At 36.3% G+C, this 57,671-nt stretch carries 52 protein-coding genes, 3 tRNA genes and 1 pseudogene (1 of these 56 only partly in view); 31 read left to right on the forward strand and 25 right to left on the reverse strand.

The window, feature by feature from the left end; translation table 11 throughout:
- Positions 1 to 882, reverse strand: the 5' portion of a protein-coding gene (gene glnA / locus MZO21_RS08700; protein ID WP_171501358.1) for a type I glutamate--ammonia ligase. 534 nt of this gene lie to the left of the window's left edge; only the first 882 of its 1,416 coding nucleotides appear in the window; it begins with the start codon at positions 880 to 882; its stop codon lies off the left edge, out of view.
- A gap of 349 nt (positions 883 to 1,231) precedes the next feature.
- A complete protein-coding gene (locus MZO21_RS08705; protein WP_152874452.1) occupies positions 1,232 to 1,996 on the reverse strand; it encodes an IS5 family transposase in 765 nt (254 codons plus the stop codon).
- A gap of 554 nt (positions 1,997 to 2,550) precedes the next feature.
- Here MZO21_RS08705 and MZO21_RS08710 point away from each other — a divergent pair.
- The 5 genes from MZO21_RS08710 to MZO21_RS08730 all read left to right on the forward strand — a co-directional run bounded on the left by MZO21_RS08710 (position 2,551) and on the right by MZO21_RS08730 (position 7,690).
- A complete protein-coding gene (locus MZO21_RS08710; protein ID WP_154773308.1) occupies positions 2,551 to 3,135 on the forward strand; it encodes an anthranilate synthase component II in 585 nt (194 codons plus the stop codon).
- Between the two features lie 15 nt (positions 3,136 to 3,150).
- The gene (trpD, locus tag MZO21_RS08715) at positions 3,151 to 4,197 is read left to right on the forward strand and encodes an anthranilate phosphoribosyltransferase (RefSeq protein WP_154773309.1); all 1,047 of its coding nucleotides are present in this window, start codon (positions 3,151 to 3,153) and stop codon (positions 4,195 to 4,197) included.
- 18 nt (positions 4,198 to 4,215) lie between these two features.
- The gene (gene trpC / locus MZO21_RS08720) at positions 4,216 to 5,022 is read left to right on the forward strand and encodes an indole-3-glycerol phosphate synthase TrpC (RefSeq protein ID WP_154773310.1); all 807 of its coding nucleotides are present in this window, start codon (positions 4,216 to 4,218) and stop codon (positions 5,020 to 5,022) included.
- Positions 5,023 to 5,322: 300 nt separating this feature from the next.
- Positions 5,323 to 5,796 (forward strand): transcription elongation factor GreB, encoded by a 474-nt coding sequence (gene greB / locus MZO21_RS08725; RefSeq protein ID WP_248103026.1) that lies wholly within the window; start codon positions 5,323 to 5,325, stop codon positions 5,794 to 5,796.
- Between the two features lie 778 nt (positions 5,797 to 6,574).
- Entirely contained in the window at positions 6,575 to 7,690 is a 1,116-nt protein-coding gene (locus tag MZO21_RS08730) for a transglycosylase SLT domain-containing protein (protein WP_154773312.1), read from the forward strand.
- Between the two features lie 75 nt (positions 7,691 to 7,765).
- On the opposite strand, the gene MZO21_RS08735 is transcribed toward MZO21_RS08730, so the two are convergent.
- Complete coding sequence (locus MZO21_RS08735; protein WP_154773313.1) at positions 7,766 to 8,149, reverse strand: SCP2 sterol-binding domain-containing protein; 384 nt, start codon at positions 8,147 to 8,149, stop codon at positions 7,766 to 7,768.
- A gap of 219 nt (positions 8,150 to 8,368) precedes the next feature.
- Positions 8,369 to 9,292, reverse strand: a complete 924-nt coding sequence (gene ttcA, locus MZO21_RS08740) for a tRNA 2-thiocytidine(32) synthetase TtcA (protein WP_154773314.1) — start codon at positions 9,290 to 9,292, stop codon at positions 8,369 to 8,371.
- A 495-nt stretch (positions 9,293 to 9,787) separates the two neighbouring features.
- On the opposite strand from ttcA, the gene MZO21_RS08745 reads away from it, so the two are divergent.
- Positions 9,788 to 10,621, forward strand: a complete 834-nt coding sequence (locus tag MZO21_RS08745; protein ID WP_154773334.1) for a lytic transglycosylase domain-containing protein — start codon at positions 9,788 to 9,790, stop codon at positions 10,619 to 10,621.
- 146 nt (positions 10,622 to 10,767) lie between these two features.
- Positions 10,768 to 11,673 (forward strand): protease HtpX, encoded by a 906-nt coding sequence (gene htpX / locus MZO21_RS08750; RefSeq protein ID WP_154773315.1) that lies wholly within the window; start codon positions 10,768 to 10,770, stop codon positions 11,671 to 11,673.
- Between the two features lie 65 nt (positions 11,674 to 11,738).
- Here htpX and MZO21_RS08755 read toward each other — a convergent pair whose 3' ends face one another.
- The 3 genes from MZO21_RS08755 to MZO21_RS08765 form a co-directional block, all read right to left on the reverse strand.
- The gene (locus MZO21_RS08755; RefSeq protein WP_154773316.1) at positions 11,739 to 12,320 is read right to left on the reverse strand and encodes a DUF4112 domain-containing protein; all 582 of its coding nucleotides are present in this window, start codon (positions 12,318 to 12,320) and stop codon (positions 11,739 to 11,741) included.
- 79 nt (positions 12,321 to 12,399) lie between these two features.
- Entirely contained in the window at positions 12,400 to 13,737 is a 1,338-nt protein-coding gene (mgtE, locus tag MZO21_RS08760) for a magnesium transporter (protein ID WP_154773317.1), read from the reverse strand.
- Between the two features lie 293 nt (positions 13,738 to 14,030).
- A complete protein-coding gene (locus MZO21_RS08765) occupies positions 14,031 to 17,129 on the reverse strand; it encodes a multidrug efflux RND transporter permease subunit (protein WP_154773318.1) in 3,099 nt (1,032 codons plus the stop codon).
- Positions 17,130 to 17,455: 326 nt separating this feature from the next.
- Between MZO21_RS08765 and MZO21_RS08770 the strand changes: the two genes are divergently transcribed.
- Together MZO21_RS08770 and MZO21_RS08775 are read left to right on the forward strand one after the other, a co-directional pair.
- A complete protein-coding gene (locus MZO21_RS08770) occupies positions 17,456 to 17,830 on the forward strand; it encodes a diacylglycerol kinase (RefSeq protein WP_154773319.1) in 375 nt (124 codons plus the stop codon).
- A gap of 129 nt (positions 17,831 to 17,959) precedes the next feature.
- Positions 17,960 to 19,102 (forward strand): glycerophosphodiester phosphodiesterase, encoded by a 1,143-nt coding sequence (locus MZO21_RS08775; RefSeq protein WP_154773320.1) that lies wholly within the window; start codon positions 17,960 to 17,962, stop codon positions 19,100 to 19,102.
- A 74-nt stretch (positions 19,103 to 19,176) separates the two neighbouring features.
- Here MZO21_RS08775 and groL read toward each other — a convergent pair whose 3' ends face one another.
- Both groL and MZO21_RS08785 read right to left on the reverse strand, forming a co-directional pair.
- Positions 19,177 to 20,811 (reverse strand): chaperonin GroEL, encoded by a 1,635-nt coding sequence (groL, locus tag MZO21_RS08780; protein WP_154773321.1) that lies wholly within the window; start codon positions 20,809 to 20,811, stop codon positions 19,177 to 19,179.
- A 67-nt stretch (positions 20,812 to 20,878) separates the two neighbouring features.
- Entirely contained in the window at positions 20,879 to 21,169 is a 291-nt protein-coding gene (locus MZO21_RS08785; protein WP_154773322.1) for a co-chaperone GroES, read from the reverse strand.
- A gap of 894 nt (positions 21,170 to 22,063) precedes the next feature.
- Between MZO21_RS08785 and MZO21_RS08790 the strand changes: the two genes are divergently transcribed.
- From MZO21_RS08790 to MZO21_RS08805, 4 genes are all read left to right on the forward strand, one after another.
- Positions 22,064 to 23,896, forward strand: coding sequence for a phosphoenolpyruvate carboxykinase (GTP) (locus tag MZO21_RS08790; protein WP_154773323.1), 1,833 nt, complete (start codon positions 22,064 to 22,066; stop codon positions 23,894 to 23,896).
- Positions 23,897 to 23,991: 95 nt separating this feature from the next.
- On the forward strand, positions 23,992 to 24,420 hold the full coding sequence (locus MZO21_RS08795) for a hypothetical protein (RefSeq protein ID WP_154773324.1): 429 nt from the start codon (positions 23,992 to 23,994) through the stop codon (positions 24,418 to 24,420).
- 420 nt (positions 24,421 to 24,840) lie between these two features.
- On the forward strand, positions 24,841 to 26,163 hold the full coding sequence (locus MZO21_RS08800) for an MFS transporter (protein WP_154773325.1): 1,323 nt from the start codon (positions 24,841 to 24,843) through the stop codon (positions 26,161 to 26,163).
- A gap of 154 nt (positions 26,164 to 26,317) precedes the next feature.
- Entirely contained in the window at positions 26,318 to 26,743 is a 426-nt protein-coding gene (locus tag MZO21_RS08805; RefSeq protein WP_248103023.1) for a hypothetical protein, read from the forward strand.
- A gap of 68 nt (positions 26,744 to 26,811) precedes the next feature.
- On the opposite strand, the gene MZO21_RS08810 is transcribed toward MZO21_RS08805, so the two are convergent.
- Both MZO21_RS08810 and folD read right to left on the reverse strand, forming a co-directional pair.
- Entirely contained in the window at positions 26,812 to 27,480 is a 669-nt protein-coding gene (locus tag MZO21_RS08810) for a class I SAM-dependent methyltransferase (protein WP_154773327.1), read from the reverse strand.
- Between the two features lie 111 nt (positions 27,481 to 27,591).
- Positions 27,592 to 28,440, reverse strand: a complete 849-nt coding sequence (gene folD / locus MZO21_RS08815) for a bifunctional methylenetetrahydrofolate dehydrogenase/methenyltetrahydrofolate cyclohydrolase FolD (RefSeq protein WP_171501326.1) — start codon at positions 28,438 to 28,440, stop codon at positions 27,592 to 27,594.
- A gap of 153 nt (positions 28,441 to 28,593) precedes the next feature.
- Between folD and MZO21_RS08820 the strand changes: the two genes are divergently transcribed.
- A tRNA-Cys gene (locus tag MZO21_RS08820) sits at positions 28,594 to 28,667 on the forward strand.
- Between the two features lie 12 nt (positions 28,668 to 28,679).
- A tRNA-Leu gene (locus MZO21_RS08825) sits at positions 28,680 to 28,765 on the forward strand.
- Between the two features lie 150 nt (positions 28,766 to 28,915).
- On the opposite strand, the gene MZO21_RS15115 is transcribed toward MZO21_RS08825, so the two are convergent.
- Positions 28,916 to 29,038 (reverse strand): hypothetical protein, encoded by a 123-nt coding sequence (locus MZO21_RS15115; RefSeq protein WP_266095566.1) that lies wholly within the window; start codon positions 29,036 to 29,038, stop codon positions 28,916 to 28,918.
- A gap of 196 nt (positions 29,039 to 29,234) precedes the next feature.
- Positions 29,235 to 31,907, reverse strand: a complete 2,673-nt coding sequence (locus MZO21_RS08830; protein WP_248103020.1) for a heavy metal translocating P-type ATPase — start codon at positions 31,905 to 31,907, stop codon at positions 29,235 to 29,237.
- Positions 31,908 to 31,990: 83 nt separating this feature from the next.
- Between MZO21_RS08830 and MZO21_RS08835 the strand changes: the two genes are divergently transcribed.
- The 3 genes from MZO21_RS08835 (at position 31,991) to lon (ending at position 35,628) form a co-directional block, all read left to right on the forward strand.
- Complete coding sequence (locus tag MZO21_RS08835; RefSeq protein WP_154773330.1) at positions 31,991 to 32,368, forward strand: MerR family transcriptional regulator; 378 nt, start codon at positions 31,991 to 31,993, stop codon at positions 32,366 to 32,368.
- Positions 32,369 to 32,480: 112 nt separating this feature from the next.
- Positions 32,481 to 33,056: a 5-formyltetrahydrofolate cyclo-ligase gene (locus MZO21_RS08840; RefSeq protein WP_154773331.1), complete on the forward strand. Its 576-nt coding sequence runs from the start codon at positions 32,481 to 32,483 to the stop codon at positions 33,054 to 33,056.
- A gap of 145 nt (positions 33,057 to 33,201) precedes the next feature.
- Positions 33,202 to 35,628, forward strand: a complete 2,427-nt coding sequence (gene lon, locus MZO21_RS08845) for an endopeptidase La (protein ID WP_154773332.1) — start codon at positions 33,202 to 33,204, stop codon at positions 35,626 to 35,628.
- A gap of 105 nt (positions 35,629 to 35,733) precedes the next feature.
- On the opposite strand, the gene MZO21_RS08850 is transcribed toward lon, so the two are convergent.
- Complete coding sequence (locus tag MZO21_RS08850; RefSeq protein ID WP_154773333.1) at positions 35,734 to 36,159, reverse strand: hypothetical protein; 426 nt, start codon at positions 36,157 to 36,159, stop codon at positions 35,734 to 35,736.
- A gap of 125 nt (positions 36,160 to 36,284) precedes the next feature.
- The gene (locus MZO21_RS08855) at positions 36,285 to 36,986 is read right to left on the reverse strand and encodes an IS1 family transposase (RefSeq protein ID WP_152874006.1); all 702 of its coding nucleotides are present in this window, start codon (positions 36,984 to 36,986) and stop codon (positions 36,285 to 36,287) included.
- 58 nt (positions 36,987 to 37,044) lie between these two features.
- On the opposite strand from MZO21_RS08855, the pseudogene MZO21_RS08860 reads away from it, so the two are divergent.
- From MZO21_RS08860 to MZO21_RS08875, 4 genes and pseudogenes are all read left to right on the forward strand, one after another.
- Positions 37,045 to 37,687 (forward strand): annotated as a pseudogene (locus MZO21_RS08860) (IS5 family transposase); the annotation flags it as partial.
- Between the two features lie 274 nt (positions 37,688 to 37,961).
- Complete coding sequence (gene rlmH, locus MZO21_RS08865) at positions 37,962 to 38,444, forward strand: 23S rRNA (pseudouridine(1915)-N(3))-methyltransferase RlmH (protein WP_154773276.1); 483 nt, start codon at positions 37,962 to 37,964, stop codon at positions 38,442 to 38,444.
- Positions 38,445 to 38,549: 105 nt separating this feature from the next.
- Positions 38,550 to 39,326, forward strand: a complete 777-nt coding sequence (locus MZO21_RS08870) for a DODA-type extradiol aromatic ring-opening family dioxygenase (protein ID WP_248101809.1) — start codon at positions 38,550 to 38,552, stop codon at positions 39,324 to 39,326.
- A 145-nt stretch (positions 39,327 to 39,471) separates the two neighbouring features.
- Positions 39,472 to 40,248: an META and DUF4377 domain-containing protein gene (locus tag MZO21_RS08875; RefSeq protein ID WP_154773274.1), complete on the forward strand. Its 777-nt coding sequence runs from the start codon at positions 39,472 to 39,474 to the stop codon at positions 40,246 to 40,248.
- A 74-nt stretch (positions 40,249 to 40,322) separates the two neighbouring features.
- On the opposite strand, the gene gdhA is transcribed toward MZO21_RS08875, so the two are convergent.
- Entirely contained in the window at positions 40,323 to 41,666 is a 1,344-nt protein-coding gene (gene gdhA, locus MZO21_RS08880; protein WP_154773273.1) for an NADP-specific glutamate dehydrogenase, read from the reverse strand.
- Between the two features lie 331 nt (positions 41,667 to 41,997).
- On the opposite strand from gdhA, the gene MZO21_RS08885 reads away from it, so the two are divergent.
- Both MZO21_RS08885 and nth read left to right on the forward strand, forming a co-directional pair.
- The gene (locus tag MZO21_RS08885; protein WP_154773272.1) at positions 41,998 to 42,789 is read left to right on the forward strand and encodes an RnfABCDGE type electron transport complex subunit B; all 792 of its coding nucleotides are present in this window, start codon (positions 41,998 to 42,000) and stop codon (positions 42,787 to 42,789) included.
- Positions 42,790 to 42,793: 4 nt separating this feature from the next.
- Entirely contained in the window at positions 42,794 to 43,483 is a 690-nt protein-coding gene (gene nth / locus MZO21_RS08890; RefSeq protein WP_154773271.1) for an endonuclease III, read from the forward strand.
- A gap of 18 nt (positions 43,484 to 43,501) precedes the next feature.
- Here nth and MZO21_RS08895 read toward each other — a convergent pair whose 3' ends face one another.
- The 3 genes from MZO21_RS08895 to MZO21_RS08905 form a co-directional block, all read right to left on the reverse strand.
- Complete coding sequence (locus tag MZO21_RS08895) at positions 43,502 to 43,696, reverse strand: hypothetical protein (protein ID WP_154773270.1); 195 nt, start codon at positions 43,694 to 43,696, stop codon at positions 43,502 to 43,504.
- A 95-nt stretch (positions 43,697 to 43,791) separates the two neighbouring features.
- Complete coding sequence (gene adk / locus MZO21_RS08900; protein WP_154773269.1) at positions 43,792 to 44,451, reverse strand: adenylate kinase; 660 nt, start codon at positions 44,449 to 44,451, stop codon at positions 43,792 to 43,794.
- A gap of 81 nt (positions 44,452 to 44,532) precedes the next feature.
- Positions 44,533 to 45,849 (reverse strand): hypothetical protein, encoded by a 1,317-nt coding sequence (locus MZO21_RS08905; RefSeq protein ID WP_154773268.1) that lies wholly within the window; start codon positions 45,847 to 45,849, stop codon positions 44,533 to 44,535.
- 532 nt (positions 45,850 to 46,381) lie between these two features.
- On the opposite strand from MZO21_RS08905, the gene mrdA reads away from it, so the two are divergent.
- Together mrdA and rsmD are read left to right on the forward strand one after the other, a co-directional pair.
- A complete protein-coding gene (gene mrdA, locus MZO21_RS08910; protein WP_154773267.1) occupies positions 46,382 to 48,418 on the forward strand; it encodes a penicillin-binding protein 2 in 2,037 nt (678 codons plus the stop codon).
- 9 nt (positions 48,419 to 48,427) lie between these two features.
- Positions 48,428 to 48,979, forward strand: coding sequence for a 16S rRNA (guanine(966)-N(2))-methyltransferase RsmD (rsmD, locus tag MZO21_RS08915; RefSeq protein ID WP_154773266.1), 552 nt, complete (start codon positions 48,428 to 48,430; stop codon positions 48,977 to 48,979).
- A gap of 43 nt (positions 48,980 to 49,022) precedes the next feature.
- Here rsmD and MZO21_RS08920 read toward each other — a convergent pair whose 3' ends face one another.
- A complete protein-coding gene (locus MZO21_RS08920; RefSeq protein WP_154773265.1) occupies positions 49,023 to 49,490 on the reverse strand; it encodes a hypothetical protein in 468 nt (155 codons plus the stop codon).
- Positions 49,491 to 49,699: 209 nt separating this feature from the next.
- Here MZO21_RS08920 and MZO21_RS08925 point away from each other — a divergent pair, with 209 nt between their 5' ends.
- On the forward strand, positions 49,700 to 50,434 hold the full coding sequence (locus MZO21_RS08925; RefSeq protein ID WP_154773264.1) for a sulfite exporter TauE/SafE family protein: 735 nt from the start codon (positions 49,700 to 49,702) through the stop codon (positions 50,432 to 50,434).
- 10 nt (positions 50,435 to 50,444) lie between these two features.
- On the opposite strand, the gene MZO21_RS08930 is transcribed toward MZO21_RS08925, so the two are convergent.
- Positions 50,445 to 50,864 carry a hypothetical protein gene (locus tag MZO21_RS08930; RefSeq protein ID WP_216071080.1) on the reverse strand — a complete coding sequence of 140 codons (420 nt, stop codon included), beginning with the start codon at positions 50,862 to 50,864 and terminating at the stop codon, positions 50,445 to 50,447.
- A gap of 255 nt (positions 50,865 to 51,119) precedes the next feature.
- Between MZO21_RS08930 and MZO21_RS08935 the strand changes: the two genes are divergently transcribed.
- Positions 51,120 to 51,205 (forward strand) — tRNA-Leu (locus MZO21_RS08935).
- 89 nt (positions 51,206 to 51,294) lie between these two features.
- Positions 51,295 to 51,966 carry a hypothetical protein gene (locus MZO21_RS08940; protein WP_154773263.1) on the forward strand — a complete coding sequence of 224 codons (672 nt, stop codon included), beginning with the start codon at positions 51,295 to 51,297 and terminating at the stop codon, positions 51,964 to 51,966.
- Positions 51,967 to 51,994: 28 nt separating this feature from the next.
- On the opposite strand, the gene MZO21_RS08945 is transcribed toward MZO21_RS08940, so the two are convergent.
- The 4 genes from MZO21_RS08945 to rlmE form a co-directional block, all read right to left on the reverse strand.
- Positions 51,995 to 52,309, reverse strand: coding sequence for a DUF5713 family protein (locus tag MZO21_RS08945; RefSeq protein ID WP_154773262.1), 315 nt, complete (start codon positions 52,307 to 52,309; stop codon positions 51,995 to 51,997).
- Positions 52,310 to 52,409: 100 nt separating this feature from the next.
- Entirely contained in the window at positions 52,410 to 53,261 is an 852-nt protein-coding gene (gene folP / locus MZO21_RS08950; protein WP_154773261.1) for a dihydropteroate synthase, read from the reverse strand.
- Between the two features lie 124 nt (positions 53,262 to 53,385).
- A complete protein-coding gene (gene ftsH, locus MZO21_RS08955; protein ID WP_154773260.1) occupies positions 53,386 to 55,284 on the reverse strand; it encodes an ATP-dependent zinc metalloprotease FtsH in 1,899 nt (632 codons plus the stop codon).
- A gap of 135 nt (positions 55,285 to 55,419) precedes the next feature.
- A complete protein-coding gene (gene rlmE / locus MZO21_RS08960) occupies positions 55,420 to 56,070 on the reverse strand; it encodes a 23S rRNA (uridine(2552)-2'-O)-methyltransferase RlmE (protein WP_154773259.1) in 651 nt (216 codons plus the stop codon).
- Positions 56,071 to 56,419: 349 nt separating this feature from the next.
- Between rlmE and yhbY the strand changes: the two genes are divergently transcribed.
- Together yhbY and MZO21_RS08970 are read left to right on the forward strand one after the other, a co-directional pair.
- On the forward strand, positions 56,420 to 56,743 hold the full coding sequence (yhbY, locus tag MZO21_RS08965; RefSeq protein ID WP_154773258.1) for a ribosome assembly RNA-binding protein YhbY: 324 nt from the start codon (positions 56,420 to 56,422) through the stop codon (positions 56,741 to 56,743).
- Between the two features lie 10 nt (positions 56,744 to 56,753).
- Positions 56,754 to 57,293 carry a DOMON-like domain-containing protein gene (locus MZO21_RS08970; protein ID WP_248101806.1) on the forward strand — a complete coding sequence of 180 codons (540 nt, stop codon included), beginning with the start codon at positions 56,754 to 56,756 and terminating at the stop codon, positions 57,291 to 57,293.
- Positions 57,294 to 57,671 lie beyond the last annotated feature (378 nt).

A 57,671-nucleotide genomic window follows, 5' to 3' on the forward strand; every position in this document is an offset into this window, starting at 1 on the left:
AGAAAGGCCTGCATATTCATCACCAGCAAACAAGTTCTTGCCATCTTTAGAGATAGACATGTGAACGTGCATACCAGAACCGTTATCGCCAACCATTGGTTTAGGCATAAACGTAGCTGTTTTAGCATATTGATGAGCAACGTTCCAAACAGCATATTTAAACTGTTGTACTTCGTCTGCTTTACGAACCATAGTGTTGAAGCTTACACCAATTTCTAATTGGCAAGATGCAACTTCATGGTGATGTACTTCTACACGACCAGGGCCCATTATATCTTCAATTTTTTGACACATGTCAGCACGCATGTCATGTGAAGAATCTACAGGAGGAACTGGGAAGTAACCGCCTTTAACACGTGGACGGTGACCAGAGTTACCGCCTTCGTAGTCTTTATTTGTAGACCAAGCAGCTTCTTCAGCGATTAATGTATGGCGAGCGCCAGACATATCGATGTCCCATTTAACTTCGTCAAATACGAAGAATTCTGGTTCTGGACCAAAGAATGCTGTATCACCAATACCAGTAGACTTTAAGTATTCTTCTGCACGGCGAGCAATCGAACGTGGGTCACGGTCATAACCTTGACCTGTTGAAGGCTCAATTACGTCACAAGTTACAACGACAGTTGGTTCTGCGAAGAACGGGTCTAAGAAACATGTTTCCGCGTCTGGGCGTAAAATCATGTCTGAAGCTTCGATACCTTTCCAACCAGCAATTGAAGAGCCGTCAAACATTTTACCGTCTTCAAATGTATCTTCGTCAATTGTATCTGCTGGGTAAGTTACGTGTTGCTCTTTACCCTTAGTATCAGTAAAGCGAAAATCGACCCATTTTGCGCCACTTTCTTGGATGAGTTGAAGGACCTTGTTCGCCATGCTCATTTTGCTCCGATGTTTTTTGTTGCACTTGTGAAGTGCGTGTTAGTAGTTGGTTAGTATTAAGCAAGTACCATACCAACTTTTAAAACCAATACCAGAATACCGAATTCCTTATCAGAAAACATGCAATATGGGCTTGGCTTAGACGCTATTATACTGTTTGAAAAAGGAAATGCACCATATTCAAACACTCTTCATCACATTTGTTGAAAAAGATTTTCCGATAGCACTAATTTAGTGCACCGATTGATTTAATCTAATAATAAATGACGATTATTTTCCAATTTTAAAGATATTTATCATAAAAATTATTCAGGTATATTTTAAAATCTTATTAGGGTCTGTTGACATTTCAAGTATAGAATTTACCCGATAAAGGTAGCCAAATAAATATACAAGCTAATGCAACTGCCCCCTCATAGCTACACTTTAGCTTATCATATCGTGTTGCTATTCCTCTGAACTGCTTTAACCTACAAAATGCATTCTCAACTAAGTGTCTGATTTTATAGAAATGCCAATCCATATGATCATTATTTGACTGAGTATTTGCTTTTCTTGGAATATTCGCTTTAGTTTTTTTCGCAGATATTTGTTCTCTTAATGATTCAGAGTCATATCCTTTGTCTGCACAACATACTTCCGTTTCGCTCAAATCAAGTTTTTCAATCATTTTGGGAGCAATCTTGACATCATGTATCGTTCCATCGGAGATAATAATTTCGATTGGATTGCCATCCGCATCAACAGCTAAGTGTATTTTAGAACTATTTCCACCAATGCTTTTAGAAATATCCTGATCTTTTATTCCAGCAGAATGTTGGTGTGCCCGAACATGACTACCATCAATAAAAACCCATTCCATATCAGCATTTGAAGAAATTAATTTAAATATTTTCATTAACTTATCATTTTTACACCAACGATTATATTTTTTAAAGATTGAGTTATACGAACCAAATTCTTTAGGCAAATCACGCCATGGGCAGCCTGTTCTTATTCTATAAAGTATTGCTTCGACAAAATTTCTCAAATTAGATTTGAAATAGATATCAAAATTTCGGAAAATAGAAAGTAACTTAGACCAGTGTTGATCATTCAGCATTGTACGAGGCATAGCGAGAAGTAAATTTGGTTTGGCGATTAAATTTTACTTTCTCGCTATTTTTTTGAACAGAAAATGTCAACAGACCCTAATCATTTACTAAGATTAAACATTTGGTTAAATATAGAGATGCATCATTTTGGTTCATCGTTTTTAAATCTTAGTTTTTATGCATGTTTTTAATAATATAGAATGCTTTTAGCGAGAAAAATAAAAAATACGCACATACATTAAAAGTGAATTAAACACAGTAATCAATAAATTTCATTCGACAAAATAATCGATGTATTAATTGATTATTTCATACTTCAATAACACATTATATTTCACAATATTTTTATGAAGATAAAGTGCTTATGCAGTACAACTCATAAGTCATAACAATCATTATCATATAAATAGTTGAGCCGAAAATGAATATTTTTTGTTATGATGATTCGCAATTCATTTTGAACCGATGAATATCAACAACATGTGAAAATATTAATGACTTTTCATGTTGAAAAATGAATATCAATCCAAACAATTAAAATGCAACACTTGCATATATTTCAATAGGTTAGCTCATGCTTTTAATGATCGACAACTATGACTCTTTTACTTATAACATCGTCCAATACTTTGGCGAGTTAAATCAAGAAGTGAAAGTAGTACGTAATGATGCCGTGACATTGGAAGATATTGAGCGATGGCAACCAAAGTATTTAGTGATTGGCCCTGGCCCTTGCTCACCATCTGAAGCAGGTATTTCTATTCCTGCAATTCAACATTTTGCAGGAAAAATTCCTATTCTTGGTGTGTGTTTAGGGCATCAAAGTATTGGGCAAGCTTTTGGTGGCGATGTCGTTCGTGCAAAACGTGTTATGCATGGTCGTTTATCTGACATGTACCACAGCGACAAAGGCATTTTCAGCAACTTGCCTTCTCCATTTTCAGCAACTCGCTATCACTCTTTGGTCATTGATCAAGCGACTTTGCCTGAATGCTTAGAAGTAACCTGCTGGACCAATGAAACAGATGGCTCAATGGAAGAAATCATGGGTGTTAAACATAAGACATTGCCTGTAGAAGGCGTGCAGTTCCACCCCGAATCTATTTTGAGTGAGCATGGTCACCAAATCTTTAAAAACTTCTTAGAAATTTATGCATAGAGCGTATTTAGAAATATGAATATTCAACAAGCTTTAAACAACATCACGAAAAACATTCACTTAACTCAAGAACAAATGGAAGACGTAATGCGTAGCATTATGTCGGGTGAAACAACAGATGCACAAATTGGTGCATTATTAATCGGCTTACGCTTAAAGGGCGAAAGCATTGATGAAATGACCGCTGCTGCACGTGTTATGCGTGAATTTGCAACAAAAATTGATGTTAGTGATACACCTTATTTAGTAGATATTGTAGGTACAGGTGGAGATGGTCAAAATATCTTTAACGTATCTACAGCATCTGCATTTGTTATTGCTGCCGCAGGCGCAACAATTGCAAAACATGGTGGTCGTGGTGTTTCAGGAAAATCTGGTTCTTCAGACTTGTTAGAACAAGCAGGTATTAGCTTAGAACTGAATATGCAACAAACTGAACGTTGCATTCGTGATATTGGCGTAGGTTTCTTATTTGCTCCAAATCATCACAAAGCGATGAAATATGCTGCTGCGCCACGTAAAGAATTAGGCATTCGTACATTATTCAACCTACTTGGCCCGCTTACGAATCCGGCTGGTGTAAAACGCTTTGTGATTGGCGTTTTTTCAAATGAATTATGTCGCCCAATGGCTGAAGTTTTAAAACAACTTGGTGCTGAACACGTGATGGTTGTTCACTCTAAAGATGGTTTAGACGAAATTAGTTTAGCTTCAGCAACTTATGTTGCAGAGTTAAAAAATGGCGAAATTAATGAATGGATGATTCAACCTGAAGATGTAGATATCGAATCTCAAACATTGGTTGGCTTAACCATTGATAGTCCTGCTGAAAGCTTAGCGCTTATTAAAAATGCATTAGGTAAAAAGAAATCTGACATTGGTGACAAAGCTGCCAATATGATTGCGCTTAATGCAGGTGCAGGTATTTATGTTTCTGGTTTAACAAGTACATATAAGCAAGGTGTTGCCCTTGCCCATGACATTATTTATGGCGGACAAGCTTTAGAAAAAATGGATGTGCTTTCTGAATTCACAAAAACATTAAAACAGTACGAAGCTTAAGATTTAAGGAACATTGTCATGGTTGATATTGCAAATACGATCTTAGGTAAAATTGTCGATCGTAAAAAAGAAGAATTTGCAGTTCGTTTAAAACAACATAGCTATAAAGATGTTGAAGAACTCGCTTCAGGTGCATCACCTGTTCGTGGTTTTGCACAATCTTTATTAGGCAAACGCCCAGCCGTCATTGCTGAAATTAAAAAAGCATCACCATCTAAAGGGATTATTCGTGAAAACTTTAATCCTGCGGAAATTGCACAACAATATGAAGATGCAGGCGCTGCATGTTTATCTGTTTTAACTGATGTCGATTTTTTCCAAGGTGCAGATGAAAACATTCTAATTGCACGTAACAATTGTGCCCTTCCTGCACTTCGTAAAGACTTTTTAATAGATCCTTACGGTGTCATTGAAGCACGTGCATTACATGCAGATTGTATTTTACTTATTGTTGCTTGTTTGTCCGATCAGCAACTTGAGGAAATGTCTAAAACTGCATTTGAGCACAATTTAGATGTACTTGTAGAAGTACATGATGAAAAAGAGCTAGAACGTGCTTTACGCCTTTCAGATCGTTGTTTATTAGGTGTGAATAACCGTAACCTTAAAACTTTTGATGTCGATTTAAATACATCTTTACGTTTAAAAGCATTACTTGAACCATCTCGTTTATTGGTTACTGAAAGTGGTATCGCAACGCCTGCCGATGTTGCCATGATGCAAGAGAATGACATTCATGCATTTTTAGTTGGTGAAAGCTTCATGAAGCAACCACGCCCTGATCATGCATTTAAAGAACTATTTGGCGTTCCAACAACTATATAAGTCATAAGAAAACTCAGGGTGCTCGCATCCTGAGTTTTCAAATACAAAATCACAATGCATAGAAAAATTATTAACTTTTATAAATATAATCAAAATTAGTAGAGTTACTATCGTCAAAAGTCGCTTATCTATTACCTAATATATATGTCCTGAAATTGCACTATTAGTATAAATCGTTATTTGAATAGTCATGACTATGTTATAAAACACTATCATTTTAGTGAATAAATAACCTAATTTATAATTTCACTTTTAAATTTTAACATCAAATTTATTGCAGAATTCTTTGGAGTATTTATCTTGAATCGTAAATTGCTAACTGCTGAAGGCTACCAACGCTTACAAGATGAATTGAATGATTTAGTACGTAAAGAGCGCCCAGAAATTACTAAAATTGTGTCATGGGCAGCCAGTCTCGGCGATAGATCTGAAAACGCTGACTACCACTATAATAAAAGAAAGCTACGCGAAATTGACCGCAGAATTAGATACTTAACTAAACTTTTTGAAGTTGCACATAAAGTAGAATATAGCCCTGAACAAGATGGAAAAGCATATTTTGGAGCATGGGTTGGATTAGAGAATGATGATAGCGAAACCATCAAGTTTCGAATCGTAGGAGACGAAGAAATCTATGGTCGTAAAGATTATATTTCTCTGCAATCACCAATCGCAAAAGCCTGTTTAGGTAAGTCTGTAGATGATGAAATTAAAGTACATACACCTAAAGGTGAAAATATTTGGTATATAATTGATATTACATATTGTATTTAATTTGATGAAAAACACATAAGAAAAAATCATAAGATATGAAAGCATTCATTTTATTGTTTCCCTTCCTTAGAAAAACATGAACTATTATGCTTCATCTATATCGTAAAATTCATCATTTTCATCAATTCCAAAGCATTACATAGGTCTACATTTTTATCTTAAAATTTATATCAAATCTTTGACCATTTGCTCACTAAATTGAATTATTTTTTCATTTCCTAAATCAACAGAATTGGACATCATTTATCCACTATATTTTACTCAATTGCTTAAAATTTGGCTAAAAATTATGAATATGCAAACCCAATATTCCATTACGTTTTTAGGAAATTTAAAACTTAACTTTATCTGATGAACCCTTTAATTTAGCAGTATGCGAACCGTTTCCCTATAAAGCTCATTAAGTTTGATTTCATGATTTCCTCGTAAAGTTATTACACTTTTATAGCATTAAATATACAGTTTTTATAATGAAATTCATAAAATGCAAAATTACTAAAAAATATATCTATTAATTTCAATACATTACAACCACTTTAAAAAAATATTTATGCACAAAATTTGACATATTAATTTTACATCTTTATTATTCGATCAACTTTTACATTAGCTCGCTTTTTAAACAATGTAGTTTTTCTACATTTTATCCATTAATCCCATGTCATTTTGAATGACGTCATGACTGCCCAACCCCTTATTGAATTTATCAAACTTTAAAAAGATGGAAGCTTTTTTTAGCTTTACTTTTTGGGCATAAATTACTTGTAGCGGAGACAACATGCACAGTAGTTCAACACCTGGGTCGAGGCTTTGCCTTAACTCTAATAAACTCTCTCTCTCTTTAAAAGCACTTGCATTAACTAGCCTTATTTTTCCATTTCACGCAATTAATGCAAGTAAAGCAACATATCAATTTGACAACGTTGTTAATCAAAATAAATTAACTGTTGTTTCTGTTGCTAATCCATCTGCAGTATTTGAAGATGGCGATTATTTTCACGGTTTCGGCTACGATTTAGTCCGTAACTATGCAAATAACCTAAACGTACAATTAGAGTTTAAAACAGTAGACGACAATGCTACTGCTTTAAAAATGGTTGCCACTGGTAAAGCAAATTTTGCAATGACCACCGCAAATACTCAAACCATTGAAACTAAAAAACTAACTTCACTTCCTGCAACATGTGGCGATTTGAACAGTTTAGAAAAAAATGGTTTAAACACTGAATTAAATTGGGTGTTTAAACACGCAGATGATCCACTTACTCAAGCAGCAAGTGGCTTTATTTGTAAAAGCAAACAAAATGGCTCTTTAAACCAACTTGCTTCTTTTTATAACCGCAATGTCGTTAAAGAAGAATTTTGGGATGATATCCAGAGCGATCTTAGTAAACGTATGCCTATATATAAGGCTAGTTTCAAAAAGACTGCTCAGCAATACGATTTAGACTGGCATTTACTTGCTGCTATTGGTTATCAAGAATCTTATTTAAAACCAACCTCTGTTTCTCCCACAGGTGTTCGTGGTTTAATGATGCTAACCAACAGCACTGCAAAAGCTATGGGTGTAAATGACCGTAGTAATGCCACTCAAAGTATTCAAGGTGGTGCGAAGTACTACGACTTAATGTTAAGCCGTTATGATGACATACCTTTCCCAGATCGCAATTGGTATGCATTAGCAGCTTACAATATGGGACCTGGTACTGTTAACCAGATTCAAAAACGTATTAAAGCTCAAGGGAAAAACCCAAATAACTGGGTGAATTTCTATGCTTACTTAGACCGTAACAAAGCAAGTAATGGTCAATATAGACAAGCGGTGCAATATGTAACACGTATTCGAGCTTATCTTGAGCATATTAAAACAACGCCTCAACTTGTAAATATCTAAACTTAGTTTAGATATTCGTATTTTGAAAATAAAAAAAGCTTACCAATGGGTAAGCTTTTTTTATGCAAAGCATTATTAAGAAGTTTGTTCTAAAACTTTCTTGAATAAGTCTTTTTGTTCTTGGCTAGGTCTTGCAGTTTGTAATGCCATCAATTGTGACATATCGCCTTGAACTTTTATTTTACCTGTCATGAATGCTTGCATAGCAGCAGCCATATCAAATTCTAGAAAAACTTTACGTAAAGTTTCACCATCCATATTCAATGTTGTTTTCGCATTTGAAGATAGACCTTTTTTAATTGCCCCACCATCCAAAGACAATTCAGTATTACCTGAAGCATCAGCAACCACTAAATTAATTGCAAGATTTGCAAGTGCAGGTGGCAAATTTAAATTACCAGCTTGTGCAGTAAGCGTTTCTACAGTTGAAAACCAATCATCAGTTAAAAAAGCAGGCATGATCTTTCCTCAATTTATTTATTCATCTTGTTGTCTATCCAGACAACATAGTTATAAAGCAAATTTTTGCTTGTCGCTTGTTATAGCACGTAATTTTGAAATAAGGATAAGAAAATATGTACGAAGCGTTCAATTTTTGATGCTTTAGTTTTTATTATTTATAAATCTGTATTTGAAAATAGACACTACTTCCGTAGAAATAGTGTCTAAATATAATGCTTACTCGGCTGCGAAACCTAAGTTCACCATATTAATACGCTTACTGCCTTCTTCCTCACCTTCAGTAGAACAGCTTTCTTTGAAGTCAAATTCACGTTCTGAATCTAGCTTTTCAAAGTCAAACAAGTCACGGTCAGCAAGTTGTGAAGGAGATACGTTTTGCAATGCACCAAAAATACTATGTAAACGTTTTGGATATTCTTTATCCCAAGTGCGTAACATGTCATTTAAAATTGCACGTTGTAAGTTTTCTTGAGAACCACATAAGTTACACGGAATAATTGGGAACTTACGCATTTCTGCATATTTGATAATGTCTTTTTCTTCGACATAAGCCAAAGGACGAATCAAAATATTCTTTTTGTCCGATGACAACAGTTTTGGCGGCATCGCTTTTAAGCTACCACCATGGAATAAGTTTAAGAAGAACGTCGCCAAAATATCATCGCGGTGGTGACCCAACGCCACTTTAGTTGCACCAATCTCTTGTGCAAAACCATAAAGTGAACCACGACGTAAACGAGAGCACACAGCACAATACGTTTTACCTTCAGGTGTTAAACGTTTCGTAATGCTGTACGTGTCTTTTTCAAGAATATAATAAGGAATATTATTTTCTTCTAAATAACGTGGCAAAACATCTTCAGGAAAGCCCGGTTGTTTTTGATCTAGGTTTACAGCAACCACATCAAAATTAATTGGTGCAATACGTTTAAACTGCAACAATATATCTAACAAGGTATAACTGTCTTTACCACCAGAAATACACACCATGACTTTGTCACCTTCTTCGATCATTTTAAAATCACGAATAGCATGACCGACTTGACGGCGAAGTTTTTTCAACAAACGATAATATGCCGAACTTGTTGGCAATTCAGGTTTGAAATTAAATCCTTGTTCGGACTCAACTGGTGAGAACATAGACAGATTAACCATAATAAAAATACTGCGCAATTTTAGCGGAAATAGTGCCAAATCGCACCAAAAGAATGTAATAAAAAAATTATTGCTTTTGTCATAAAAATGTCTTCAAAAATTTGTAAATTTGAACGTTAGCGTTCACTTTTTATGCAAGATGCTTATGTTTTAGACTTTTCCACAGTTGTCCACAAAAGCTGTGGATAACTTTGTGGATTTAAAACTACTTGACAAGGTTATGCACCCTGAAGTTAAGGCTTTTATTTAAATTGGTTGTTTTTTGATCAATTTATTTAATATTAAATATCAATGACTTAAGCATGTCAAGCAATGCTCATTAAAAAAAAATAAATATTTTTTTTGATTACTGAATCAACAAAGTGACTTGATTTTTGCAAATAAGTAATCCAAAAAAACGACTTTAGTGCTTCTATTTATATTTTTATTTGTTAAACTTGATTGTATTAATGTTGCTGTATAAAAATGTTCATACTGCTAATGATTAAAAATTTAAGATTTGTTTCACTTTTTCTAATGGGGTCTACTACTGCTATTTCTTTAATGGCATTGTCTACGCATGCCGGTCAAGTCTATATGTATAAAGATAGCCAAGGTAGCACTCTTCTTACCAATAAAAAAAGTTCAGATAGATCTTTGCAGCGTGTCAAAATTACCTATTACCCAGATAGTAATATTCATCGTTATTCCAATTGGGGTGCTACCGAAGCATCTGTAAGACCAAGTTTTAATAAGAATAAAGATGCTTTTGACCATATCATTAAACAAGCTTCATCTACACACGGTGTATCTGAAGGTTTAATTAAAGCAGTAATGCACACAGAATCTGGCTTTAATGTAAATGCTCGCTCCCCTGTTGGCGCACAAGGTCTTATGCAGCTTATGCCTGCAACAGCGCGACGCTTTAATGTTTCAAATGCCTATGATCCTCAGCAAAATATTATGGCTGGTGCAAAATATTTAGCTTGGTTGTTAAAAAGATTTAATGGTGATCAATCTTTAGCACTTGCAGGCTACAACGCAGGTGAAGGTAACGTAAGTAAATATGGTGGTATTCCACCTTTTCGCGAAACTCAGGATTATGTTCATCGCGTAAATAGTCGCTATCAAAATTTATATTCAAATGGCGTGCCACTTTCTGCAGGTTCATCTGCATCTATACAGCCATCTGCTGAAATTTCAGCACAATCAGGTCAAAGTAGTTCTCAATCATCTTCTAATTTAAGTTTGTCACAAGCATCTGCTAAACAACAAAGACAAATCATTCAATTAAGCGATGGAACATTTACATACGCCAATGCCGTAGCACAGTAATCTTGTAATTCAGTCTTAACTGAATAAGCTATTATTTTTAATATATTTATATTTTATTCTTGAATTTTTGCTATAGACACCGCATATTTAAGAATAGATTTTCTGTTCTAAATCTTACCTAATTTATTTTTAAGAGGATTCTCTCAATGATGCGGATTGGTTTGTTCTTGCTTACCAACCTCGCGGTACTGGTTGTAGCTGGCATTATTTTGTCACTCTTCGGTGTCGGTAGTTACCATGGCGCGGGTGGCTTAAATCTAGGCAACCTTTTAGTGATCTGTTTTGTCTTTGGTATGGTTGGTTCTTTAATTTCATTGTTCATGTCTAAATGGATGGCGAAAAAAACCACGGGTACCGAGCTAATTGATCCTAATGCCCCTCGCAACCAAGCAGAAGCATGGTTATTACAAGAAGTTGCTCAATTGTCGCAACGTGCTGGTATTAACATGCCTGAAGTTGGTATTTTCCCATCTTATCAATCAAATGCCTTCGCAACTGGTTGGAACAAAAACGATTCTCTCGTTGCTGTTTCTACAGGTTTACTTGAGCGCATGAACAAAGATGAACTACGTGCTGTACTTGCTCACGAAATTGGTCACGTTGCCAATGGTGACATGGTGACACTTGCCCTTATTCAAGGTGTAGTGAACGCATTTGTTATGTTCTTTGCGCGTGTAGTTGGTGATTTTATTGACCGTAATGTTTTCGGTCGTCAAGATGGTGAAGCTCCAGGCTTAGGCTATTTTGCAATTACCATCGTACTTGATATTGTATTTGGTATTTTAGCATCTTCTATTGTTATGTGGTTCTCTCGTCAACGTGAATACCGTGCAGATGAAGCTGGTGCTCGCCTTGCAGGTAAACAAGCAATGATTTCTGCTTTATTACGTTTACAAGCAGAATCTGAAATGCCAGATGCTATGCCAAAAGAAATGAAAGCTTTCGCTATTTCGGCAGGTAAAGAAGAAGGTTTCAGCTTAGCTGCCCTCTTCCAAACTCACCCATCTATTGAACAGCGTGTTGCTGCTTTACAACAATTAAATGTGCCTTAATTTAAACAATTAAATTAAGCATTAAAAAAGCCTCCAATGGAGGCTTTTTTAATGCTTCGAATAACTTATGTAGATAAATTCTGTAGCCATTGAATAGCCAAGCTACCACCTATCCATAATGCATAGAAAAATACAGCAAGAAACAATAAGCCTAAAATATCTGGAATATGCAGCCATAACCACGCAACAATAGGATTTCGCCAAAATGCAGAATTGCGTTGTTTCTTTTCTAAATTTTCATGTAAAAAAGGATGAACAACATGATGATCCGATTCGACCTGATATTCGACACGAATATGCTCATGAACAACATCTAAAGCCTTTCTGCTAGGACGAATAAAAATATCGAAAATTGTACCTGCAATTGGAATTAAACCAACAACAGCATCCATTACTGCAATTTTCATTACAGGCGTTAATTTGTGCTGAGGCACACCAATTTGCTTTGCCTTATAAATAGCATAACAGGTCAGCACAAAACCTGCTGCATCACCTGCAATTGGAATTGTGCCTAAGGCAGCATCTGCACCTATACCTTGCTTTGTAAATGGAATACGCACAACCGAATCCATCATATTTGCATATTTAGCCAAATCACGTTCAAGCTGAATGACTTCTTGCTGACTTATTTTTTTTTGTTTTTGCATATCAACCTTGTATTGAAGCAATGTACACACTTGAGCATATACGATATTCATCTAAATTTTGTAGCAATATTACAATAACTTAAAACAAAATAACCGATGCAATAGATAAATACACAAGCACGCCTGTCGCATCACATATAGAAGTGACTAATGGCGCAGATGCACTAGCTGGGTCAAAACCAAATTTATTTAATATAAATGGCAAGCTCATACCAATTAAACAACCTAGTAAAACAATACCAATCATACTAATAGCAAGCACTAAAGCAACATATTCATCTCCACGGTAAAAACCTAAAAATGAAACAGCCACTGCCATTGTTATACCCAAACACAGTGCAACTAAACTTTCACGACCCAATAAAGAAAACCAATCTTTAAACTGAACATCGCCAGTTGCCAAAGCACGAACCATTAAAGTAGATGATTGTGAACCAGCGTTACCGCCACTGCCTACAAGTAATGGTAAGAAGAATACCAATACAATATTTTGCGCAATAATATCCTCAAAATGTGCAATTCCAATACCTGAAAGTAAACTTCCAAATACTAAAAAGACAAGCCAAAACACGCGGTTTTTATAAAGATGTAAAATAGGTGTAGATTTCAAACTGAGCTTAGATGTTGCATTCACCGCACCAACTTTTAAGAAATCTTCAGTTGCTTCTTCACGTGCAACATCCATCGCATCATCATGAGTAACAATACCCACCATAATGCCTTGTTCATCTACAATTGGCAGTGCTAATAAATCATAACGTGCAATGGTTTTAGCAACATCATCTTGGTCTGCATCTACTTTTGCAAATAGAACATTGGTAACCATCAACTCATTAATATTTTGATCTTCTTGCGCCAAAATAAGTTGCTTTAATGAAATTACCCCAAGCAATTTACGTGCTTCATCTAAAACATAAGCAAAATAAATCGTTTCTGTGTCTGGAGCTTCTGAACGTAACATTTTAATTGCATCTGCAACGCTCATATTTGGAAGTAAGGTTGCATATTCAGAGCTCATAATTGCCCCTGCCGTACCTTCCATATAAGAAGAAAGCAAACGAATATCTTCTCGTTCTGCTTGAGCTAAAGCAGGAAGCAATGCATTTTGCTGATGTTCATCTAAACGTTTAAATACATCTGCACGCTTATCTGAAGACATTTCTCCAATAATATCTGCTAAAACTTGACGTGGTAAAACCTTAGCAAGTTCAACTTGAATTTCAGGAGATAAATAAGAAAATACGTATGAACGATCTGGCAAGTTCAGAACTAAAGTCTGACGAGTTTCGATAGGAAGTTGAGCAATAATGTCTGCAAGATCGGCAGCGCGAAATGTTTTTAATGACTCAAGTGCCAGTTCGATATGATTGTTTTTTAATGCATCATTAATTAGATACAAAAAGTTGTTATAGCTCATGTAAGCCCCTCATTGCTCTCACGCAGCAACAAAGGCAACATGGCAAGTTAATTCATTGCCAACCGAAAACCTTCATCCTGTATGAGATGAATATAATGTTTTGAAAAATAAGTTAAGTGACAACAATGCCTGTCCATTTAAGAACGTAATCCTCTATAAACCGTTTATACGGCGTGCAAATACTACAAATAAGTGATGTATTACTCAACTTTTGCAACAAAAAGTGTACAATTCAAGTAATTAAAATTTAGATGCCTATAACTAGACATCTAAATTTGAGTTAAGCTTTAACTTTAGTGTTGTTCTTGCTTTTTCATAAAAATACTTCGTATTAATACATACATAAATGGAATAAATATAAGTACAAGTACTGTACCAAATATAACGCCACCTAAAACACTTACCCCAATTTCCTGACGACTTGCAGCACCTGCGCCAAATGCAAAAACCAATGGCAAAATGCCTGCGCCAAATGCTAAAGATGTCATAAGAATTGGACGTAAACGTAAACCTGCGGCACTCAATGCAGCATCAACAGCTGATTTACCTTGTTGTTGTGCCATTGAAGCAAACTCGACAATCAAAATGGCATTTTTACAGGACAAACCAATGGTGGTTAATAATGCAATTTGGAAATAAATATCGTTTGGAAAGCCTGCAAAATAACTAAATAAAATATTACCGCCAATACCTAATGGAATGGCTGTCATTACGGCAGCAGGAATAGACCAGCTTTCATATAAAGCAGCTAAACATAAGAAGATAAAACCAATAGAAACTAAATAAAGTAATAAGGCTTGATTGCTCGATTTTTTCTCTTCATAAGACATACCACTCCAAGCCAAATCTACACCAGACTGTTTATCTACCAGTTTTTGTAAATCTTGCATGGCTTGACCTGAACTAACACTAGCAGCTTTGTCTGCTTCTAGCTCAAGTGCAGAGTAACCATTAAAACGGTTCACAATTTCAGGGCCACCCGACCAACTTACTTCTGAGAAGCTTGTAAATGACACCATTTCATTTTGGTTATTTCGTACCGACCAAAATTGTAAATCATCAGGTTTAGATCTAAATAATGAATCACTTTGCATCATGACTTTTTTAATACGTCCACGATCAATAAAGTCATTAATATACTTCCCACCCAAAGCTGCAGATAAAGTACTGTTAATATCTGCTGGAGATAATCCTGCTGCCATTGCTGCTTTTTGATTAATTTGAACAATAAGTTTTGCTCGATCTGGCACCGCTTTTTGCTCTAAATTTTCAAATGTTGTATAGGCTTTTGCCTCTTCTTTCATTTGCTTAAACTTTTCATGTAAAGCTGTACGCCCTTCACCTTCAATATCTCGAAGCCAAAGATTCACACCATTAGTATCACCCAAACCGTTTACAACTGGCGGCATCATCACCATAACTGTGGCATTTTTATTGTCTTTAAAATATTTCATTGCACGATCTTTTACCGCATTTGCGCTATTTACTTGACCGCTTCGCTCATCCCAATGTTTTAATTTTACAAAACCTTGCGCTAAGTTCTGCCCCGTTCCACCACGGCTTCTACCATAACGTAGCATCACTAAATCTACATTGGCTGTTTCATGTTCTAAAAAGTAGCGACGTACATTTTCACCCATTTCAATGGTTTTCGACATTGGCGCATTATCTTGTAGTGCCACTTGTAACATAAGTGCACCCTGATCTTCATTGGGTAAGAAACTCGTAGGCAATACACGATAAAATAATGCAAAAGCAAGGACTAAAGCAAAAGCGACAACAAGCGTAATTAAACGATTTTCTAAGGTTTTAAATGACAGAGAAATGTACTTTGTTTTAAGCTTTTCAAGAAAATTATTGAAGCGATTTGCCCACTTATACGGTTGATGATTCGGCTTCAAAATAAGTGCGCATAATGCAGGTGTAAGCACCAATGCAACAGCTAAAGAAATTGCCATTGCTGTTACAAGCGTAATAGAAAACTGACGATAAATAACGCCTGTTGAGCCACCAAAAAATGCCATTGGAATAAAGACAGCAGTTAAAACCAGTGTAATACCCACTAAAGCACCACTAATTTCTTGCATAGATTCTATTGATGCTTGTTTCGCACTTAAACCTTTTTCATGCATTAAGCGCTCAACGTTTTCTACTACCACAATTGCATCATCTACAAGTAAGCCAATGGCTAAAACTAATGCAAATAAAGTAAGTGTATTTACGCTCATTCCCGCGGCAAATAAAACCGCCATTGTTCCTAATACAACAACAGGAACAGTTATGGTTGGAATAAGCGTTGCGCGCCAATTTTGCAAAAATAGGAAAATAACAACAATAACCAATAAAATAGCTTCAAAGAGTGTTTTTACAACTTCTTTAATCGATTCTTGAACAAAAGGCGTGTTATCTCTTGGATAAACCAACTTATAACCATCAGGTAATTTCTTAGAAATATTGGCAACCGCTTCATCAATCAGTTTTGATGTTTCAATCGCATTTGCACCTGAAGCTAATGAAACCGCCATCCCTGCGGATGGAAAACCATTAATGGTATTATATGACTGATAATTTTCTGCGCCAATTTCAACACGTGCAACATCTTTTAAATAAACATAACTGCCATCTTGCGTGGCTTTAATAATAATATTGTTAAATTCTTCTACTGTTTTTAAACGTGTACCTGAAGTGACTTTTGCATTTAAATATTGCTCTTGCGCTACAGGTAATTCACCTACACCGCCTGCTGCAACTTGTGTATTTTGTGCTTCAACAGCCTTTTGAATATCACTTGGAATAAGTTTGTAATCTTTTAATTTATTTGGATTTAACCAAATGCGCATGGCAAATTGGGAGCCGAATACATCAACTTCGCCAACGCCTTCCACACGCGCAATTTCAGACTCTAAATGTGTTTGTAAATAATCAGATAATGCAATGTTGCTGCTTTTTTTAGATTCATCATACAAGCCAATAACCATATGTGTATCGCCCAAAGACTTTACAACATTTACGCCTTGTCGTTGAACATCTTCAGGTAAACGGCTTAAAGCACTATTAATGGCATTTTGAACTTGAACTTGCGCTGTGTCTGGGTCTGTTCCATTTTCAAAGCTAATTTGAATACGACTTCTGCCTGTCGAATCACTATTAGAACTGAAATATAAAAGATGATCTAAACCTTTAATTTGCTCCTCTAAAATTTGAGTAACACTTTCTTCTACAGTTTCAGCATCTGCGCCTGAATAACTTGTATTTATTGAAATTTTTGGCGGTGCAATATCTGGATATCTTTCTACGGGTAAATTTAAAATTGAAAAAATACCCAAAGCCATGACAAAAATAGCCAAGACACCAGCAAAAATTGGACGCTCAATAAAATACTTAGACATCATTGTCTTTTTACACTTCCGATTTGGAGCTAATTTCACCACGAATAGGTGACATTAACGTTAAAATTTGGGTTGCGATATTCTACGCATGACACATAAAACACAAGAATAGATTACAGAAAAAAATCTTAATTTTTGAATTGTGTAGAAACTATGTAGAGCTTTTGTTCCTTGCCTCTTATTTTTACAAATATCTATAAACTCTTATATTTTTTCATGTTAAAGCTAAAAAATATTTATTAGAAATAAACGCCATTTTATATAAAGTAATTAATAATTTATTAAGGCTTGTGTATTATTGTGCCTGAAAGTATTGGATTTTTTAAATTATGAATCAAAATTCTCCTTTTAAAGGAAAAACTGGTGTGAAGCGAGTTTTTAACGCAGCACAATATTCTGTAGATGGTTTTAAATCTGCTTTCAAAAAAGAAGCTGCTTTTAGACAAATTATTTTAATTAATATTATTTTAGTACCAACCACATTTTTTTTAAATGTTAGTGCTGCCGAACAAGCAATTATGATAACTGTCTGTTTACTTTCAATTATTGTAGAGCTATTTAATTCTGCAATTGAAGCTGTTGTAGACCGAATTTCTTTAGATAAACATGAACTTTCTAAAGATGCAAAAGATATGGGAAGCGCTGCACAATTTGTTTCTTTAGCCATTATTTTTGTAAGTTGGGCAATTATTTTATTCAAGTAATTATCTATAAATATTAAAGGGCAAAATTCTGCCCTTTTCTTTTGCGTATGTTTTTGTAAGTTGTCATGTAGATGTCAATTGTGACAATAATACTTCTGCGCATCGTAATATTAAAGATGCCTACGAATCATGCAAAAAACATTAATCACACTTTTAAGCCTTGCGTCACTCACCGCTTGTAGCCAACTTCCAAAATCGGAACAAAAAGCACAACCTTTGGTTCAATCACAACAAGAATATCAAGAACCCAAACTAATTATTATCGGACATCGTGGAGCGAGTGCATTACGCCCTGAACATACTTTGGCGTCTTATCAAAAAGCCATAGATGATGGTGCAGATTTTATTGAACCAGACTTAGTTCCAACCAAAGATGGTTATTTGGTTGCTCGCCATGAAAATGACATTACAACCACCACCAATGTGAGTGAACTTTCACAGTTTAAAGATCGTAAAACAACGAAGATAATTGATGGAGAAAGTCATACAGGTTGGTTTACTGAAGACTTTAATTTAAGCGAACTTAAACAATTAAAAGCACGCGAACGAATTCCTGATGTACGTCCAGATAATGCTAAATTTAACGATAAATTCGAAATTCCAACTCTAGAAGAAATTATTGCTTTAGCGCAAAAGCATTATGAAAAAACAGGAAAATTAGTCGGTTTATATATTGAAACAAAGCACCCAACTTACTTTCAAAATATTAATCTCCCATTAGAAGATCGCTTGCTTAAAATCTTATCTGCACATGAATTTACACGTGATATCGCACCAATTTATTTACAATCTTTTGAAGTAAGCAATCTAAAGTATATACATGATCAGTTACAACAAAAACCAGTATTAAAGCATGCTCAACTTATTCAACTTTATAGTGATGTTGACGAATCTCCTGCCGACTTTATTGCTCAAGGCATTCACAAAACCTATGGCGATTTAGCAACAAAAGAAGGTTTAAAAAATGTGGCGACTTATGCCCAAGGTATTGGCCCAAGTAAAAACTATATTGTAAATAATGCAGGTGAAGTTACGCATTTTATTCAAGATGTTCATGCACAGGGTTTAAAAATTCATCCTTATAGTTTACGACCTGAAAATAAGTTTCTAATTGATACATTAGATTGCAATAAAAATGCGAATGAACGATGTATTCAAGGTGCTATGGCTGAATATCAAATATTCTTTAATGCAGGTGTAGATGGTGTATTTACCGATGATCCTGGTTTAGCTCGTAAAGCTGCAACTCAATATTTAAAACAACCTCGCTAATAAAATTGTTTTCTAGTTATAAAAAATCCCTGCATATAGCAGGGATTTTTTTGATCTTATGATCGGTTGATGAATTACATCATGCCGCCCATACCACCCATGCCGCCCATATCAGGCATAGCAGGTTTGTCTTCTGGAATGTCTGTAATCATACATTCTGTAGTCAACATTAAGCCTGCAACAGATGCAGCATGTTCAAGTGCTGAACGCGTTACTTTAGCAGGGTCAAGAATACCCATTTCTAACATATCGCCATATTCAGAAGTTGCAGCGTTATAACCGAAGTTACCTTCACCGTTCTTCACAGCATTAATTACTACAGATGGCTCGTCACCTGAGTTAGATACGATTTGACGAAGTGGCGCTTCAATTGCACGACGTAAAATGTTAATACCAACATTTTGGTCATCATTTGCACCAGTAACGCCTTCAAGAGAAGCTGCTGCACGAACTAACGCAACACCACCACCTGCAACAACACCTTCTTCAACCGCAGCGCGAGTTGCGTGAAGAGCGTCATCTACACGGTCTTTCTTCTCTTTCATTTCTACTTCAGTTGCAGCACCAATTTTGATTACAGCAACACCGCCTGCCAATTTAGCAACACGTTCTTGAAGTTTTTCTTTGTCATATTCTGACGTAGATTCTTCAATTTGAGCACGAATTTGAGTTACACGCTCAGCGATTTGTTCTGCAACACCAGCACCATCAACAATCACTGTGTTTTCTTTAGAAACAGTTACTTTATGCGCAGTACCTAAGTGTTCAAGCGTAGTTTGATCTAAAGACATACCAATTTCTTCAGAAACTACAGTACCGCCAGTTAAAATAGCGATATCTTGAAGCATTGCTTTACGACGGTCACCAAAGCCAGGTGCTTTAACTGCACATACTTTAATAATGCCACGCATGTTGTTTACAACAAGAGTTGCAAGCGCTTCGCCTTCAACATCTTCAGCAATAATAAGAAGTGGTTTACCTGTTTTAGCAACAGCTTCTAAAACTGCAATCAATTCACGAATATTGCTGATTTTTTTATCAACAAGAAGAATGAATGGATTTTCAAGTTCAGCAGTTAGAGTTTCTTGTTTGTTTGCAAAGTACGGGCTGATGTAACCACGGTCAAACTGCATACCCTCTACAACATCTAGAGAGTCTTCAAAGCCAGAACCTTCTTCTACAGTAATAACGCCTTCTTTACCTACTTTTTCCATTGCTTGAGCAATAAGTTTACCAACAGTAGTGTCCGAGTTTGCAGAGATAGAACCTACTTGCTCAATTGCTTTAGAGTCAGAAGCAGGTTTTGCTGTATTTTTAATTTCAGCAACAACAGCTTTAACCGCAAGATCGATACCGCGTTTCAAATCCATTGGGTTCATACCCGCAGTAACAGACTTGATACCTTCGTTTAAAATTGCTTGAGCCAAAACTGTAGCAGTTGTTGTACCGTCACCAGCGATGTCATTTGTTTTTGAAGAAACCTCGCGAACAAGTTGAGCACCCATGTTTTCAAATTTGTCTTTTAACGCAATTTCTTTTGCAACAGTAACACCATCTTTAGTGATGTGCGGCGCACCGAAAGAACGGTCAATAACAACGTTACGACCTTTAGGGCCTAAAGTAACTTTTACTGCATCTGCAAGAACGTTCACGCCTGCAATCATTTTTGCACGAGCTGAATCACCAAATTTTACGTCTTTAGCTGACATAACTAACTCCTAATTTTTTTAAATTATTACAAAATCTGATTAAAAAATTTGACACTGGGTTAAAGGATTAACCTTCTAATACCGCTAAAATGTCAGACTCTTTCATAATAAGAAGCTCTTCACCGTCAACTTTTACTTTTGTACCAGCATAAGTACCAAACAATACATTGTCGCCTACTTTAACATCTAAAGCGCGAACGCCATTATCAGTTACTTTACCATTGCCAACTGCAATGATTTCACCTTGCGCTGGTTGCTCAGCTGCTGAAGTACTTAAAATAAGACCACCAGCAGTTTTTGTTTCCTTTTCAACACGGCGAATAACAACGTTGTCATGTAAAGGACGAATATTGCTCATAGTAAACTCCATCAGACTTAGTCTTTTTTGGTAAAAGATGATGACTTTGTTATTCCTTAGGTCACCATCAAATTAAATCATTTTCGATGACTCTGTTGTGGGGATGGAAAAAATCGCTTCAAGGGCTAATGCTAAAAAAAATAGGTTTTTTTGTATTTTTTTTATCCAAAATGATTTTTTAGCAATTTTTTAACGTTTTATTGAGTTAAATCCAAAAATAAAAGCTAATGAAGATAATTCAGAATTAGAGCCATTTGTACATTTAACTTATATATCAAACAGTATATGTAAGTGTTAAACCCTAAATAATAAAAGGTTATTCTGAAGAATAATTTACCCTCAATAATACATCAGTTAATGGATAACTTTTTTTCAACTCAAAGCATATGAATATTTCTTTAAAAAATATTTAAAATCCCTTTCATTTACGTACATTACGTAGAAATATATATAAAAAAATAGTTATGTTTTATAAGCGATTAACATAAATTTTGGATGTCTTTATAATTTATTGTGATTTTAGTAGTTTAGATATTAATCAATCCACCCTTTATGCGGATTTGGAATTACGACCATTTATTAAATCAATAACAAAATGTCAAAAAATCACCCACGTAAATAACTGATTTTAATAACTATAATTAAAATAAATACTACACATTAAAGTAGGAAATAAATTTTAATTTTATTTATTTTAAATTAAAATATTGTTTTTTATAGATAATTTTAAAAATTAACACAATACCCCTTCTAATATCGCCCTATGCTTAAGTCTTATTTTTTTTGTCATTTTATGCTTTAATAACGCCACTTTTTATACTTCATCTTTGTAATGTACCCCATTACATCGATTTATACTTGTACAGCTTGTACACATTTGAGATAGGCCTCATCATGACCCAAGTGAACGCACCAGAATTCGTTCGTCACCCTAAGCTTATTGCTTGGGTAGAAGAAATTGCAAAATTAACGAAACCAGCGAAAATTGAATGGTGTGACGGTAGCCCTGAAGAATATCAACGTTATATCGACTTGATGATCGCTAACGGCACTATGCAAGAGCTTAGCCAAGAAAAACATCCTGGTTCTTACCTTGCTAATTCAGATCCTTCTGACGTTGCTCGTGTTGAAGGTCGTACTTATATTTGTTCAGAAAACAAAGAAGATGCTGGTGCTACAAATAACTGGGAAGCGCCTGCTGAAATGCGTACTCGCTTAAACGGTTTATTTGATGGTTCTATGAAAGGTCGTACATTGTACGTTGTTCCTTTCTCTATGGGTCCTTTAGGTTCTCATATTGCTCATATCGGTATTGAATTAACTGACTCTCCTTATGTAGCAGTTAGCATGTCTAAAATGGCACGCATGGGTAAAGCTGTTTATGACGTTTTAGGTACTGATGGTGAATACGTTCCTTGCGTACACACTGTAGGTGCTCCACTTGCTGAAGGCGAGAAAGACGTTGCATGGCCTTGCAACCCTGAAAAATGGATTGTTCATTACCCAGAAACACGTGAAATCTGGTCTTACGGTTCTGGTTACGGCGGTAACGCATTGCTTGGTAAAAAATGCCTAGCTTTACGTATTGCATCTTACATGGGTCGTCAACAAGGTTGGTTAGCTGAACACATGCTAATTCTTGGCGTGACAAACCCTAAAGGCGAAAAACACTACATCGCAGCTGCATTCCCTTCTGCTTGTGGTAAAACAAACTTCGCTATGTTAATTCCACCAGCAGGTTACGAAGGTTGGAAAATTGAAACTGTAGGTGACGATATTGCTTGGATCAAACCAGGTGAAGATGGTCGCTTATACGCAATTAACCCTGAAGCTGGTTTCTTCGGTGTAGCTCCTGGTACAAATACTAAGACTAACCCGAACTGTATGGCTACTCTTCATAAAGATGTTATCTATACAAACGTTGCTGTTACTGACAACGGTGAAGTTTGGTGGGAAGGTCTTACTAAAGAAGCGCCTGCTAACCTTACAAACTGGAAAGGTCAACCACACACTGGCGAAGAAAAAGCTGCGCATCCAAATGCTCGCTTCACAGTTGCTGCTGGTCAATGCCCGTCTATTGACGCTGACTGGGAAAATCCAGCAGGTGTTCCAATCTCTGCCTTCATCTTTGGTGGTCGTCGTGCAGACACAGTGCCTCTAATTTCTGAAGCAACTGATTGGGTTGATGGCGTTTATAAAGCTGCAACTATGGGTTCTGAAACAACTGCTGCTGCTGTTGGTCAACAAGGTGTTGTTCGTCGCGATCCATTTGCGATGCTTCCATTTGCTGGTTACAACATGGCTGACTACTTCTCTCATTGGTTAGAAATGGGCGAGCAAGTTGCTGCTAAAGCTGAAGCTGCTGGTAACAAACTTCCTGGTATCTACAACGTAAACTGGTTCCGTCGTGATGCTGAAGGCAACTTCGTATGGCCTGGTTTTGGTCAAAACATGCGTGTTCTTGAGTGGATCATTGACCGTTGTGAAGGTCGTGCTTCTGCAGTTGAAACTCCAATTGGTTATGTTCCAACTTACGAACAACTAAACTGGACTGGTTCAGACTTCACTAAAGAACAGTTTGACCTTGTTACTTCTCAAGACAAAGATCAATGGATCAAAGAACTTGAAAGCCACACAGAATTGTTCGACAAATTAGGCGAACGTCTTCCGGCTGCATTAAAAGCTCGTCAAAACGAACTTTTAGAAGCTGTTAAGAAATCTGCTTAATAAAAAATTAAATAAAAAGGTCGCGTAAGCGGCCTTTTTATTAACCAAATATTCACTTTATTTTTTACTATTTTTACAAAGGGGTTAAATATCTAATGAATACACAAAAAATACTTATTGCTAGTTTCACTAGCCTTTTTATTGCAACATCTGCATATGCAGAATTAACGACAACAGTTACACCAACTCAAGCCACTACCCCAAGTACAAATACAGCGGAAATTCCAACTCCCACAACTGAATCAAATAAAATTTGTTTAATTAAAGGAACACCTGAAAGCACAAATTACAAAGTAATTAGACGTATTAAAGCGGGTAAAGGCACATACGGATCTGTTGTCGATCTTTATCCAACAATTTCAAAAATTGCACACCGCTATAAAGCAGATGCTGTTATTAATTACAACGGTAGCCAACGTTTTGGTTTCTGGCCTTGGCGCGTTGTACGCCCTGTAATTACAGGTACAGCTGTTAAATTTAACTCACCAGTAGATTGTAATAAGCTAAATGGTCAATTAATTTAAATAGAAAGGTCGCGTAAGCGACCTTTTTTATTTTTTATAAAATAATTCCGATAAATGGTGCACCAATAAATAACAGTTATAAAATTTAAAGAAGGATTTTTAATCAATTTAACTTACTGATTCATATCATCATAAAGAAACATAAATCTACATTATAATTTTTTGCACCATTTTCTCACTTATTTAATTGAAATCGCACTAAAAACCACCAACACATACCTCTCAAAACCTTATGTTTAAATATTCAGCAACTTTACACTTAAATAATTAAAAATTATTCTATTTATTTGAATAATCACATGATGATTTTTTCAATAATACTACCAATATATTTGAAGTTATTTATTTAAACTATGGCAGTGTAAACATCACTCGCCCCTTAGCACAAAAATAAAGACTCCATTTTAAACGGAGAAAAATATGAGCAATGAAGCTCAGGTTCAAGTAGAACAGCCTACAATCGATCGTAAAACACGTGTTAAATCTATCATTGGTGGTTCAGCAGGCAACTTAGTTGAATGGTATGACTGGTATGTTTATGCCGCATTTACTTTATATTTTGCACCCAAATTTTTCCCTGAAGGCGATAGCACAGTAAAACTTCTCCAAGCTGCTGCAGTTTTTGCACTTGGTTTCCTTATGCGCCCAATTGGCGCTTGGATTATGGGAGTTTATGCCGATCGTCACGGCCGTAAGGCAGGTTTATCTTTATCTGTTTCATTAATGTGTGTGGGCTCTTTAATTATTGCCTGCACACCAACCTACGAAACAATAGGCATGTTGGCTCCTGCAATGCTGTTATTTGCACGTTTATTACAAGGTTTAAGCGTAGGTGGTGAATATGGCTCAAGCGCAACATACTTAAGTGAAATGGCAGGTAAAAATCATCGTGGATTTTTCTCAAGTTTCCAATATGTAACGCTTATATCAGGTCAACTTTTAGCACTTTGTACACTCCTCGTATTACAACGTACAATGTCTGAACAAGCACTTGGCGACTGGGGATGGCGTATTCCTTTCTTTATTGGCGCTATTTTAGCCATTGTTGTTTTTTGGATTCGTCGCGGTCTTGTTGAAAGTGAATCATCTAAACAAGCTCAAAAAATGGCAAAAGAAGGTGGCCCTAAATCAGGATTTATCGAGCTTTTTACCAAACATCCAAAAGCTGCATTTACCGTAATTATGCTTACAGCAGGCGGTACTTTAGCATTCAATACATTTACCACTTATTTGCAAAAATATCTTGTAAATACATCAGGTTTTGAAAAGACAACCGCTACAGAAATTACCACAGCTGCCATTTTCATTTTTATGCTTATTCAACCTGCAATTGGCGCACTTTCAGATAAAATTGGTCGTAAACCAATTATGATCGCCTTTGGTATTTTAGGTGTTGTTTTCACTATTCCTATTTTCAACCATATTGGTGCAACCAACAATGCAATGACTGCATTTATGCTCTGTATGAGTGGCATGATTATTGTTTCTGGCTACACAGCGATTAATGCGGTTGTAAAAGCCGAATTATTCCCTGCTCATATTCGTGCATTAGGTGTTGCTTTGCCTTATGCAATTGCCAATACATTATTTGGCGGTACAGCAGAATTAGTTGCTCTTAGCTTTAAAAATGCAGGCTATGAACACTACTTCTTCTACTACATTACATTCATGATTGGTCTTTCTTTAATTACCTATATATTCATGAAAGACACAAAGAAACATTCAATGATTACAGATAACTAGAACCCAGTTATTTTTGATATAAAACAAGCCCTCTGTCAGGGCTTGTTTCATTTTTTAATCATTATTCACAAGATAAATAAAATAAAAACTTTCATCGAGAAATCACTTTCCTTATGGCATACTCACTCATATAAAAATGTTTGGAACTTTGAAGATGAATAACACTTATAAACTTTTAGGATTAGGTTTTCTTGTTTTAGGTCTTGCTGCTTGTCAAAGTACACCACGCCAATTTAATGGCAATGTGGGCTATCAAATTGAATCTCAAACTGCAGATACTGCAACAATGGCTTATACACTTGCTGGTCGTCAAAACCAACAATTAGATGAAACTAAACTTCAACGTGCTTGCCAAAAAGTTTTTGGTACATCTAAGACTTATAAACTTAGCATTTTAAGCGTTAATGAAATTGTGAACCCACAACAAGATGTTGAATTTGGTCGTCAAATTGGTCAAAGCCGTACAAGTGTGGGCTTATCTAACACTCAAGGTTTATATAGCGACCAAGACTATGCAACTCGTCAAGCTTTAGAAGCTCGCCCATCTACACTGCGTGTTGTTCGTTATACTTGTTCTTAATTTTGATACATAAAAAAGGACATTTTATATGTCCTTTTTTTGACTCTTAAACTCTAAAAAAAATTGAGCTATACAGTTTTATAAAAACTCACATTCCTAAATTCTGGCGACTCATCCAAATCAGGCCAAGTTGTAGCACTTCGCTCATCTAATTTCTTATATTTCGGATGGCTAAAGTTTTTCACACGGCTATCTGCAACCCAAACTTCATCTGAAAACTTTAAAAATTCATCTAAAAAGAAACGATTACACTGATCATAAAGTACATCTGCAGCAAGTAAAATATCGACTTGTTCTGCTTTATATAAGTCTTCTAAATATTCGAGTTCTACACCATTTAATTCTGCATTTGCACGACAAGCATCCAAACTCACTTGATCTATATCACAACAAATAACACGTTTTGCACCGGCCATTTTTGCAGCAATCGCAACCACACCCGAACCTGCACCAAAATCTAATACGACTTTATCTTTCACATGATGCGGTTCTGCCAACAACCACTGTGCCATTGCTAAACCAGATGCCCAACAAAAAATCCAATACGGCGTGTCATTCCAAATTCGACGAATGACCTCATCATCCAGTTTATCCGTAGGAAAAACAGGTGGAATGAGCCAAAGAGATATTGGTGTTTCAGGAAGTTGCTGTGCTTGAAGTTCACAATGCGGAATCACATCATGTAAAGCTTGTAGGAGATGTTTAGGAGTTTGAGTAAGTTGAAAAGTGTCGCTCATTTAAATTCTTTTAATTCGTCTATTTTCAAATAATCTCCCCCAACCCCTCTTTAAAAAAGAGGGGAACCTAGAATCCCCTCCTTTTTCAAAGGAGGGTCAGGGAAGATTTAATTAACCAAGTGCTTTTTCAGCAGCTTCAACAGTTTGACGAATTAACGTTGTAATTGTCATTGGACCAACACCACCTGGAACTGGTGTATAAGCAGAAGCAACTTCTTCGATACCTACCAATTGGATGTCACCAACACCACCGCCATCACGTGGATGGAAGCCTGCATCAATAACAACCGCACCTTGCTTAATCCAATCTTTTTGAATAAGTTCTGCTTTACCGACAGCACCAACAATAATGTCTGCTTGTTTTACAAAGCTTGCTAAATCCTGAGTACGTGAATGACAAATTGTTACTGTCGCATTCGCTTCAAGTAACATTGCAGCCATTGGTTTACCCAAAATTGCAGAACGACCAACAACAACTACATGTTTACCTGCAATTTCAATGTTGTTTTCTTTAAGGATTGTCATGATGCCTGCAGGTGTAGCAGAACCATAAGCAGCTTCACCCATTGCCATACGGCCATAACCAAGGCAAGTTACACCATCTACGTCTTTTGCAAGAGAAATAGCATCAAAACATGCACGCTCATCAATTTGAGCAGGTACAGGATGTTGTAACAAAATACCGTGAACATCTGGATTTGCATTTAATTTTTCAATTTCAGCAAGCAATTGTTCAGTCGTAGTTTCTTTTGAAAGTTCAACTTTCAAAGAATCCATGCCTACGCGACGGCAAGCATTTCCTTTCATACGAACATAAGTCGCAGATGCACCATCGTCACCTACTAAAATAGTCGCCAAAATTGGGGTACGACCTGTTTTCTCTTTCAGCGCTTCTACGCGAGTTAACAAGTCAGCTTCAATTTGCTTTGCTAATGCACGGCCATCTAAAACTAATGCCACGGCACATCTCCAAGTGTTGATATGAATCAATTTTGCACATTCTACATCATTATTTTAATTATTTTTGCCAATATGATGTTTTTCTGCACATACAGCACACCTATGCTATTGTTTTTTTTTCAGAGCTTGCTAATATACGCATCAACAAGACATGGCGGGGTGGCAGAGTGGTCATGCAGCGGACTGCAACTCCGTGTACGCCGGTTCGATTCCGACCTCCGCCTCCATCTTGTTAAAATGCCCGAGTGGTGAAATCGGTAGACACAGGGGATTTAAAATCCCCCGCCCACAAAGCGTGCCAGTTCGAGTCTGGCCTCGGGCACCATTCTTCTACTACAGAAAAATGGTGCAATAAAATTTCCAGCTATATGCTGGTTTTTTTATGCCTGAAATTTATAAAAATAATAAAAATATCTAAACGCAAAAAAATAAGCCAAGTGCAAAACACTTGGCTTTCTTCATTTAACAAATGAAATTAACCATTTTGTTTGTTATGCAACGCATTGTCATACATACGTTGTTGCTCATATTGCACAGGATTATACGAACACGCAGATACCAATATCGAAAAAGCAGCAACCGCAATTACTTTAGTCATAACATTCATCCAAATTAGTTTAGGGAGATAAACCACTTCCTTAAAATATAAGGTGGTCTTAATTTGTGTGATAAATATACTAAACAACATAAAATAGTTAAAACAGATTGTTCTCATTATTATGATTTGTTTTTTAGATTAAATAACCAATAAAAAGCCCGAATAGATTTCGGGCTTTTTATTCTTGCGATACAACCTATTCAGATTTTTGCAATCTTAAAGCATTAATTACAACCGATAATGAACTTAAAGACATGGCAACCGCTGCAAACATTGGTGTTAATAGCAAACCTGTTAATGGAAAAAATACACCCGCAGCCACAGGAACACCTAATCCGTTATATACGAATGAGAAAGCAAGGTTTTGCTTCATATTTTTCACACCCAGTTTTGCCATGTGAATTGCATCTGCAACACCACGAATATCACCTTTTACCAAAGTAATTTGTGCTGTTTGTTTCGCGATGTCTGTACCATTCCCCATTGCAATACCAATATGCGCTTGAGCCAATGCAGGCGCATCATTAATACCATCACCCGCCATTACCACAATACGACCTTGCGCTTGTAATTGCTTCACAATGTCGAGTTTCTCTTGCGGCGTACAGTTTCCATAAACTTGCTGAATTCCAAGCTCATTTGCCACAATCTGCGCATTCTTTTCATGGTCACCTGTTGCCATCACCACTTCAACACCATCGGCAATAAGTTGACGAATCACCTGATAAGCATTGTGTTTTAAAGCATCATGAATAGAAATGTACGCCAACAAAGTAGAATCTGTTGCTAAGAAACTAATGACCTGCCCTTGTTCACGTAAAACATCAAGTTCGTTTTGCAAGTCTGCTGAAATTTTTAAACCTAGTTGCTCAATGAGCTTTTGGCTACCAATATAAACTGCAAAACCATCAATCTCACCCTTTACGCCAAAGCCCGCAACATCTTCATAATTTTGAACATTTACATAAGATGATGTTGGCACAATTTTAGATAATGTATGTGCAATTGGATGCGTTGAGAATTGCTCAATTGAAGCAATCCAAGTTTCTATTTGTTGCTGATCTAACTCGGGTACCAATAACTTAATTTCTTTCAGACTTGGCTTGCCTTCGGTCAATGTTCCTGTTTTATCAATCACCAAAGTTGTGACTTTACTTAAGGCTTCAATGGCTTCAGCATCTTTAAATAAAACACCTTTTTGCGCTGCACGACCTGTTGTTGCCATAACAGACATTGGTGTTGCCAAGCCTAAAGCACAAGGACAAGCAATAATTAAAACAGCTACGGCACACATTAAAGCTAAATCAAATTGTGCTTTTCCAAAAACCATCCATGCAATAAATGTAAGTACGCTAATTGCCAATACAGTCACTACAAAATATTTTGCAACAACATCGGCTAAACGTTGTAAAGGTGCTTTTGAACGCTGCGCATCTGCAACTGTTTGAATCATTTTAGCTAGCGTTGTATTTGCACCAACAGCAGCAACCTCTATACGAATACTCCCTTGCTGATTCACCGTTCCGCCAATCACCTGATCACCCAATTCCTTTTTCACAGGAACAGGCTCACCTGTCATCATCGACTCATCTACATAAGTTTTTCCATCTACAACCAAACCATCAAGTGGCACTTGCTCACCCGATGCAATTTGTAGAACATCCCCCTGCTTCACCATGGAAATATCAACTTCAATAATTTCGCCATTTTGTACCAATGTTGCAGTATTGGCCTGTAAACGAAGCAATGATTTTAAAGCATCGGCTGTTTTTGCACGTGCTTTTAACTCCATAATTTGGCCAAGTAAACTGAGCGAAACAATCATACAAGCCGCTTCAAAATACACAGCAACGCCATGACCTGTTTTTGCTTCCATTGGAATAAGTGAAGGGAAAATGGTTGCAACAATACTATATGCAAAGGCAGCAATTACACCCACACCAATTAAGCTCCACATATTCAAATTACGTGTTTTGTAAGATGAAATGCAACGTTCTAAAATTGGTTTACCTGCCCAAAGCACCACAGGAAGTGAAAGCACAAGCTCAATCCACGGCTGAATATGCTGAGGAATCATGGCATGAACATGCGAACCCATTGCCAATACAAATACCAGTAAAGTTAATGGCAAGGTTTTCCAAAAACGATGACTAAAATCGACCAATTCAGGGTTTGGACCATCGTCCAACGTGGGTTGCATTGGTTCTAAAGCCATACCACAAATAGGGCAAGTTCCTGGACCTTTTTGCACAATTTCAGGATCCATTGGGCAAGTAAAATCCATGTCCGCAGCACCTTCAGGTACAGGTCGCTCATCAAAAGGAATTAAATAAAACTCAGGATCGGCTTTAAATTTTTCTACGCAAGATGCATTACAGAAGTAATAAGTCTTATCTTGATAATCTGTTTTTAAATCGGTTGATGTATCTACAGACATACCACAAACCAAGTCTATTTCTGTATTGGCATCTGCACTTGGTTTTGAGCCACCGCAACAACTTGATTTTTTGACTTCAACAACTGGTTCTTTATGTTTTGAACCACAGCATTGAGTTGTCTTTTCCTCAACGACTTCAGTTTTTGCTTGAGTACCACAACATGATTTTTTTTCAGGAGCAACTTGTTCTTTTTTAGAGCCACAGCATGAAGATTTTACGGGTGATACATCCGTTTTAGCCAAATACTTTTCTGGGTTTTCTGCAAATTTTGTTTTACATCCATCACAGCAAAATAGATAGCGTTTCACTTCAAAATCGAAATATCGCTCAGAATCTTCTGCAACCGTCATACCGCAAATCGGATCTGTCGTTACAAGTTCTAGCTTTGCTTTAGACTGAGAACAACATGCAGATTTTTTAGCTTGTTCCATCTTAGACACTCTTACATTTTTATGTTTATACTAGGATAAAGTCTGTACCTAGGTACAGAGTCAAGTATTTTAGGAGACAATATATGTTTACCATTGGCAAACTCGCTAAAATGACCGATTCATCTGTTGAAACCATTCGTTATTATCAACGTATTGGCTTAATGCGCATTCCTGAACAGCAAGGAAATTATCGCTTTTATTCTAATCAAGATGTTGAAACCTTAAGCTTTATTCAAAAAGGTAAAGATGCAGGATTACAACTGAGTGAAATACACGAATTATTAAAATTACAAATAGATGATCGAGATCAAGTTCGAAAAGTGATTGAGCAACGTTTAGAAAAAATTGATTTACGCATTAAAGAATTAAAAGCCTTAAAAAAACGCCTGAGTTCTTGGGTAGATGAATGCAAATCTACAGATGAAAATTGCTGTCCTATTTTAAAAGAACTAAAGCAATAAATAATCTAAATCAATTTTAAAACGGCAAATGATTCATCACAAATAAACCTAGTTTATTTTAGCCTTCAAGCAGTACAATCCTATTCAAATGTTGTTCTAATTTTTCAATATCATGCAGACATTAAGACGCCAAATTCGTAAGCAACGTAGAAGCCTTTCTTCATATCAACAAGCACAAGCTGAAACTCGCGCTTTGAATCAATTACGTCGTCTTAATCAATATCAAACTGCTCAACACATTGGTATTTATTTAGATGCATTTGGTGAAATAAGAACAAAAAAAATCATTGAAATGGCATTCAAACATGGCAAACAAGTTTATTTACCTGTCGTTTGCAATATGAGTCAAAAACTCGTTTGGGTTGAAATTTCACAACATCAATATAGAAGTAAACGTTTTGCCAACCATATTTTAGGTATGCAAGAACCTCGAAAAAGTCGTGGTTTTCATGTGGCTAAATTAGACTTACTCGTTATGCCTTTATTGGCTTGTGATGAGTTTGGAACGCGTATAGGAATGGGAGGTGGATTTTATGATCGCACTTTAGCAAACTCGCCTCGCAAGCCGTATCGTTTAGGTTTAGCGCACGATTTTCAATTTCTAAATATACAACTTGAACGCCAAACATGGGATCAACCTTTAGATGCCCTACTTACACCAAGTAAATTGCATCGTTTTAAACGCTAAATCACCATTTAAACTATAGCTATCACTTAAAAATCACATATTTAGTCAATTTTTAGACATTTTATTAAGCATTACCCTTGTAATTTTTTAAATACCCATCACTATAAAAACATGGCAACACCGTTGTTACTCATTAGGAGTGCCCATGTCTGAAAATATTATGAATGAAGAAACCTTAGAACCTCAGGTTCCTAGCGTGTTACCGCTTTTAGCGTTACGTGACGTGGTCGTTTACCCTCACATGCAAATTGCCTTATTTGTGGGTCGTGAAAAATCGATCAAGGCTGTTGATGTCGCTCGTAACAATGACAACTTGGTATTTGTTGTTGCACAAAGAGATTCTCTTACAGAAGAAATTGATCACGAAAATCTATATCAATACGGTACTGTCGCGAAGATTGTCCAAGTTGTGAATCATGAAAACGATGAAAACTGCATAAAAGTATTAATTGAAGGTTTACATCGTTCTAAACTCGTGAAAATTATCGACAACGATGATCACCTCACAGCAGAACACAGCTTAAGCGATATGACTGTTTCTGTGGATGCAGCAACTCAATCTAATCGTGTTGAAGAATTACGTGCTTTATTTGCGCAATATGCAGAAGCGAAATTACGTAATGCACGCGAACTTATTGCAGCGGCAAATAAAATTGAAGACTTACTTCAGTTATTGTTCTTTGTTGCAACACGCGTACCTTTGAATATTAATGTTAAACAAAAGTTCTTAGAACACGACGAATTTGAAGCACATTTACAAGAGCTCATGACTTATTTATTGCAACAATCTGAAGAACAACAGATTGAGCAAACATTGCATGACTCTGTAAAACGCCAAATGGAAAAGAATCAACGCGAATACTTCTTAAATGAAAAAATGAAGGTCATTCAGCGTGAACTTTCCGACATTAATGGCGGTGCTGAAGATGATGTTGCAGAAATTGAACGTCGTTTAGCTGAAGCAGATTTACCTGAACATGTACGTAAAAAAGCTGAATCTGAATTCCGTAAGCTAAAAGCAATGCAACCTGCATCAAGTGAAGCAGCTGTAGTTCGCAACTATATTGAGGCAATTTTAGATACGCCTTGGAACAAGGCGAGCAAAGTCAGCATCAATTTAACAAAAGCTCAAGACATTCTAGATGCAGACCATTATGGCTTAGATGAAGTTAAAGAGCGTATTGTTGAATATCTTGCTGTTCAATCACGCGTGAAAAAACTTCGCGGACCTATCCTTTGTTTAGTTGGTCCTCCTGGTGTCGGTAAAACATCACTGGGCGAATCTGTAGCAAAAGCAACAGGTCGTGAGTTTGTTCGTATGGCACTTGGTGGCGTACGTGACGAAGCGGAAATTCGTGGTCACCGTCGTACTTATATTGGGGCGATGCCGGGTAAAATTGTGCAGTCATTGACTAAAGTAGGCGTGAAGAACCCATTGTTCTTACTCGACGAAATTGACAAGATGGCGCAAGACTACCGCGGCGACCCTGCTTCTGCCCTGCTTGAAGTCCTTGATCCATCGCAAAACTCTAAGTTTAACGATCACTATTTAGATCTTGATTTAGACTTATCTGAAGTGATGTTCATTTGTACTGCAAACAGCATGAATATTCCTGAAGCACTTCTTGACCGTATGGAAGTGATTCGTCTTCCAGGTTATACAGAAGATGAAAAAGTGAATATTGCAGACCGTTACCTTGTTCCTAAAGCAATTAAGAACAATGGTTTACGTGCCAAAGAATTGACTGTTCATGAAGAAGCGATTCGTGACATCGTACAGCGTTATACACGTGAAGCAGGTGTTCGTAGCTTAGAACGTGAAGTGTCTAAAATTGCACGTAAAGTGGTTAAAGAAGCCGTAAGCAAGAAAGCGAAAAATCTTCAAGTTGAAGTGACATCAGCTAACTTACCAGATTACTTAGGCCCTCATAAGTTCGACTTCGGTATGGCTGAAGAAGAAGCACAAGTGGGTCGTGTAAATGGTCTTGCTTGGACTTCGGTTGGTGGTGAGCTTCTGAATATTGAAGTTGCTGCTGTACCAGGTAAAGGTAAGTTCATTACCACAGGTTCACTTGGCGATGTAATGAAAGAGTCAATTACAGCAGCAATGACTGTAGTTCGTACTCGTGCAGATGAGCTTGGTATTGAAGCTTCTCGTTTTGAAGAAACTGATGTTCACGTGCATTTACCTGAAGGTGCGACGCCTAAAGATGGCCCATCTGCTGGTTTAGCGCTGACGCTAGCTTTAGTTTCTGCATTCACTAAAATTGCGATTCGCCCTGATATTGCAATGACAGGTGAAACGAGTTTAAGCGGTCGTGCTATGCGTATTGGTGGCTTAAAAGAGAAGTTACTTGCTGCGCACCGTGGCGGCATTAAACTTGTATTTATTCCGCAAGAAAACGTTCGCGATTTAATTGAAATTCCTGACAATGTAAAAGAAGGTTTGGAAATTAAAGCGGTTAAATCTATTGATGAGATTTTAGCTTTAGGTCTTGTTTCTACGCCTAAACCTTTGGTGAAAGCGCCAATTGTTAAAGCTGTAGATGAAGGTAAAGCTGCCCGTCATTAATTGCATAAGCAATAAAAAAAGCACACTTCGGTGTGCTTTTTTTATTTCTATTAAATTTGAGAATAATATATTTTCATTTTTTACGTTTCGCATAAGAGATTTATGTTAAATATCTTTATGGAATTCTTCTAATTCAATCATTTCTTCTTTATAAGAATGACTTTCAATTCTTATAGCACCTAGCCAAAGATCAAAACTATCATATGAGAAATTATCCCAAGGTGAGTTTTTAGAACTGCCAAAATCGTAAATTCTAACTTTTAAGTTATCTTTTAAGTCAAATAATGCAACAATAGGCCAAGAATCATTTATAAAACCTGATGGATCATGAATATAAGCGAAGGGTATCAAATTTGATTTTGGAAAGTTGCTTTGAATAATTCGAAAAAAATTGTCTAATTTTTTATAATCATTTTCAAAAGTTTTCCATGGTTCAATGCATTCATTAGTATCTAACCAGAGTACAAAATTCTTTGGTAAACAAGAAATTATTTCACTGAATTGTTGTATATAAATATCAAATATTTTCACTTAAAAACCCTTTTAAGAGCGTTAAAGAAGACAGTTTTTAATGGTGAATAACAATCGATGTTATTCACCAATTAAAATGTCTATGCGATAAACCATTTGGTGGTGTTTCCAAAAGTATGCTGAAATTAAATGAAGCCATTATTGATATAAAAGAAGGTTAAGTCGAAGGCTTTAAAATGGTTTTCAAGCTTTTTCGAAAAATTACAACTTTTCCTAAAACTACGTCTAATTCGATGCCTTATTTTACAATTATTTCCTTCAATACCTACAGTAAAAAACTTACCAATACTTTGCTTACAGTTTTTAAAGGCAGTCACAAAACTATCCCAGTGATCACTTGAAATTCGGGTGTAGTGAACACCTAATTGCTTTAACTTTGCCTTCAATCGTTGGACTGTCGCCAGATCTCGTTTACCCCAAACATAAGCAACAATTTCACCTGTTTCTCTATGGTATGCGTAAATAAGCCATTGTTTATTCTTTTTATTTCCTACAAAAGTCCAAAACTCATCAACCTCAATAGATTCATAATAATTTTGCTTAGGGCGAATTTTATAAGTGGATTTACTTAATGTTCGTAAAACCTTACCTATGCTGACACGCTCGGTTTCTGCAATATCTCTTATACCACCCCCTCTAACCATCAGGTGGAGTATTTTATTTGTTATACCAGAATGACAACCTCGGTAACTAAGAGCATGATCCCCAATAAACTGACGCTTGCAGTTTTTACATTGATAGTTTTGCTTACCATTTAGTTTGAAGCCATTTTTCTTTATACTGTCACTTCGACAGGTTGGACATTTGATTTCTAGTGTTATTTGCATCTCACTATTTTATCAAAAGCCAACCTGTTTTTTTTCAGCATACTTTTTGAAACACCACCTAAATTACTTACGCTGTTATAGAACTCAAATTGAGTTATCCGCCGACTATAACCTAGCTGAAAGTAATGTGAATCGTACGATTCAGAAAGTTGAAAATGCTCTGATTCAATCACGGATTTTCGCATTGCCTAAAAGGAGTCAAAAGTTTAGTGAGGAGGATTATGTAATCGTTGATGTCACTGAGTCACAGATTGAGCGTCCCAAAAAAACAAAGAAAATTCTATAGCGGTAAAAAGAAGAAACATACGCTAAAAACACAGGTCATTTTTAACCCAAAATTAAAGCAAATTGTAAGTATACAGATTGAAGATGGCAGAAAACACGATCTGACGATTGCGCGTAAGTATTTGAAGGAGATGGTCATTTATCCTTGTATCATGGCAGATTTAGCCTATAAAGGATTTCATCAGATTAAGAGTAAGTTACTCATTCCAATCAAGAAACCTAAGAATTTATCATTACCCCAAATAGCAAAACAGATCAACCAAGAAATCAGTCGGCGTAGGATCACAATTGAACATATCAACGGCAAACTTAAACATTTTCGGATATTAACAGAACGCTATAGAAATAGACGGAAACGCTTTGGTCTAAGAATGAATTTAATTGCTGGAATGGTGAATTGGATGCTCTTAAATTAACTTTCGCAAGAGATCTAATATATTAGAACAAACATAAAACCCCAATCACTACGGATTAGGGTTTTTTATTAATTACTCACATTCACGCTCAATAAAAAATCAATGTTTCACAATTTTAAATAGTTTTATTTAACGCTAAAGTATAAATCATTGTAAATTTATCCCCCACTCCAAATAGATACTTCGTAAATCCCCTATCACTCCCAAATAACAATCTCAGCTAACCCCTCTATTTCAAGGTATAATTCAATTCTGTTTTAAAAATTTGCTTCTTATGAAAATTCGTATTCTGACTATCGGTCAAAAAATGCCTGCTTGGGTACTTACAGGTTTTGAAGACTACTTCAAACGCATCCAACCCTTTGTGCAAACTCAAATAATAGAATTGCCAATGGCAAAGCGTGGCAAAAATGATTCCGAAGCAGATATTTTAAAATACCGAAATATTGAAGGTGACAGCATTCTAAATGCCATGAAGCAAAATGAAGTACTTATTGCATTAGAAGTAGGCGGACGCGAATTTAGCACCGAAAAACTAGCAGAAACCATGAAAGGTTGGATGCTAGAAGGTAATGACATTGTACTAGCAATTGGTGGGCCAGACGGTCACTCAGAAGCGGTACGTAAAGCTGCAGCTTGGCATTGGTCACTATCTAAATTAACCCTGCCTCACCCTATGGTTCGTGTCATGCTCATTGAACAGCTTTATCGCGCTATGAGTATTAACAACAATCATCCTTATCATCGAGCAGGCTAATTTCAACCCGTTCCACTTTTAGAACGAATTGTTGAATATTTTAGGTTTATCTTATTTTTGTATTTTTAGATAATACTCATAGCGTATCTATTTAGGCATATCGTCATGAATTTACAAACTTTACCAGGGCTATTCATTTCACATGGTTCACCCATGCTTGCTTTGAACCCTGAACAAGTTGGGCCAGCATTAGAAAGATTAAGCCTTAATCTTCCCAAACCTACAGCCATTATTATTATGTCTGCACATTGGGAAAGTAATGCGCTTGAAGTAAGTTCTGCTGTACGTCCTGAAACATGGCATGACTTTCGTGGTTTTCCGCCAGCGCTTTATGACATTCGCTATCCTGCTCCCGGTGAACCTGAATTAGCTGAAGAAATTTTACAGCTCTTTGCACAAGCAGGCTTCTCTGCACATGCAAATAGTACGCGCCCACGCGATCATGGCGTGTGGATGCCTTTACTTCATATGTACCCTGAAGCAGATATTCCTGTGGTTGAAATTTCACTGCCTATGAATATGTCTGCTGAAGATATTTATAAAATTGGGCAAACGCTTGCACCACTGCGTGAAAAGCAAATTTTAATGATTGGTTCGGGCAGTATTACCCATAATTTACGAGAACTTTCTTGGAATGGAGATAATCAATCTGTTCCTGAATGGGCTTCAACATTCCGTAATTATGTGGTCAATAAGTTTCATCATAATGACTTTAATGCTGTTTTAGATTGGGAAAAAATTCCTCATGTAAACCGTAATCACCCAACTATTGAACACTTTGCACCTATTTTCTTTGCTATGGGTACAGGTCATCGTTTTAGTATTGTACATAGTAGTTTTACAATGGGTTCGCTTGGAATGGATGTTTATCGCTTCGATTAATATTGCATTCAGCAATAAAAAAATAACAATCTGATATATTTGGGATACATTTTCCACTCAAAAGTTGGGAATGTATCCATTTTTATTTCATTACTTTCAGTTATTCTACTTATTACTTAAATTATCAACAAAGAATACGCCGAAAATGAAATTAAAATACTTAGCTATTGCCCTATTCCCTTTTGCGCTTGCTGCTTGTCAATCTAGCGATATTCAAAAAGTTGGAGATTTAGCTGTGTCAGTACTACAACAACAAAATGCCGATAAAACATTAACGTCTTCTACTTGGAGTGCAAGCACTGAAAATGCGAAGCGCCCTATCGTACTTACTTTTGCCGACAAAGGTCGTTTAAGTGTTTCTACAAGCTGTAATACGCTTGGAACATCTTGGAAAGTTGAAAACAATATTATTACGACAACAAATATAATGTCTACAATGATGGCTTGTGATGAGGCATCTACAAAACAAGAAGGTTTTGCTTCAAGCTTATTCAGCACAGGTAAAACACCATTTGTATTAAACCTTGATGATGCACAAAAACCAACACTGACTTTGGTTGCAGCGAATGGCGAAAAAGTTGTATTTACAGGAAAAATGACACCTGAAGTGAAATATCAAACTCAAGGTGAAACGATTTTCTTAGAAGTAAATCCTAAAACTGTTCAATGCCAAGGTGTAGCGCCACAAACTTGTTTGCAAGTACGTGAAATTAAATACAACGATAAAGGCATTAAAACTCAAGCAGATCAAAACTGGTCAAATTTCTATGACTCAATTGAAGGCTATGAGCACAATCCAAATGAACGCCAAGTCATTCGCGTTAAACGTTATGAAATTAAAAATCCAGCAGCAGATCAATCTAAATATGCTTATGTTCACGATATGACAATTGAGCGTGAAGCTGTAAAAGGCGCACTTTAAGTCTAATTTGAAACTCAATATGTAAAAAAACCGAGGCAATTGCCTCGGTTTTTTTAGCTTATTCTAAGCAAAACTTAGAATACACCTTGCGCTAACATTGCATCGGCAACTTTTACGAAGCCTGCAATATTTGCACCATCTACGTAGTTCACAGTACCATCTTCTTTAGTACCAAACTTAACGCAGTTGCGGTGAATTTCTTTCATAATTGCATGAAGACGTTCGTCAACTTCTTCGAAAGTCCAACCTAAACGCAATGCGTTTTGAGACATTTCAAGACCAGAAGTTGCAACACCGCCCGCATTTGATGCTTTACCTGGCGCATAAAGAATTTTCGCTTCAACGAATTTCTCTACAGCTTCAAGTGTAGAAGGCATGTTTGCACCTTCAGCAACACAAATCACACCATTTGCAATTAATTGTGCAGCATCATTTGCATCTAACTCATTTTGAGTTGCGCAAGGAAGTGCGATATCACATTTAATTGACCAAGGACGTTGACCTTCTAAATATTCGAAGCCATGTTTAGCTGCAAATTCAGAAATACGACCACGTTTAACGTTCTTAAGTTCCATTACTTCAGCAAGTAATTCTTCTGTAAAACCGTCTTTAACATAAACAGTACCAGCAGAATCTGAAAGTGAAACCACTTTCGCACCTAAATACATTGCTTTATCAGCAGCATATTGAGCAACGTTACCAGAACCTGAAATTGTTACTACTTTGTCTTTAAAGCTTTCGCCACGAGTCTTAAGCATTTCCTCAGCGAAATACACAGTACCGTAACCAGTTGCTTCAGGGCGAGCCAATGATCCACCGAAAGTTAAACCTTTACCAGTGAATACACATGAAGTGTCATTGCTTAGCTTTTTCATCATGCCAGCCATGTAACCCACTTCACGACCACCAACACCAATATCACCAGCAGGAATATCTGTGTTAGAGCCCAAATGACGGTAAAGCTCAATCATTAACGCTTGGCAGAAACGCATGATTTCACCTTCAGATTTGCCTTTAGGGTCAAAATCTGAACCGCCTTTACCACCGCCCATAGGGAGTGTAGTTAAAGCATTTTTAAAAGTTTGTTCAAAACCTAAGAATTTTAGGATTGAAAGGTTCACTGAAGGGTGGAAACGCATGCCCCCTTTAAATGGACCAATAGCTGAGTTGTATTGTACGCGGAACGCACGGTTTACATGTGTTTGACCTTGGTCATCTACCCATGAAACACGGAACTGAATCGCACGTTCAGGCTCAACTAGACGTTCTAGCAAACCGTGAGCTGCATATTGTGGATTTTTTTCAATAAAAGGCCACAAACTTGTCATCACTTCTTCAACAGCTTGAAGAAATTCTGGTTGATGTGCATCACGTGCTTTTACGTAATCTAGGAACTCATTAAGTGTGTTGTATTTCAACGCTTAATCCTCAGCAGAAAATGGATCAAAATTGGTCAAAAATTCAATCAACGATTTATTTTGGCGCAAAACATTAAATATCTTTTGTAATGAATCTACAACAATTATTTGAATGAAATTTAATTAAATATTAAATAACAATTATTTATATTTATAAGCATTAACAAAAAACCTATAATTTTCAAGTATATCTATCAAAATAAACGTACCAAATAAAGACATGTTTTGTATCAATTTAGAGCACAAGATTAATGAAATAATTCGTGTTAAAATCATCAACTTAATAAAATTTCTCCTTTTTACTACTTTTACGAGTAGTTGTGGTACCTAAATGAACTCGCAAATCGCACTCATTCAAAATATTGATGCTTTACTTCCACAAACTCAATGTGGTCTATGTGGACATCGAGATGGGTGTTTACCGTATGCAAAATCTATTGTTGCTGGCGAAGACGCAAATAAATGTGTTCCGGGTGGTCAACCTGTTGCCGATGCTTTAGCAGATCTTCTTGCTCGACCAAAATTAAAAGCCGAAGAAAGTGTATGGCCTATTCAAAGCGATGGTCGCCCACAACGCATGAAAGCTATTATTCGTGAAGATGAATGTATTGGTTGTGCCAAATGTATTAGCGCTTGTCCTGTAGACGCCATTATTGGCTCAGGAAAACTGATGCATAGTATTTTGACTGACCTTTGCACAGGCTGTGAATTATGTATACCGCCTTGCCCTGTCGATTGCATTGATTTAGTTGAAGATACAAAAGAAATTCCAACTGAAATTATTCGTATACAAGAACAAAATGATTTAAGACAACGTTACTATTCACATATTCAACGTGAAGAAAAACGTAGTATTCATCGTAAAGGTCCTATTGTTCGCGCAGAAATTGACACTGAACTTTTTGCACAATTTTCAGCTCATACATCAAATGTACCTGAAATTAAGCGTATTGAAAAAGCCAAACCGACGGTTATTCAGCAAGATGCTAAAACAACAATTGAGTTGGCAAAGCTCAGAACGCAAATTAAAAAATTAGAAAAGCAGCTGAGCGTTCGTGAAGATGCCAATAAACGTACACAATTAGATGAGTTAAACAAGCAACTTACAGCTTTAGGAGCTTAAATACATGACCGTTAAAAATATGACCAAAAAACAAATTCAAACGTTTTTTGAACGGTTACGTGAACAGCGCCCTCATCCTCAAACTGAACTCAATTATTCAAATCCATTTGAGCTTTTAGTTGCTGTCACTTTATCTGCACAAGCAACAGATATAAGCGTAAACAAAGCAACAGATAAACTTTTTCCCGTTGCCAATACGCCTGAAGCGATTTATGCATTAGGTGTAGATGGGCTAAAAGAATATATAAAGACAATTGGCTTATATAACTCTAAAGCCGAGAACGTAATTAAAGCCTGTAAAATGCTCATAGAGAAGCATAACAGCGTTGTTCCGAATAACCGTGCAGACTTAGAGGCATTACCTGGTGTAGGGCGTAAAACGGCAAATGTGGTGCTAAATACCGCATTTGGTCAGCCTACTATGGCAGTAGATACGCATATTTTCCGTTTAGGAAATAGAACAGGTTTAGCGGTTGGGAAAAATGTTCTAGAAGTAGAACATAGACTTGTAAAAGTTATTCCTAAAGAATTTATTATTGACTCGCATCATTGGCTTATTTTGCATGGTCGATATTGTTGTATTGCGCGTAAACCAAAATGCAATGAATGCATTGTGTCTGATGTTTGCAACTGGCCAGATCGTTTCGAATTTGGCGCAGAAAGAGCAATTAAACTTAAAAATATAGATGCTTAATGCATCTATATTTTTTAATCATTCTTCATTCTTTTTTTTCGCATCCAATTCTGCTTTTAGCTTTGGATGAATTTGATATTGTGTTGCTTGATCTTTTTTCAATAAAGCTTCTTTCTTTTGCGTTTCACGTAATATTTTAAAGCTCACATATAACAAGCCTAAAAGCATTGCCAAACATGCAATCACTAAGATGATTAAACCAACTTTTAGCAAAATCGTGTCCTCAAAAGTTATAACAATAAAAAAGAGCCCCAATATGACTTAGGACTCTTTTCTTGTCAAAACAATTAGAATTTTAAAAATCTAAATTATTTTGATTGATCTAAAATCGCGAACAAATCAGTTTGAACTTCTTCGATTGGACGTAGACCATTTAATTTATTGTAAGTTGGTGCATTTTCACCAGAAGCAGCACGACCTTGGTAGAAACCAACAAGTTGTTCTGTTTCTGTATGATATGAACCTAAACGACGACGAATTGTATCTTCTTGGTCATCTGGACGTTGAATAAGATCTTCACCAGTTTCATCATCTTTACCTTCCACTTTAGGTGGGTTGTAAACGATGTGATAAACGCGACCAGATGCAGCATGTTGACGACGACCTGAAAGACGTTGAACAATCTCTTCATCTGGAACATCAATTTCAATCACGTGATCGATATTAATGCCTTCTTGTTCCAAAGCTTCAGCTTGAGGAATCGTACGTGGGAAACCATCAAAAATACAGCCATTCACGCAATCTGGTTGAGCAATACGCTCTTTTACAAGACCAATGATAAGCTCATCAGAAACAAGACCGCCATTGTCCATTACGCTTTTAGCTTTTAGACCTAATTCAGTACCTTCACGAATTGCAGCACGGAGCATATCACCGGTTGAAATTTGTGGGACATTGTAGCGCTTACAGATCAACTGAGCCTGAGTACCCTTGCCTGCTCCAGGTGGTCCTAGTAAAATAATGCGCATAAAAAACATCCTCATTTAACAATGAACATGATGCATTGCTTATAACAAACTCAACGTTTCGTTATATGGCTCAGCATCGAATTATAAAAAAGCCACAAATAAATGTATTAAACCAGCAACAAATCCAGTTACACCACCCAATATAATCAAAATCCATTCGTCTTCCTGAAATGCAGGACGTAATAAATTTTGAAATTCTTTTGGTGTTAACTCTCGAATACGATCTCGAAACATTTGAAAGATTTTTTGTGCACGACTCGCATTGAATTCTGGGTCACTTATAGGAACCATCGTAATTTCAATTGAGCGATCTATCAAGTCAGTCTTGAGTCTTGCGTATTCTTTAGGCCCTAAAGAAATCTGTAAAGTCGTACGAACTAAAGGCGTTTCCATAATTTCGTTAATATGTCGTTTCACAATACGGCGAGTTTTTTCTTTTTTCCCACCATACATCATTTCAGACATAATCGTTTTTAAGGTAATGAGCTCTTCTGTTACGACTTTTGCAAACACATCCGATACTTCATCTTGGCGCTTCATAAAAGCACCCTGAATATTATACGCCCCTATACGAGGAATGACAGGTTTAATCCAAGGAAATTTACGATTTTTAGTTCTTTCAAAAAATTGAGGGTAACGAACATAATGCGCTTCAAGTGGATTAAATACCATCCAAATTGCAATCCAATTCGTTAAAAAACCCCATACAGATGCCCAAAAAGGTACTGTCCAATGCCATGGTATCACGAACCATACAATCATTTGAAAAACACCAAAGACAATTCCAATTAAAGCACTGATATGCCAAATGAAATTAATTTCTTTTTGTCCAACTTTTAAAAACATGCGAACCATTAAATGGCGGTCATTTTCCATTTGACTTACGACCATTTCACGCATATCTACAAGTGACTCTACATTTAAAGTCAAATCGACAACTAAATCTTCTAAAACACCGGGTAATTGCTTATTGGCTTGAGCATAAATACGGCGCTTAATGGCATAAGGCATATTTTCCCAAAGTATGGCATTACGCTCCATCATGACTTCATCAATTAAGTATTCAAGTTCATGACCAACTTGCTGACCAATAATGTGCGCCATATATTTAGGATCCATTGCATCTAAAAATTCCTGCAATGAACCTAATTTAGACAATGTGTTGTCTGTAATAATACCTGAAATACGCCCTGCTTTACGTGGCACAATTCCCTGCCAACCAACAGGAATAGAACCGACATGAAATCCCCAAAAATGAATGGGGAAAAACACCATTTTAAGTGCCATCCATACATGCGCCCAAGTTACAAATGCTGTGACAGGAATAATACTAAGCACCGCCCAGAAATCTGAACGTTGCAAAAATGTTTGCCACAACTGATTGATGTACTCAAGCATGCATGAATTCCATATATCTTTCTATTTGCAAGATTTTAAAGCTCTAGTAATTGTTCTATTTTGTCTATTTGCGTTCTAGAACAATATTAGAAATTTGTATTTAAAATCTTTAACTGCACCCTTTTGCTAAGCAATTTAAAAATAAACTTATTATTCATTAAAACAAATTAACTCGAACCTCCGTAAGCTTTGCTTATTTAAGTGAGTTTTATATTTAAATGAGATAAAACTTATATAAGTATTGATATTATAGCTGTTTTTTCATTATTCAGCCAAAAGTTGTCACGCATATTTTCAACAACAACTTGCTTATGCTTGTTCTTTAAATAAAAACAGTAATATTTACATCAGAAATGTATCAGAATTACTCATAACTCTATAGACCTCATTTCTGTAAATTTGTGTCGCTTAAGTCAATTTCGTCGCTTCATATTTTTATTTTTAAATAGATCTGCTTCTTTCACAAATACACTTGAGTTGAGTTAGAATAAGCATCAAAATCATTCAACCCACAAACCTAAGTACACTGCGTATGAAACAGAACTTTCCTTTAAAAAATGTTCAGCAAGAAAAGCGCATATTTCGCAATCGTGTTCTGGTTTCTGTAGGTGTTGTTACTTTTTTTCTTTTATTACTTATTTCTCGCTACGCATATTTACAAATTTTCAGCTTCGATGAGTTTGCAACAGCTTCTGATAAAAACCGTATTCGTCTTCAGCCTTTAGCACCTGCTCGTGGTTATATTTATGACCGTAATGGGGTGCTTTTAGCAGATAACTACCCTGTTTTTTCTGCAACTTTAAGCCGCGCCGATATTGATGATATTGACGATACAATTGAGCGTTTAACGCCAATTTTAGAACTTACTCAAGAAGATATCGACCGCTTCAAAAGCCGTATTAAAGTTTCTCGTAAAACTGAACGTGTCGTAATTAAACTCAATTTAAATGAGACAGATATTGCTCGCTTTAGTGAAGTTAAATTTCAATTTCCCGGTGTAAATATTGAAACCCAAATGACCCGTTATTACCCACATGGTGAGCTTTTTGCCCATGTAATTGGTTATGTCGGTCGTATTAACGATAAAGAATTAAAATCTATTGATAAAGATGCCTACGCAGGCACGAACTTAATTGGGAAAATTGGCGTAGAGAAATACTACGAAGACTTACTACATGGCTTACCCGGCAATGAATCTATTGAAGCCGATGCGCATGGTAATGTCTTACGCCATTTAGGACGTAAAGACCCTATTCGTGGTAATGATTTATTCCTTTCTCTCGACTATGGCTTACAAACAGTTGCAAGTGAACAACTCGCAGGTCGACGTGGTGCAATTGTTGCATTAGACCCAAATACAGGTGAAATTCTAGCTTTAGTTTCTAGCCCCAGTTTTAATCCTAATTTATTTGTTACAGGTATTAGCACAAAAGATTATTCAGAACTACGTGATAATTTAGATCAACCTTTATACAACCGTGCTGTTCAAGGTACTTATCCACCCGGCTCTACAATTAAACCAATGTTTGGTTTAGGTGGCATTCACTACGGTCTAATCGATTGGCAAACTGCCATTCAAGATCATGGTTACTTTACCCTTCCTGGCGACAGCCATCGATTCCGTGATCACAAGAAAACAGGTCATGGCGTTGTAAACATGCATACAGCACAAGTCGTTTCTTGCGATACATTCTTCTATGTCCTTTCGTACCGTATGGGTATTGAAAAAATGAATGAATGGATGCGTCAATTTGGCTTTGGCGAAAAAACAGGTATCGACTTACCAAGCGAAAGTTCAGGTTTATATCCCAGCCCAGAATGGAAACTTCGCACACGTAATAGCAAATGGTTACGCGGAGAAACCATCTCCGTAAGTATTGGTCAAGGTGCCTTTACTGCAACACCATTACAACTTGCTATGGCAACAGCAATTACATCTAACAAAGGTGCTCACATTACGCCTCACGTACTTCGTGAAAGTAAAGGCGCAAAAGAGCATAAAGTTCACAATTCAACAGATGGCGTTATTCCATTCAATGGAAAACCTGAAGATTGGGTGAAAATGCGTGAAGCCATGGTAGATGTAATTAACACAGGTACAGGTAGAGGTATTCGTACACCGTTTTATGATATTGCAGGTAAAACAGGTACAGCCCAAGTTAAAAGTATCGCACAAGGTAAAAAATACAACGAAGCCCTACTTACAGAACGCCAACTAGACCACGGCTTATTCGTAGGTTTTGCTCCTGCCGAAAACCCACAAATTGCGGTTGCTGTTGTTTGGGAAAATGGTCGTCATGGTGGTTCTGCTGCTCAGCTTGCAAAACCGTTATTCGACTATTGGATTCTAAGCCGTAAAAAGAACCCAATTAAGCCTGCCGCAACACAAATGAGTGGTGGTCTAATGACAGCAGGTATTAAACCAAGTGAATTACCAAGTGGTAATAACAACACAAATACTTCTGCAAGCAATGCTAATGTAAATATGCCTACAGCGACTACATTACCAGAACCCAATAATCGTCCAACCAATTCACAAGCAGCCTCACAAGTTGAAAGTGAAGAGTAACTCTAAGATATGAAAAACCAATTACGTATTATTGGTGGCGAATGGAAACGTCGCCAACTCCCTTTTGCAAGTATTGAAGGCTTACGCCCTACACCCGACCGTGTTCGCGAAACCTTATTTAACTGGCTCATGTGGGACATTCAAAACACCAATGTTTTAGATATTTGTGCAGGTTCTGGCGCACTTGCTTTTGAAGCCTTATCACGTGGTGCAAGCCAAATAGTTATGATTGAACCAAATGCTCAACAAGCTAAATTTTTAAAAGATAATTTAGAACTTTTGAAAGTAACCAATCAACGTGCAAAGCTTAAAATTGCAACTGCACAGCAAACCTTACCAACATTAAAAGATCAATTTGATGTGGTTTTTTTAGATCCCCCATATAGCTTAGATTTATGGGAAGAATTAGCAGTACTTGCAGATCCTTTAATAAAAAATGATGGCTTTATTTATATTGAAGCTGACCGTGATTTATCACAGTTAAAAATTCCATCAAGCTGGATTCAAATTAAAAATACCAAAGCTGGTACCGTTCGTGCGGGCTTATATCAGAAGAAGTGATCATAAAAATTAAAAGAAAAAAGGATGCTTAAGCATCCTTTTTTTATACCGATGGTCGAAGTGGTCTTTGCGCATTTGGTAAACCTTGCTGTCTAGGATAATTCGAATTCAAGCTTGGTTTATTTACACTTGGTTTTTGCCCTGAATGATTTGGTTTGTCATTTGGCTTATGATTTGGTTTGTGCTGCGATGGTTTTTGACCTTGGTGATTTGGCTTGTGTTCAGAAGGACGATTAAGCGATGGTCTATTCACAGGCGGACGATACACTGGCGGTTTGTTGCCCTGAAAATTAGGTTTGGTTTGATGAGGCTTAGGCTTCTGCTGATGAGGACGATCATTTGGTCGATAGTTCGGTCTATAATTAGGTCGATGAGTCGCACCATTATTCCAATGAGGTCGATCATAGGAGTTGTAACCACCTGAATAATGAGGGCGGTCATCATAAGGTGCCATTACACAGCCTGTTAAAGAAAACCCAAGTGCCGATAACAATATTATTTTTTTAATCATGTGAAAAACCCTAAAATTCTATTTCCAAATTATGAAATACACACATGAATAGATCGGGGATTGGTTGTTTTATTTATGTAGAAATTCATTCATATTTTGCTCATATTATGCAAAACATATCTTTAATAGAAATAACAAAATTCAATTTAAAACTAATAATTTAAATAAGATGGATTAAAATTAAGCCAAATAATTATGCTGTTAATTTTATGACTTGGCTTATTTTTATCATTGGTTCTGTAATTGCTGGCTTTGTACAAGGCTTAACAGGCTTCGCCTTTGGCTTAGTCGCCATGTCCTTCTGGGTTTGGGTATTAGCACCTCAACTCGCAGCACCATTAGTGGTCTTTGCTTCGTTGTGGAGTCATATGATTTCACTATCTAGCGAAAAGAAAATCTATAAATTTAATAAATCTTTAGTTCTACCTTATATTTTAGCAGGCTTAATTGGTGTTCCTATTGGTACATGGCTACTCGACTTAATACAACCTGAAATATTCAAACTTGTATTGGGTGTATTTTTAATTATTTGGAGTCCCTTAATGCTGTTTAATCCTCAATTTTCCATCATAAAAAATGCAGGAAAATTAGCAGATAGCTGTATTGGCTTTATTGGTGGAGTTTTAGGAGGATTAGGCGGTTTTAGTGGTGCAGTGCCTTCTGCATGGGTCATGCTCAAAAATTTAAATAAAGATAAACAACGCTACATTATGCGTCACTTCAATTTCTCAATTCAGCTTTCTGCAATGACTGCTTATTTAATTAAAGGAAATATACAAAGCGAACATATCCCCTATCTTGCAATTCTTGTTTTTAGTGTCAGCATTCCTGCTATTTTTGGTGCTAAATTATTTTATAAAATTTCAGACACTCAATTCAAAAAAGTAGTACTTGGTTTGTTATTTACTTCAGGAATTTTCATGTGCTTAAGCCTTTTAATTTAAAGCTAATATATTAAAACCGTTTAGACCAAAAAAAACGAACCATTTGTCCTCGATCATAAGGAAAGCTTGAAACATACTCATAGCCCACTTTATTAACTGGATCTAATTTAAATTCCATTCCATAACCAAAAGAAACAGCAAAATCATCTACTCCTACATCGTGTGTTTGCCCTGCCATAAATTTATTTTGGGCACCATCAAAACTATATGCTGTATTGTTATATACACGCACAACCTCATCTTCGTAGAAATTATTATTTATAAAACTATAATCTCTTTGCTCTTCATCATATTTCTCTAAATTTTTTTTTTCCTTTTCTTGCACTTCAAATATCGTTTCTTTTGTTTCTTCTACTTTTATATTTTCTTCTGCTGCATTCAATACAAAGCTATAGCAACTCAATAAAAATAAAATGAGATACTTTTTCATATTTTCCTCATTTAAAATTTATAGAAATTCAAACAACAACGCATGTAAACCTAGAGTTTATAAATTACCATTATAAAAGCGAGTATTTTACATCGACAATATAATCATAAAATTCTAACAATTACGTATAAAACGGGTTAAATCTTCTGTTATTTTATATTTTTCAACCATAACGCAATTATTTGATTGAAAAGAAAGCAATTGATTAGAAATACACTTGCCAAGTTTTATTTCGTCCTCTATTATTGCGCACATGCCCGAGTGGTGAAATCGGTAGACACAGGGGATTTAAAATCCCCCGCCCACAAAGCGTGCCAGTTCGAGTCTGGCCTCGGGCACCATTCTTCTACTATAGAAAAATGGTGCAATAAAATTTCCAGCTATATGCTGGTTTTTTTATGTCTAAAATTTAGTGCTAGTATTAATTTTTATGTCTAATCATTTTAATTTAAAAGAATTACAACAACGCCATCCTGAAGCTTTTTTTCAACCTTTGCATTTTGCCCAATTAAAACTTCCTTTTTACCACTCATTTCATATCATCAATTTTGCCATCATTTTTTTAACTGCAATTAGCACAGTTATGCTTTGCTTAGGTTTTGCAATACTTATATCTGATACTTTTCGATTTGATATTCTCCAAGCACTTACGTTATCTACTATTTTATTTGCTTTTATTCAATTTCCATTTCAGTTTTGGATTCAACAACAAGCAAAACACTGTTCGAAATTTTACGCTCAAAGACTTCAAAATGCTTTATATATACAAATCCTTATCATTATTCTCTTCGTATTAAACTACTTCATATTAGATAGTCCACACCTGTATTTTCCAAGCTTGGTATTATTCTCTTTTTTTGGTTATGTCGTTATTTTTATTGAGCCTCTATATAAAAACACCCCACGTTTAGAAATAGTGCGCTTACACAAAATTCGTCAAATGGCATTTTGGGCTTTTCAACAAACTAAAAATAACTCAGCACAACCAACACACTATTATTTAGATTTATACAATAAATGTATGCTTGAAGAACAAAAGCTCTCAAAGCAAATACTTCACCCAAATTTTATATCTGCAATTATTACACTTCTAAAAACATAAACCCTGCAAATGCAGGGTTTATTTTTAATTACCATTCACGGGTGGCAACCAACTCTTCCATCTCAATATCCATATAGCCTTGATCTTGAACCACCATCATCATAGCCTCAGCTATATAATCTGCCGCAGTATCATCTAAAGATGAATCTAAATCTTCAAACTGAGGTTTCATTTTATTAATTTCTGTAATGGTTTCTTGAGCAAAATGATAAATATCATTTTCACTTAAGTTTGACTTAGCAACTTTCTTCGCAAATTTTTTAATGCTTTCTCTCACTTCAGCAACCAGTACATCTGGATAATATTCATCATCAAACATTGGGAGAAGTAAATCATTCAACATAATACAGCTCAAACTTATAGCATTTCAGAAAACCGAGCTTATATACCACATACTCGCCCGTTTAACCAAATCTAAATAAAAATACCACTATTATATCAATTTAAACGACTTGCATCGCTTGCCAAACTTTTAACGCATCACACGTTGCTTTTACATCATGTACACGCACCATAGATGCGCCCTGTTGCACAGAAATTAAATGTGCAGCCACAGAACCAACCACCCGTTTTTGTGCATCAAACTCACCTACCGCTTCACCAATAAAGCGTTTACGCGATAAAGCCGAAAGTATTGGATAACCCATTTCCTGTAATTTATAAAATTCATTTAAAAGCTTTAAATTTTGCTGAGCATTTTTTGCAAAGCCAAAGCCAGGATCAATCATAATATTTTCAGATCTAACACCTGCATTTAAAGCATCATTTACACGTTCCTTTAACTCTGAAATTACATCGAGTGTGACATCGTTATATTGATCTAAATTATTCATTGTGGTCGGTTCGCCACGCATATGCATAATAATGACAGGAATATCTAAACTTGCCGCTGTTTCCAAAGCTTTTGGACGTGTAAGCGCACGTACATCATTCCAAATATGCGCACCCGCTCTTACTGCAGCTTTAATCACTTCGGGTTCTGATGTATCAATTGAAATCACAACATTATGTTTTGCGAGTTCTTTTACCACAGGCACAACACGTGCTACCTCTTCTTCCACAGCAACTACAGATGCGCCTGGACGTGTAGATTCACCACCAACATCAATAACGGTTGCACCTTCCGCAATCATTTGTAAAGCACGCGCTACAGCTTCATCTTTACCATTATGCAAACCACCATCACTAAAAGAATCTGGTGTCACATTTAATATGCCCATTACATGTGGTTTTGATAAATCTAAACTTAAATTACCACACTGTAAAATATGTTCTGGCAAAGCAACGAGCTGCATACTTTTTTCCTAAATAAACGCTGAATACATTCTAACAAGTCTTAAATTATAGTTGCTAAATTCTTTTCAAAATAGCATGCATAAAAAAAGAGCCTCAATTGAGACTCTTTTTTAAATAACTTAATTAAGCATTTGGCAAAGTTGGTAATGGCGGAGGTGTCGCAGGACCATCTGTTGGAGTTACGTCAACCACAGGGTTGTCTGCAACATAAACTTTTGGTGGCTGAGGTTCACGACCTTCCATAATGTCACGGATTTGATCACGATCAATCGTTTCCCATTCCATAAGCGCTTTAACCATTGCGTGTGCGATATCTTTGTTATTTTCCAAGATGTCACGCGCAACCTTATATTGCTCATCTAAAATACGACGAACTTCACGATCAACTTCAAGTTGAGTTGTTTCAGAAATCGTACGACTACCAATACTACCCATGAATGATTGCTGAGAATCATCTTCGTAAACCATTACGCCCATTTTGTCTGACATGCCGTACTTCGTAACCATTGCACGTGCCATTTTTGTTGCACGCTCAAAGTCATTCGAAGCACCTGTCGACATTTGGTTAATGAATACTTCTTCAGCAATACGACCACCAAAAAGAATCGAAAGTTCATTCAACATCTTATCTTTGTAATGGCTTGTTTGATCATGTTCAGGTAACTGCCAAGTTACACCTAAAGCCCAACCGCGCGGCATAATTGTTACTTTATGAACAGGGTCTGTGCCCGGTAAAATTTCAGCAACAATTGCATGACCCGCTTCATGGTAAGCCGTAGCGCGACGTTCTTCTTCACGAATCACCATCGATTTACGTTCTGGCCCCATATAAAGCTTGTCTTTTGCATCTTCAAAGTCATGCATATCGACAGTATTCTTGTTACGACGTGCAGCAAATAATGCAGCTTCGTTTACAAGGTTTGCCAATTGCGCACCAGAGAAACCAGGCGTACCACGCGCAAGAACTTGAACATCTACACCAGCCGTTGAAGGTAGTTTTTTCAAGTGAACATTTAAAATTTGTTCACGACCTTTAATGTCTGGCAAGCTCACCATTACTTGACGGTCAAAACGACCCGGACGAAGTAATGCTTTATCTAATACATCGGCACGGTTAGTTGCAGCAATAACAATAATACCTTCATTGCCTTCAAAACCGTCCATTTCTACAAGCATTTGGTTTAATGTTTGCTCACGCTCATCATTACCACCACCTGTACCTGAACCACGATGACGACCAACTGCATCAATCTCATCAATGAAGATGATACATGGCGCATGGCGTTTTGCTTGTTCGAACATGTCACGTACACGAGACGCACCCACACCAACAAACATTTCAACGAAGTCAGAACCAGAAATACTAAAGAATGGAACTTTCGCTTCACCAGCAATTGCTTTAGCAAGTAAAGTTTTACCCGTACCCGGAGGACCAACCATCAATACGCCTTTAGGAATTGTTGCACCTAAACGCTTGAATTTTGATGGGTCTTTTAAGAAATCTACAATTTCAACAACTTCTTGTTTAGCTTCATCACAACCAGCAACATCTGTAAATGTTACTTTGATTTGGTCTTCTGAAAGCATTTTCGCTTTAGATTTACCAAAACTCATTGGGCCGTTTTTACCACCTGCACCGCCACCCATGTTGCGCATAAAGAACATGAATAACAAAATGATTAAAAGTACAGGGAAACTCGCAATAAGAAGCTGCATCAACAAACCTTGACGCTGAGGTGCAGTACCTTCAACAGCAACGTTGTTTTTAATCAAGTTCGGCATAAGTTCAGGATCTTGAACTGCCGGACGAATACTTTCGAATGATGAGCCATTTACTTTCTCACCATTAATTCTTTCGCCATCAATTGTAACTTGTTTAATTTGACCAGCATTCACCGCCGCCACGAACTCTGAATAGTTCAATGATGTTGGTTTTTCATCGCCATTAATGTTACTGAAAATAAGAATCAGCACACCAAGTATAATCAACCACAATACGGCATTCTTGAAAAGATCGCTCAAAGCTTTATTCCCATATCAATCTAATTTGATCATGCCCAATTGGGTGACCTTTTATTTCAAAACGCTGACAACCAGCTATATAAATCATTAAAAAGGTACAAAATGCACAATTTTTAAGGACTTGGCAAGTAAACTTTACTTAGATGCTTTTTTTAGCCCTTGTCCAATTAAGAAAACTTCTTTTGAACGAGCACGAGAAGCAGCAGGTTTCGATGTTTTTAACACTTTAAAACTATCGACAACTTGCTTACGGAATTCATCAAAACCGATCCCTTGGAAAACTTTTACCACAAATTGACCTTTCGGTCCCAATACTTTATTGGCAAAATCTAGGGCTAGTTCACATAAGTAAATTTGACGCGGTTGATCAACAGCCTTATTACCTGATGTATTGGGGGCCATATCCGAAATTACAACGTCTACTTGTCGCCCATCTAAAATTTTTAACAATTCTTCAAAGACAGCTTCTTCTCGGAAGTCACCTTGCAGGAAGGTTACGTCGGGTAATGCATCCATTTCTAAAATATCAGATGCAATTACAATACCCTTGCTTCCAACTAATTTACCTGCAATTTGCGACCAACTTCCTGGAGCAGCACCTAAATCGACAACCACCATACCTGGTTTTATGAGCTTATATTTTTCTTGCATTTCTAGAAGCTTATAAGCTGCACGAGCACGATAGCCTTCCTTTTGCGCTCTTTTCACAAATGGGTCGTCTAAATGCTCTCTCATCCAATCACGACTACTTTTAGATAACTTTTGGTTGGTAATGCGTGTAGCCATAACTCTCTAATAAATTAAATCTTCTTAATATTCATTGTACGTGAAAATAATCTGTCATGCAGTATTCATCTGTATCTAAATATCGTCTTTATTTTTGTTTTTTTCAATCGTGTAGATCGCTTATTTGAAAGTTTATAACTTGATGATTATTTGAAACTTTAACAAATTTTAGATGTAAAACTTTAACCAACTTAGACTAAATATATGATGCTTATTAAATTAAAAACCATTTTCCTCCTCTTTATAAGGAAAATTAGCTTCTGAATAAATGTGTATTCAACTTCAGAATTTTCAGCGATTGATTGTGCAATTTGTTATACTAAGGCGTTTTTTAATTTAGGTTATTTTTATGGCGGCTTTATCAATTCAGGAACGTAAGCGTTTACGTCAAATTGGACATGCTTTAAACCCAGTTGTAATGATTGGTGATAAAGGCTTATCAGAAAGCGTAATTGAAGAGCTAAACCGTGCTTTAAATGATCATGAACTTATTAAAGTTAAAGTAGTTGCTGAAGATCGCGAAGCGCGTTCTGCTTTAATTACAGAACTTTCAGAAGTTTCAGGATCTGAAATTGTACAAACTATTGGTAAAATTGCATTACTTTATAAAAAAGCTGCAAAACAAAACCAAAAGCTTTCTAATCTTGTTCGTCACGCACATTTAGGTAATTAATATTTAACTTATGGCAAGTTATGACCTTAGTGCTTTTGATCGCCGCTTTCAGGCAATCGCCCTAGTTGGCGCAATTGAACAACAAAGTCCATTTGGCTTAAATGTTGGCTTTTGGTTACGTGATCCTAACCAATATGTTCAATGGCCAGAGCTAGTTTCTGCGAATCCTCGTGTTGATTTCCTTTGGGAAAATACATGCTATGAGGTTTTTATAGGCGTTAAAGGTGAAGATTTCTATCGTGAAATTAACCTTTCCCCTTCTCAAGCATGGCAAGCTTATCAATTCGAAGAATATCGCTATCCAGAGGATATGCCTCCTCAAGTTGCTGAAGACATCGAGCTTAATCAACTTAAACGCACCCATTATGGTTTAAATGTAAGTTTAGATCTGACTGAATTTATGTTGAAACATAAACTGAAATGGGATGACTTGTTTATTGGTTTAACCGCTGTGTTAAATACAACTCAAGGTCATCAATATTATGCAATGCAGCATAGTAGCCCAAGTGCCGATTTCCACAATAAACGAGATTGGCTACATCAGTTTTAAAAGTGAAAAAAGCAAAAGGCATTTACCTTTTGCTTTTTTTATATCTGAAATTTCCCTTTTTAAAAGTTTCAACCTTTAAATTAACCCTACCCTCTTCTTACAATCATAAATAAAGAACGACTTATTAATTACATCAAAGTACTTTTTCTTAAAATCACTTCATCACTTTGCTCAATCATTTTCACAATTAAAAAAATTAGATTCATATTCAATTTTAACGTTTGGTTTAGTTAGGCTCATGTTTAATAAAACATTAAACTAAATTGCTTATTTTTTATCTTAACCAAAAAACTTTCAAGCAGCCCAATATCACCCCAACCTGCGTTTTAAAGCTCATTTGAAGCAACCCCTTTCTGTTGCATTATGGTCAACAACATC

Source organism: Acinetobacter portensis (genome assembly GCF_023158935.1).
GTDB lineage: Bacteria > Pseudomonadota > Gammaproteobacteria > Pseudomonadales > Moraxellaceae > Acinetobacter > Acinetobacter faecalis.

Coding starts and splice junctions, on each gene's coding strand:
- MZO21_RS08705 (WP_152874452.1), bottom strand. CDS start 1,996: ATGCCTCGTACAATGCTGAATGATCAACACTGGTCTAAGTTACTTTCT.
- MZO21_RS08710 (WP_154773308.1), top strand. CDS start 2,551: ATGCTTTTAATGATCGACAACTATGACTCTTTTACTTATAACATCGTC.
- trpD (WP_154773309.1), top strand. CDS start 3,151: ATGAATATTCAACAAGCTTTAAACAACATCACGAAAAACATTCACTTA.
- trpC (WP_154773310.1), top strand. CDS start 4,216: ATGGTTGATATTGCAAATACGATCTTAGGTAAAATTGTCGATCGTAAA.
- MZO21_RS08730 (WP_154773312.1), top strand. CDS start 6,575: ATGCACAGTAGTTCAACACCTGGGTCGAGGCTTTGCCTTAACTCTAAT.
- MZO21_RS08735 (WP_154773313.1), bottom strand. CDS start 8,149: ATGCCTGCTTTTTTAACTGATGATTGGTTTTCAACTGTAGAAACGCTT.
- ttcA (WP_154773314.1), bottom strand. CDS start 9,292: ATGTTCTCACCAGTTGAGTCCGAACAAGGATTTAATTTCAAACCTGAA.
- MZO21_RS08745 (WP_154773334.1), top strand. CDS start 9,788: ATGATTAAAAATTTAAGATTTGTTTCACTTTTTCTAATGGGGTCTACT.
- htpX (WP_154773315.1), top strand. CDS start 10,768: ATGATGCGGATTGGTTTGTTCTTGCTTACCAACCTCGCGGTACTGGTT.
- MZO21_RS08755 (WP_154773316.1), bottom strand. CDS start 12,320: ATGCAAAAACAAAAAAAAATAAGTCAGCAAGAAGTCATTCAGCTTGAA.
- mgtE (WP_154773317.1), bottom strand. CDS start 13,737: ATGAGCTATAACAACTTTTTGTATCTAATTAATGATGCATTAAAAAAC.
- MZO21_RS08765 (WP_154773318.1), bottom strand. CDS start 17,129: ATGATGTCTAAGTATTTTATTGAGCGTCCAATTTTTGCTGGTGTCTTG.
- MZO21_RS08770 (WP_154773319.1), top strand. CDS start 17,456: ATGAATCAAAATTCTCCTTTTAAAGGAAAAACTGGTGTGAAGCGAGTT.
- MZO21_RS08775 (WP_154773320.1), top strand. CDS start 17,960: ATGCAAAAAACATTAATCACACTTTTAAGCCTTGCGTCACTCACCGCT.
- groL (WP_154773321.1), bottom strand. CDS start 20,811: ATGTCAGCTAAAGACGTAAAATTTGGTGATTCAGCTCGTGCAAAAATG.
- MZO21_RS08785 (WP_154773322.1), bottom strand. CDS start 21,169: ATGAGCAATATTCGTCCTTTACATGACAACGTTGTTATTCGCCGTGTT.
- MZO21_RS08790 (WP_154773323.1), top strand. CDS start 22,064: ATGACCCAAGTGAACGCACCAGAATTCGTTCGTCACCCTAAGCTTATT.
- MZO21_RS08795 (WP_154773324.1), top strand. CDS start 23,992: ATGAATACACAAAAAATACTTATTGCTAGTTTCACTAGCCTTTTTATT.
- MZO21_RS08800 (WP_154773325.1), top strand. CDS start 24,841: ATGAGCAATGAAGCTCAGGTTCAAGTAGAACAGCCTACAATCGATCGT.
- MZO21_RS08805 (WP_248103023.1), top strand. CDS start 26,318: ATGAATAACACTTATAAACTTTTAGGATTAGGTTTTCTTGTTTTAGGT.
- MZO21_RS08810 (WP_154773327.1), bottom strand. CDS start 27,480: ATGAGCGACACTTTTCAACTTACTCAAACTCCTAAACATCTCCTACAA.
- MZO21_RS15115 (WP_266095566.1), bottom strand. CDS start 29,038: ATGACTAAAGTAATTGCGGTTGCTGCTTTTTCGATATTGGTATCTGCG.
- MZO21_RS08830 (WP_248103020.1), bottom strand. CDS start 31,907: ATGGAACAAGCTAAAAAATCTGCATGTTGTTCTCAGTCTAAAGCAAAG.
- MZO21_RS08835 (WP_154773330.1), top strand. CDS start 31,991: ATGTTTACCATTGGCAAACTCGCTAAAATGACCGATTCATCTGTTGAA.
- MZO21_RS08840 (WP_154773331.1), top strand. CDS start 32,481: ATGCAGACATTAAGACGCCAAATTCGTAAGCAACGTAGAAGCCTTTCT.
- lon (WP_154773332.1), top strand. CDS start 33,202: ATGTCTGAAAATATTATGAATGAAGAAACCTTAGAACCTCAGGTTCCT.
- MZO21_RS08855 (WP_152874006.1), bottom strand. CDS start 36,986: ATGCAAATAACACTAGAAATCAAATGTCCAACCTGTCGAAGTGACAGT.
- rlmH (WP_154773276.1), top strand. CDS start 37,962: ATGAAAATTCGTATTCTGACTATCGGTCAAAAAATGCCTGCTTGGGTA.
- MZO21_RS08870 (WP_248101809.1), top strand. CDS start 38,550: ATGAATTTACAAACTTTACCAGGGCTATTCATTTCACATGGTTCACCC.
- MZO21_RS08875 (WP_154773274.1), top strand. CDS start 39,472: ATGAAATTAAAATACTTAGCTATTGCCCTATTCCCTTTTGCGCTTGCT.
- MZO21_RS08885 (WP_154773272.1), top strand. CDS start 41,998: ATGAACTCGCAAATCGCACTCATTCAAAATATTGATGCTTTACTTCCA.
- nth (WP_154773271.1), top strand. CDS start 42,794: ATGACCGTTAAAAATATGACCAAAAAACAAATTCAAACGTTTTTTGAA.
- adk (WP_154773269.1), bottom strand. CDS start 44,451: ATGCGCATTATTTTACTAGGACCACCTGGAGCAGGCAAGGGTACTCAG.
- MZO21_RS08905 (WP_154773268.1), bottom strand. CDS start 45,849: ATGCTTGAGTACATCAATCAGTTGTGGCAAACATTTTTGCAACGTTCA.
- mrdA (WP_154773267.1), top strand. CDS start 46,382: ATGAAACAGAACTTTCCTTTAAAAAATGTTCAGCAAGAAAAGCGCATA.
- rsmD (WP_154773266.1), top strand. CDS start 48,428: ATGAAAAACCAATTACGTATTATTGGTGGCGAATGGAAACGTCGCCAA.
- MZO21_RS08920 (WP_154773265.1), bottom strand. CDS start 49,490: ATGATTAAAAAAATAATATTGTTATCGGCACTTGGGTTTTCTTTAACA.
- MZO21_RS08925 (WP_154773264.1), top strand. CDS start 49,700: ATGACTTGGCTTATTTTTATCATTGGTTCTGTAATTGCTGGCTTTGTA.
- MZO21_RS08930 (WP_216071080.1), bottom strand. CDS start 50,864: ATGAAAAAGTATCTCATTTTATTTTTATTGAGTTGCTATAGCTTTGTA.
- MZO21_RS08940 (WP_154773263.1), top strand. CDS start 51,295: ATGTCTAATCATTTTAATTTAAAAGAATTACAACAACGCCATCCTGAA.
- MZO21_RS08945 (WP_154773262.1), bottom strand. CDS start 52,309: ATGTTGAATGATTTACTTCTCCCAATGTTTGATGATGAATATTATCCA.
- folP (WP_154773261.1), bottom strand. CDS start 53,261: ATGCAGCTCGTTGCTTTGCCAGAACATATTTTACAGTGTGGTAATTTA.
- rlmE (WP_154773259.1), bottom strand. CDS start 56,070: ATGGCTACACGCATTACCAACCAAAAGTTATCTAAAAGTAGTCGTGAT.
- yhbY (WP_154773258.1), top strand. CDS start 56,420: ATGGCGGCTTTATCAATTCAGGAACGTAAGCGTTTACGTCAAATTGGA.
- MZO21_RS08970 (WP_248101806.1), top strand. CDS start 56,754: ATGGCAAGTTATGACCTTAGTGCTTTTGATCGCCGCTTTCAGGCAATC.